Below are 54,645 nucleotides of genomic sequence, written 5' to 3' on the forward strand. Positions count from 1 at the left end.
ATGCTGCCCGACAACCGGCGACCGCCCACCACCCGCAGATGCATCGGCCCCGCATACCCCAGCGAGACGATCTCACTGTCGAGCGCCTCACCGATCCGGGCGATCATCTCAAGACTGATGTTCTGGTTGCCGCGCTCGATCCGGTTGACCGCGCTCTGCGACGTCGCCAGAGCGTCCGCCAGCTGCAGCTGCGTCCAACCACGATGCTGTCGCGCATCCCGGATCAACCGGCCGATCCGTACAAGGTAATCATCTGACACAACACGAGACCATATCTCACATATGAGATGCACCAGCCCCAGCAGGCGCCGACACACCGGACAACTCACCAAGACGCACCAAATGCTCCGGAGTCGCCTCCGCCCGCACCTTGTGCACGAACGCCCGCCGCGCCGCCCGGAACTCACGCCGATCCTCGAACATGTCCCGGCTCATCTCGGCCAACTCCTCCGCCCGGAAAGCATCCAACGGCTTACGCCGCTCATCCACCTCCCGAACCTGCCGCCGACCGGCAAGCAGCCGATCATAACCCGGATCCACCGCCAGCCGCTCCGCGTACTCCAGCACCCGACGCTCGAAGTCCAGCCGCGAACCCCCCAGCATCCGATCCGCCAACCCCAACTCCACCGCCTCGACGGCACCCACCGGCAACGCCTGCCGCGTCAACCGCCGCGCCGCCTCCGCCCCCACCCGCCGCGGCAGCACATACGTCCAGTACTCACTCCCGAACAACCCCATCGTCCGGTAATGCGGATTCAACACCACCGAATCCCGGATGATCACCCGATCCGCCCCCAGACCCATCATCACCCCACCGGCACCCGCATTCCCCCCGATCGAGGTCACCACCAGCTGACCCGTACACCCCACGATCTCCCGGCACACCGCGTTGATCGCATTGATGTTCGCCCACGCCTCCAACTCCGGATGCCGCGACGCCTCGATCACATTCAGATGAATGCCATTGGAAAACGCCTCCCCACCCCGCACCACCAGCACCTTCGTGTCCTGCGCCACCGCATACCGCAACGCCGAGGACAACCGCCGACACTGATCCGTCGACATCGCCCCGTTGTAGAAGTCGAAACTCACCACCCCCACACCGTCACTACGGTCATACGTGATCTCGCTGTACCCCGGACGCTCCGGCGCCGAAGCCACCCGATCACCCAGCGCCAACGTCGCCGGAAGCTTGACCGCCCCCTCCTGCTCCAACCGCACATGCCCCACCCACACCGACCCGTCACCGGTGTTCACCAGCACCGCACCCTCACGCCGCGCCGCCACCTCACCCGGCCGCCCCCCAAGCTCCGGACCCCGGTACACGTCGAACACCCGCACCGCCACCTCACACAACTGCGACCGCCCACCAGGCGCACCATCAGCCGCCCGCACCCGCCTCACGATCTCCTCCGTGGACTCCTCCCACGAAAACTCCCGATCACCGTGCCGCATCGCCCGCCGCAACCGCCCCCGCACCTCCGGCGAACGGTAATCCAGCGGCTCCGGCGAGAACGACGCGTCCGCCGCCTTCACCGCCACCTCCGCCACCAACTCCACCGCCGCATCGGCCACCGGCCCGTTGTACAACGCCGACTTACGCGGCACCCCCGAAGAACCCCCGGACGGCATCGCGAACGTCCGATACCCCCAGATCGGACCCGCGTCCATCTCCTCCACCGCCTGCAACGCCGTCACCCCCCACTCGGGCACGGCCTCCAAAATCGCCCAATCCAGCGACGACGGCCCCCGATCCCCGGGCGGACCCGGATGAATGATCACCGTACGATGCGTCCGCCACAGCTGCTCAGGCACCCGCTCCTTCAAAAACGGGCAGATCACCAGATCCGGCTTGGCCAGCTCGGCCGCCTCCACCATCGCCCGCTCCGAGACGGCCAGCTCGACGGCGACGTCATGACCGGCCCGGCGCAGCTCCAGCCAGCAACGCTGGGTCAGGCCGTTGAAGGAGGAGCACAGCAGCAAGATACGCAACGGGGGACTTCTTTCCAGGCAACGAGAACGACACGGAGTTCAGGGGCGAAAGGGGACCGCTCGGCGGGAGGGGCGTTACCTCCGGCCCCGCGCATTTAAGACAGCCCCATATGGCCCATACATACCTTTGATGCTGACACGGATCGTCCACTCCTGGTGACGCTTCCTGACAAAAACCCGCCGTGACCAGCCCTAATTGACCTGCTTTGCCCGAAACATCCGCTGTGATGGGCGCATAACCACGCGTCACAGCACAACCGAAACCCCTATCCGGGAGCTCCAACCCGGGGGAGTGGGCCGCATTCGCCGGCAATTCGCGAACGTGCCGTCCCGGTATGACCGGCCCGTGGCGGCCCCGTCGGGGGCGGGCGCGCGTCGGCGTGGGGCGCGGCGGGCGTCTGAGGGCTCGCGTCCCTTTAGGTGCCGTTTGCTACCTCATATCCCATACCAAACAGAATTCAGCTTCTGTTCGGTATGGGATGATTTTTCGGGTTCGGGGTGGGGAGGGGTCACAAACGGTCGACGAAGCGCGCGGCGGCGCGCTGGCTCATGCCGGTCTCACCGCGCACCAGGAAGACGGCTTCCTGCAGCCGGCCGAGCGCTTTGAGCTCGCGGGCCTGATCGACGAGGCCGGCGCTGACGCCGGGCCGGTTGCGCGGGTGCCGGGTCAGCCGGGCGGCCATGATGATCAGCCAGATGGCCAGGGCGGTGATCACGGCTGTGAGTGAGACGAGACCGGGGGTTGTGATCTCCAGGGCAGGCATGGTGTGGCGCCTGCCCGGGCGCGGACGGTTCATGCCAGTTGCTTGATAATGAACATTATGTCAAGTAGCCGTTTCCGGGAGGAGTGTACCGCTCCCCTCGGCGGGTGGGGCCGGTGGGTTTGATGGGATTTTTTTCCCGGTGGCGCGGCGGGGTCACGGGTGGTGCGGCGGGGGCCGGTTCCGGGGGTTGAGCGGGGGTTTCGGGGTGCGGCGCGAGGGTCGGGCGGGCTCCCCTGGGCGCTTACGGAGAGTTTGACGTTCTGTGGATTCGCTGTCCTTGACGCGAGGTGTGGTTTTACAGTGGAAGTCCTGCTATTCGCGCCGCGAGAGGAGCAGCACGTGGGGAGCCAGTCGGTGTTATGCCCGGTGTGTCAGGGGGTCGTGCCCGCGACGGGTAAGGAGGCGTACACGGCGCTGCGGGCGCGCCTCGTTCTGACGAACGGTTATTGCGCGGGCGGGTGCGCCGAGCGGCGTGCTGAGGAGCAGGCCCAGCAGCAGACGCAGCAGGTGGCCCAGCAGGTGGTGCGGCCGCAGCCGGCTGTGGAGCCGGTGCCGGTGGCGCCTGCGGCGCCGGTGCGGCAGGTTGTGACGCCGTTGCGGGTGGTGCGCTGATCGCTGTGGGGTGATCGGTTTCGCGGGGGGTTCGTGGCGGGTGGCCGGTGGCCTGGTCGGGGTTATGGGTGGCCGTCGGTGGTGTGCCAGTAGTCGCGGGTCTCGATGGCGAGGCCGTCGGGGTCGAAGCGGGCCAGGACGCAGCCGGCGAGGGTGATGGGGCGGCCGTTGTCGTGGGCGTGGACCCGGAATTCGATGGCGGCCGTGTCTCCGTCGACGATGGGGGTGGCGAAGGTGACGTGGGGGGCGGTTTCGCCGGTGAACGACCATTGGATGTAGTCGGCGATGGCGTGTTTGCCCTGGTGTGGGGGGCGGAAGGGCATGCTGGTGTGGACGGCGTCGTCGCGGTAGAGGGTGAGGATCGCGGCGGTGTCGTGGTGGGTCCAGCCGCGTTGCCAGGTGTCGGCGAAGCGTTGGGCGGCCGTTCGGGTGTCCATGGGGATCATTGTGCGGGTGGCCGGGGCGTGCGGGTGGGGGTTTGCGCGGTCTGAGTGTGAGGCCGGTTTTGTGCGGGTGGGTGGGCTGAGGTGGGGGTCCGCTCCCCCGTGGTGTGCTGCTCCCCTGCCGGTTACCAGGGGTGTACGGCGGTGACGGCGGTGATGGGCAGCGGCCCGTACAGGTGGGGGAAGCCGTTCTCGATGCGGATGTCGAGGTCGGTGGGGTCGATGTCGAGGATGAGCAGGGGTTCGGTGAGGTGGGCGTAGAAGGCGGTGTGGACGCCGCGTAGCTGGGTCAGGTCGCGGCTGCAGTGGATGAAGCCGATCTCGTCGAGGGTGCGGCCGAGGGTGGAGATGCGGTACTCCCCCGCTTTCTGGGCGTCGTCCCAGTCGGTGCGCAGGGCGAGGTGGTGGATGAGGCCGGTCATGGGGTCCATTCGGTGCGGAGGATGGCGTAGACGGCTTCGGTGGTCCATTCGCCTTTGACGTATTCGTTGTCGATGAGGGTGGCTTCGCGGCGCATGTGGAGTTTTTCCAGGACGCGGGCGGAGGCGGTGTTGCGGGCGTCGAGGCGGCCGGTGATGCGGTGCAGGTCGAGGTCGTGGAAGCCGAGGCGGAGCATTTCGCGGGCGGCTTCGGGGGCGTAGCCGTGGCCGTGGTGGTCGGGGTGGAGGATGTAGCCGATCTCGCCTTGGCGGTGTTGTCTGCTGGTCCAGATGAGCAGGGTCTGGCCGATGAGGTGGCCGGTGTGGCGCAGGGTGATGGCCAGGTCGATGGCGTCGCCTTCGTCGGTGAGGGTGGTGCGGGTGGTCCTCTTGTCGAGGAAGGCGCGGGTGGTGTCGCGGTCGCGGGGCTCCCAGTAGAGGTAGCGGGCGACGTCGGGGCGCGATTCGTAGGCGTGGACGGCGTCGAGGTCGTCGGGGGTGAAGGGGCGCAGCAGGAGGCGGCCGGTGGTGATCGGGTAGAGGGGTTTGAGCACGGAGGAAGTGTAGGGAGTGGTCAGGGGGGCGGCAATGCGTTTTTCGCGGTGGTGACGGCGAGGGTGAGCAGGGTGCGGGCTTCGTCGAGGGGGCGCTGTTCGACGACTTGTTCGAGCCAGAGGGCGCTGAGGGTGGTGTAGAGGAGGCGGACGCGGGTGTCGGTCTCGGGGAGGTGGAGGGTTTCGGCGAGGATGCGGGCGCAGCCGTCTGTCCAGCGGCGGGCGATCTGCTGGAGGACGGGGTCGCGGCCGGCGTGGACGTAGAGCTCCCAGAGGCCGAGTTGGCGGGTGCGGTCGGCGGTGGCGATCTGGTCGGTGAGGGCGGTCAGGCCGTGGCCGGTGATCCAGGTGCGGGTGGTGGCGAGTTCGGTTTCGACGAGTTGGGCGAAGGCTTCGGCGAGGAGTTGGTCGCGGGAGGTGAAGTAGTAGGTGGTGGCGGCCAGGGGGAGGTTGGCGCGGTGGGCGACGGCTCGGTGGGTGACGGCGGCGAAGCCGCCTTCGGTGAGCAGGTCGACGGCGGCGGTCAGGAGGGTGGCGCGGCGGCGGCGTCCGCGGGCCTGGATGGGGCCGTGTGCGGCGGGCGGGGCGGCGGGTGGGGCGGTGGGCTGGCTGGCGGGTGGGTGGTGCCGCTCCCCTGCTGGTGTGTCTGGGGTGTGGTCCTGGTGCGGGTTCAATGGCCACCTGCGAGGTTGAGGACTACGACGCCGCCGATGATGAGCAGGATACCGCCGATCTTGAGTGGGGTGAGGGTCTCGCCCATGAAGGCGGCGCCGATGAGGGCGATGGCGGCGGTGCCGGCGCCGGCCCAGACGGCGTAGGCGGTGCCCATGTCGAGGTGTTGTTTGAGTGCTTGGGACAGCAGGGCGAAGGAGGTGATGTAGCCGGCGGCGACGGCGATGGTCCAGCCGATGTGGGTCAGGCCGTTGCTGAGTTTGAGTGCGGTGGTGGCCAGGACTTCGGTGGCGATGGCGAGGGTGAGCAGGAGCCAGGGCATGGGGGTCTCCCGGACGAAAAGTGGTACGTGCGTGCCATTTTATCGGCGGGGCCGGATCCGGTCATGTGGCGGGTGCGGTTGTGCGGAACTGCTTGAAAAGGCTGTCGAATGCGTGTTCCATTGGTGGGTGTGGGTTGGGACGCGCTTTCGCTTGTCGACGAGGCCGCCGATGAGCGTCCGCTGATCGAGCGGCGTGCGGTGGTGCGTGAGGGTTTCTACGAGTTGCAGGCCCGCACGGTGATCGAGCGGGTGCCGCAGACCGCGGGCATCGCCCAGCGGTGGGCTGTGTCTCCCTACCGTGGTTGCGCCCATGCCTGCCGCGGTTGCGGTGCCCGCGCGGGTCATGGGCGGCTGGGGCTGGATGCCGGGCGTGATTTCGACACGCGGATCGTGGTCAAGCCGAACGTGGTGGCCAGGTTGCGGGCGGAGCTGGTGCGCTGGGACGGCCAGGAGCTGGCGGTGGGGCTCAGCGGTGACGGTTATCAGGCGGCTGAGGAGACCTATCGGCTGATGCCGGGGGTGATCGGGGCGCTGTCGCAGGCGGCGGTGCCGTTCACCGTTTACACCAAGAGTGCGCTGGTGCTGCGGGATGCGCAGTTGCTGGCGCGGGCCGGGGCGCGGGTGGCGGTGTCGATCGCGTTCGTGGACGAGCGGATCCGGCGGGCGGTGGAGCCGGGCGCGCCGACGGCGCAGGCGCGGCTGGAGCTGGTCTCGGCGCTGGTGGAGGCGGGGGTGGACTGCCGGGTGCTGATGGCGCCGGTGCTGCCGTTGCTCAGTGACGCGGCCGATCAGCTGGGTGCGACGGTGCGGCGGATCGCCGCGGCGGGGGCGCGGGGGGTGGAGCCGGTGGTGTTGCGGCTGCCGCCGGGCACGCGGGCGTGGTATCTGGAGTGGCTGGAGCAGGCGCATCCGCAGCTGGTGGGGCGCTATGAGGAGTTGTACGACCGGGCGGGGTTGCCGTCGCCGGATTATGAGGGGCGCATCACGGGGCAGATCGCGCAGTTGTGCCAGATGTACGGGATGGGGTGTGGGGCGCCGCAGGCGGGGCCGCGGCGGCCGCGGGCGGCGCAGCTGGCGCTGGTGTGAGGCGGGCACCCGGGGGCGGGCGCGGCTGGGGTTAGGGTGCCGCTATGGACGAGCAGGTCGAACGGGTGCTGGCGGGGTGTGCTCCGGGGGTGCGGGAGCTGGCGGTGGCGGCGCGGGCGGTGATCGAGGAGGTCGTGCCGGACGCGGTGGTGGAGGTGGATCCGGCGGCGCGGCTGATCGCGTACACGTTTCAGCCTGGCACGTATCGGGGGGTGGTCACGGCGATCGCGTTGCACGGGGCGTATGTGAACCTCATGTTCGGGCGGGGTGTGGAGCTGGTGGCGCACGACGATGAGGGGTTGCTGGAGGGTACGGGCAGGACGGCGCGGCACATCAAGGTGCGGCGGGTGGAGGATGTGGCGCGGGCCGGGGTGCGGCGGTTGATCGCGGCGTCGGCGGCGCTGACGCCGCGATCAGGCTAGAGGTTGGGGGGTCAGATGCGGCGGTGCAGGAGCATGCCGGGCCACTCCCCCACGGTGAACGGGGCGGTGCGGGTGAAGCCGCAGTTTTCGTAGTAGGCGACCAGGCGACCGTCGTCGCCGGCGTAGCAGTCGACGCGCAGCAGGCCGACGCCCCGTTCGGCGGCTTCGGCGGCGGCCCAATCGAGCAGGGCGCGGCCGATGCCGTGGCCGTGGTGGCGGCGGTCGGTGACCAGGGCCTGGATGTAGAGTTCGGGTTCGGTGGCGGGGGTGACGTAGTCGTGGGCGCCGCCGACGACGATGCAGCCGGCGGGCTGGTCGTCGAGTTCGGCGATGCGCATGCCGCCGAGTTCGAGCCAGCCGGTGACCTGGCGGGTGCGGCGGTCGTTGCCGGTGAAGGGGCTGCTGCCCCATTGGCCGGTGCGTCCTTGGGCGGTGAGCCAGGCGACGGCGCTGTCGAACATGCCCAAGACGATGGGGACGTCGCCGTCGCGGCCTTCGCGGATGCGCGGCAGGGTGCGGGGGTGGGTCATGTTCGGGCCTTGGTGTTGTTCAGGGCGCTGCCTTTTTTCCACTCTTTGAACGGCAGCTGCCAAAAGCCCCAGCCGTTGTTCCATTCGAGTTGGCGGGTGGTGCCGGTGATGTCGACGACGTCGCCGCGCTGGAAGTTGTCGTAGAACCATCTGGCCTGGTCGGGGCGGGCGTTGAGGCAGCCGTGGCTGACGTTGCGGACGCCTTGGGCCCAGACGTTGTCCTTGGCGTGGACGTATTCGCCGGAGTTGGAGATGCGGACGGCGTGGTCGATCATGACGTCGTAGTAGCCGGGGTCGCCTTTTTTGCGGCCTGGGGAGATCATGCGGACGGGGTTGCCGCGTTCCATGGTGAGGTGGACGCCGGAGGTGGTGGTGTATTCGCGGGTGGTGGCCATGCCGGCGCTGATGCGCATGGTTTGGACGCGTTTGCCGTCTTTGTAGACGTACATCATGTGCTTTTTGGTGTCGACCTTGCTGATCTGCTTGGCGCCGATCTTGAGGGTGGCGGTGTAGTCCTTGACCCCGTACAGGCCGTCGCCGCCCTTGATGCCGGTGATGTTGGCGTTGAGGGTGACCTTCTGGTGGGCGGGCCAGTATTTGGCGGTGCGGTAGATGGCGACGGTGTCGTTGATCCAGCGCCAGGCTCCGGCGACGGGCTTTTCCGCTTCGACTTCCAGCGCGCGTTCGATGGTGGCCTTGCTGGTGACGGGCTGGTTGAAGGTGACGATGATGGGGGCGCCGACGCCGATGGTCTCGCCCTTGGCGTGGGGGGTCACGTCGGCGATCTGCAGCGCGCGTTCGGGTTTGGCGGTGGTGAACGTGCTGGTGGCGGTGGTGGCGCCGGCGGTGGCGTTGACGGTGTAGTCGGTGGAGGGCTTGAGCGCCGTCTTGGAGACCCATTTGGTCTTGTCGGCGTTGTATTTGCCCTCGACCTGTTCGCCCGAGGCCTCGACGGTGACGTTGTCGAGGGCGCCGCCGGCGGCGGTGACGACGACCTTCTTCTCGGGGCTGACCTTGCCGCTGCCCTTGGCGGGGCTGATCTTGACGGTGGGGGCCTGGGGGGTGGCGGTCGTGGTGGCTTCGGGCGCGCCCGCTCCCCCGCTGCCGCCGCCGGGGGTGGTGCCCGATGAGCATGAGGCCGTCAGTGTGGCTGCGGTGAGCAGCGCGACTGCGGTGGCGGGCTTCCTCCAAGCGGGCGTAACGTTCAACACTGTCCTTTCCCCCACGGCACCAAACGCACCTCAAAAACCTTAATGCTGATGCATGTAAGACGAGGAATCATTTGGGATAGTTCGGTCACATTTCAATCACTTGTGCCTGGGAAAGGGTCCGTCAGAGGCGGTGGGTGAGGCCGGTGTGCCGGCGTCCGGCTCCCTTGGTGCGTACGGCCTGGGCCAGGGCGCGCCGGGAGCCGACGATGACGACGAGTTTCTTGGCCCGGGTGATGGCGGTGTAGAGCAGGTTGCGCTGGAGCATCATCCAGGCGCTGGTGGCCAGGGGGACGACGACGGCGGGGTATTCGCTGCCCTGGGAGCGGTGGATGGAGACGGCGTAGGCGTGGGCGAGCTCGTCGAGTTCGTCGAAGGCGTAGTCGACGGCTTCGTCCTCGTCGGTGACGACGGTGAGCTTGTGCTCGTCGGGCCGGATGTCGGTGACGATGCCGACGGTGCCGTTGAACACCCCGGCGGCGCCTTTGTCGTAGTTGTTGCGCAGCTGGGTGATCTTGTCGCCGATGCGGAAGACGCGGCCGCCGTAGCGGCGCTCGGGCATGCCGTCGCGGGCGGGGGTGAGGGCTTCCTGCAGGGCGGTGTTGAGGGCGCCGGCGCCGGCGGCGCCGCGGTGCATGGGGGCCAGGACCTGGATGTCGCGGCGGGGGTCGAGGCCGAAGCGGCGGGGGATGCGGCGGGCGACGACGTCGACGGTCAGGGCGGCGATCTCCTCGGGTTCCTCGCAGGGGAACAGGAAGAAGTCGCTCATGCCCTGCAGGATGGGGTGGTGGCCGGTGTTGACGCGGTGGGCGTTGACGACGACGCCGGACTCCTGGGCCTGGCGGAAGATCTGCGTCAGCCGCACGCGGGGGATGTCGTCGGCGGCGAGCAGGTCTTTGAGGACCTCGCCGGCTCCGACCGAGGGCAGCTGGTCGACGTCGCCGACGAACAGCAGGTGGGCGCCCGGCGCGACGGCCTTGACGAGTTTGTTGGCCAGCAGCAGGTCGAGCATGGAGGCCTCGTCGACGACGACGAGGTCGGCGTCCAGGGGGTTGTCGCGGTCGAAGGTGGCATCGCCGCCGGGGCGCAGCTGCAGCAGGCGGTGGACGGTGGTGGCCTCGTGGCCGGTCAGCTCGGCCAGGCGTTTGGCGGCGCGGCCGGTGGGGGCGGCCAGGATGACCTTGGCGCGTTTGGCGCGGGCCAGCAGGACGATGGAGCGTACGGTGAAGCTCTTGCCGCAGCCGGGCCCGCCGGTCAGGACGGCGACCTTCTCCGTCAGGGCCAGGCGGACGGCCTGGCGCTGCTCGGCGGCCAGTTCGGCGCCGGTCTGGGCGTGCAGCCAGGTCTCGGCGCGTTCCCAGTCGACGTCGGCGAAGGCTTTGAGCCGGTCGTGGCCGGAGCGCAGCAGGGACAGCAGGCCGGAGGCCAGGGAGTTCTCGGCGCGGTGGAAGGGCGGCAGGTAGACCGCCGGTACGACGTTGTCGCCGGCCGGGATGGGCTCGCGGACGGCGCCTTCGGCTTCGATGAGCTCTTCCAGGCAGGTGGTGACGAGGTCGGCGGGCACCTCGAGGATCTTGACGGCGTCGGCGGCGAGGTTGGGGGCGGGCAGGTAGCAGTGGCCGTCGTCGGCGGCCTGCGACAGGGTGTAGCGCAGGCCGGCTTTGACGCGTTCGGGGCTGTCGTGGGGGATGCCGACGGCCTGGGCGATGGTGTCGGCGGTCTTGAAGCCGATCCCCCACACGTCGTCGGCCAGCTGGTACGGGCGGGTCTTGACGACGGAGATGGACGATTCGCCGTACTGCTTGAAGATGCGCACGGCGATGGAGGTGGACACGCCGACGCCCTGCAGGAAGATCATCACCTCTTTGATGATCTTCTGTTCCTCCCAGGCGGCGGCGATCATCTTGGTCCGCTTGGGTCCCAGGCCCGGCACTTCGACCAGGCGCTGGGGCTGCTGTTCGATGACGTCGAGGGTGTCGGTGCCGAAGTGGTCGACGATGCGTTCGGCCATCTTGGGGCCGATGCCCTTGATCAGGCCGGAGCCGAGGTAGCGGCGGATGCCCTGGACGGTGGCGGGCAGGACGGTGGTGTAGGAGCGCACCTCGAACTGGCGGCCGTAGCGGGGGTGGGAGCTCCAGCGGCCGAGCAGTCGCAGCGACTCGCCGACCTGCGCGCCGAGCAGCGGGCCGACGACGGTGAGCAGGTCGGTGCCCGAGCGCTCGGTGGCGACGCGGGCGATGGTGTAGCCGGTCTCCTCGTTGGCATAGGTGATGCGTTCGAGAACACATGAAAGTTCGGTGGTGATGACAGTATCTGCACCTTCGCCCACCGTTCAATCCTCCCGCCGCAGCCGCTTCCGGGCCCAGAGTAGAGGAATAGCCGGACATGGGCGCCGCGCGGGAAGCGCTGTGCGCCCGGACGGCGCACGATTGGTGATGTGAGACGGTGTTGATCGTGAGAACCCGTGACGAAGCGTTTGCTGCCGGCGGGCGAGTCCTCGCCGAGACGCCCTGTCCCCCGAAGAGGCCGCCCGTGCCGCGTACGTTCCGGGTGGCCGCTCTGTCGAGGAGTTGGCGGCCATCATCCGAGAGCAGCGCCGTAGGGCTCGCGCGCGACAGCAAGCCGGCCTGAACTAATCTCGCTGGCAATCTCGCACGCCAGATCCGTTTCGCTTTTCCCGCCGCTGTAAGGCACGGTCCTGAACCCGGCAGCCATAAGCGCAAGGCTCGCGGCCCTTTCCCTCAAGTACGGTGATCACCAGGAGGTGGTCGGCGTTCCCCGGCAGCGGCAGCCGTGGCGCGGTATCGGCCGACGCGTCCGCCGTTCATCCCCTCTGCATGGGCCCGGAATCCCCAGAGGGCATCGAGCCGTGTTTCTGAACCCCGCTTGCGGCAGACCAGCGAGGTACGACGCAGGAGACTGGGGAAGGGCGCCGTCCGCGAAGCGGCCATGATGACGGGGGCAACGCCCCTATGCCATGGTGACGGCATGTCCGAAGATCAGACCGACACGCCGGTCCCGCTTCCCCCGCCCCTGCGCTTACTGACTGAACGGGAGGATATCCACGTCGGGAATGCCCTCATCGGCAAAGCCCAAGAGTATTCCGTGGATTGGTTTGTGGCCCAACAGCTCGTCTACGCCGCTCTGGGCGCTCTAGGCCTGTTCCCGCTGCCGGGGGCTATGGGTCCCCCCCCCGGAGAGGGCTGCAGTGCGCTGAAACTGGCGTGGGACACCACGAAGCGCCCGGACAGCGAGTATCTCGGGCAGTGGGTCCGGTGCAGCGAAGCTGCCGGCCACGGCAGCACCGACCACCGCGCCTCCGGAGTAGCCGATTGGTCTGACGGCGAGCCCGGCACTGTGCCCGACACCAGGACAGCCTGACGGCCTCACGGCGCGCTGCGCAGCTCAGGGGCTCGGACGGCGGTCCGTCGGCCGGGCCCCTGAGCGAGGTACTGGCAGCACTGTGCCCACTGACGGCCGATTCGGCGTCCAGGCCCCGCTCGAATACGCCGGCGGAGCAGGGCATCCCGCCGGCGGAGCGGCCGTCCGTGCCGTCCTCGCCGTGCCCGGTGAACGGCAGGAGACGCAAGTGTCGGCTTTCGCGCTTCCCGGGGTCGTCATGGCACCTCGTCACCTGCGTGTCAGGCGCGTTCGGAGTGCCATTCGCGCCGAGGTCTCGGAGGTGTTCTCAGGGCTGACCCCTGAGGTGGCCGAAAGCCTCCCCGAGGTCCCGGAGGAAGAGGCTCGCAGAGCCGCCCGATGGCTCATGACGGCCGAGGCCACCGACGTCATGGGCAACCGTGCCCGCGGCTGGGTCACCGGGACGGACGGCTATCGGCTCACCGCGGTGATCGCCGTGGAGGGCGCGCGCCGATTGGTCATGGACGCGGGCCCCACGGGTGCCCGCACGCCGGCCCAGGCCTTCGGCCCGGCTGATTTCCTCGATTTCCTGATCCCGTTCGACGTGACCTGGAGCGTCGAACGGATCTGACCGGCGAGAGCCACGCGGCTACGGCCGCAAGACCGGCGCCGTCCGGGTGAGGCGTCACGACCTGGCCGGAGGGCAGGAAGCGCACGGCCGTACGGCCCCGGCGCCGCTGCGCCTCCGGGCGCTCATGAACATCCGCAACCCGGCCATCCGCTCGCAGAGCCACTTCATGGCGGCGCGCCACTGTAAATGGCGCCGGGCCCGGGCGTATTCGCGGGGATATCCTTTCGGCGAAAACGCCGATCATAGCGGGCCGCCCGCCGCCCGCCGCCCGTGTTGGCTGATCAGGGGCGGTGCGGCTTGGCGCACGATCTCGCAGAGATGTTCATCAACCCCCCGCGTCCCTCGGCGCGCCGCTCCCCCGCCGGGCAGGGACCCGGCTACGGGCGGGTAACGGCTTCACGGGGGTGAGCCGCCGCGGGCGAGCGGTCCGTACGGTTCGCAGCGTGCGCGGTCAGGGCGCCGATCGCGCAGATGATCGCGAGCCCGAACAGCACGTACCGCGCCGAGTCGAGCATCGAAGCGCCGCCCAGGTTGACCAGGACCCCCGCCACCGCCGTGCCGAACGCGATCGACAGGCTCGTCACCGTGGCGATCCCCGCGGCCGCCCGCCTGCCTTCCTCCGGATCGCGTGTGCTGGACATCGCGGCCACCGACAGGTGCGGATAGGCCAGCCCGATGCCCGCCCCCGCGGCCAGCAGCACCGGCACCCACACCGCCACCAGCCACATCGGCGCGTCCTGGCGCTGCAACAGCCCCTGGACGAGCAGGCCGGCGGCCAGCAGCAACGGGCCGAGCACACGCAAGCGGCGCACCGCACGCACGCCCGTCACCGACGCGCCGGCGATCTGGGTGAGCGACCAGCCCAGCGAGATCGCCGCGGCGAAGAACCCCGCGACGAGCGGCGCCAGCCCGGCCAGCCGCTGGCCGAACAGCGGCAGGAACGACTCGGCCGCCACCCCGAAGGCCAGCAGCCCGAGCGTCAGGTAGACCCACTTCAACGACGAACCCCGCAGGTAGGCCGCACGCGGCAAGACCCGCAGCTCGCTGCGCCCCTCATGGACGACGAAGGCGGCCACCAGCAGCACCGCCACCCCGATGCCGGCCGCCTTCGCCGGCGTGCCCGGCAGCACCGCCGCCACGCTCACGGCCGCGGCTGCCGCCGTGACCAGCAGCAGGGACACGGCCGGGACCGGCGGGCGCACGCCACCGCGCCCACCGGGACCCGCATGCCCACCGTGCCCACCGTGTCCCCCGTGCTCGGCGCGCCCGCCGCGGGGAAGCACACGGGGAAGCACGCGGGGAAGCACGCGGGGAAGCACGCGGGGCACGAGCGCGCCGCACCCCGCGGAAACCGCCGCCATCACCGCGAACGCCAGCCGCCACGAGCCCAGCTGGGCGAACAGGCCGCCCAGCGCCGGCCCGGCGAAGTTGCCGACACCGTACATCGCCGACATCAGCGCCGTGCCGCGCGTCCACAGCCGGGGCGGCAGCGCCGACCGGATGACGGCGAACCCCAGTCCGGACAGCAGCCCCGCGCCCAGCCCCTGCAGGCCGCGCGAGGCCAGCAGGACCGCCATCGCCGGGCTGGCCGCGCACGCCAGCGAACCCGCCGTGAACGTGGCGAAGCCCAGCAGGTACGCGCCGACGTTCCCCCACCGCGACAGGAACCGGCCGGTGAGCATCGTGGCGACCACCATGGCCACGAGGTAGATCGTCATGTTCCAGGCGTAGAAGCTCGCGCCGCCGAGGTCGGCCACGGCGGTCGGCAGCAGGCTCGCCGCCAGGTAGATGTTGATCGCGCCGACCAGCACCCCGCCGGCCAGCACGATCGCCGGGCCCAGCAGGCCCCTGTCGGACGTCGTTCGGGGGGAGCCGTCGTGGGCTCCCCCGGGTTCGTACTCCTCAGCACTCATGGCTTCAAGGCTGTCGTTGAACCGGCTCCGGAGAGTTCGCGCCGCCTGCCGTCCGGCGGTGCTGCGGCCGTGCTGCGACAGAGGGCGCGACAGAGGGCGCGACAGCCTCAACCCGCGGTGGAAGCCGCCGCGTGCGGGCCGTCGCTCAGCCGAGAGCCGAGAGCCGCGAGCAGGTCGCGCTCGCGCTGGGCGCTGAGGCCGGAACGTCGCGTCCGCTCCAGCCCCTGCTCGCGCTCCCAGCGCAGGGTGTCGGCCAGCATGTCGGCCCGGGGCCGGTGACGCAGCCCCGCGGCGCGCGCCGCCGACCCGGTCCGGGCCGAGAACCCTTCCCAGCCCGGCTCCACCAGCCACATCGGCAACGACTCGGGCCCCATGAACTCGGCCACGCCGTTGGCCAGCAGCCACGCCGACTCGGCGGTGACCACCGGGCCGGCGTGCCCGCCGACGGCACGGGACAACTCGACCCACTCCCCGAACGACACCACCGGCCCGACGGCGTCAAAGGTGCCGGCGAGGCCCGCCTCCCCGGCCTCCAGCAGCCACGCGGCCAGGTCCCGTACGTCGATCGCCTGGGTCGCCAGGCCCGGCGTGTCGGGCACCAGCATCGGCCCCTGCCGGTCGCGCGCGGCACGGGCCACCCAGTAGCCGGAGCGCCCGCTGTGATCGCCGGGGCCGCCGATGAGACCGGCGCGGGCGATCAGCAGGCGCTCGCCCACGGCCGCCGTGGACGCCTGCTCGCAGGCGGACTTCGCCTCGCCGTACACGTCCTTGTCGGCCTGGCTGCGATCGGTCGGAGCGAGCAGGGGCGTGGACTCGTCCGCATCCAGGGTGGAATGGGAGGCGTAGGCGCTGACGGAGGAGACGTAGGCCCAGTGCCGGGCCCTGCCGCCCAGCGCCTGCAGCGCCTCACGGACGAAGCCCGGCTGCCAGGACACCTCGATGACGGCGTCCCAGTCCTGCTCCAGCAGCGGCTCGTAGGCCGAGCGGTCACTCCGGTCGGCGGCCACCAGCCTGGCTCCGCCGGCGACCTGCCCGCTTTCGCCGCGCGCCAGGCACGTCACCCGGTGGCCGCGCTCGATCGCCTGCCGCGACAGCTCCCGGCCCACCCACGCCGTTCCGCCCAAAACCAAGATCTCCATCCTGCCACCCAACCACTGCGGCCACCGGGCCCCCAGCGGGGTTCACTGACAGCGGACCGGATTCGCCGACAGCGGATCCCCGCCGAGGGCCGAAGGAGAAAGCCGGGCGAGGAGAAGACCGGGCCTGGTCAGGGCATCCCTGGCCAGGCCCGGTACGGGTCAGACGCCGAAGGGCGCCGGGTAGACGATGGTGCCGCCGGGCACCGGGAGGGTGGCGTCGAAGACGAGGGCCATCATCGCCTCGTCGGGGACGTCGAAGGAGGGGCGGATCCCGTACGCCGAGGCCGGGGTGAAGCCGAAGCGCGGGTAGTACTCGGGGTGGCCGAGCACCAGGACGAGGTTCTCACCCTTGTCGCGGGCGGCCCGGAGGCCGGCGCGGATGGCGGCCGAGCCGGCTCCCTGCCTTTGGTACTGCGGCAGGACGGCGCACGGGCCCAGGGCCAGAGCCGGGGCGGTGCCGACGTGGCAGCGGGTCAGCAGCGCGTACCCGGCCACGGCGCCGTCAGGGGCCTGGGCGAGGATGGACAGCTCGGGCGACCAGGCCGCGTCGATGCGCAGCGCCTCGATGAGGTCGGCCTCCAGCGGCGTGGGGAACGCGCCGAGGGCGACCTGGCGGATCGCGGGGATGTCCTGCGGGGTTTCGGGCCGGGTGATCCACGTATCGGGCATGGTGTGCTCGTCTTTCTTCAAGGTCATGGGGTGGGTGGTGGCCGGACGCGCCCGGGTCACGAGCGGCGCTGCCGGTCCCGGAAGGCGTAGGTCTCGCGCAGCGAGCGCGTGATCGCCTTCTTGCGGTCGTCGTGCTGGGCGCGCAGGCGCGCGTCGCTGCGGGAGCCGGCCCAGGCGTTCTCCCGCTGGAGCTTGCGGTAGCTGTCCAGGCGGCGCTCGTTCAGATCACCTGAGGTGATGGCGGCCTGGACCGCGCAGCCGGGCTCGGAGTCGTGGCCGCAGTCGGCGAAGCGGCACTGCCGGGCGAGTTCCTCGATGTCGGCGAAGACCTGCCGCAGGCCCTCGCCGGCGTCCTGGAGGCCGACGCCGCGCAGGCCGGGGGTGTCGATCAGCACGCCGCCGCCGGGGAGCGGGACCAGACGGCGGCGGACCGTCGTGTGGCGGCCCTTGCCGTCCTGCGCGCGTACGGCGCCGGTCTCCAGGACCTCGGTGCCCAGCAGCGCGTTGCCCAGCGTGGACTTGCCCGCCCCGGAAGGGCCGAGCAGGACCGCGGTGCCGGTGATCGCGGCGGTGAGCGTGTCCATGCCCTGACCGGTGGCGGCGCTGGTGGTGATGATCTCCACGCCTGGGGCGAACTCGGCGATGGCGGTCACGGCCTGGCCGGGGTCGGCCGACCGGTCGGACTTGGTCAGCACGATCACGGGCAGGGCGCCGCTCTCCCACGCCAGCGCGAGCAGCCGTTCGATCCGGCTGGGGTTCAGCGGGCTGCCGAGGGAGACGGCCAGGACCGCCGTGTCGACGTTGGCGGCCAGGGCCTGGCCGTAGGAGGAACGCGAGGCCGACGATCGCACGATGACGCTGCGCCGCGCCAGCAGCGCGACCAGCTCGGGTGTGCGGCCGTGGCGCAGCGCCGCCCAGTCGCCCGTGCACGGGGACGAGAGCGGGTCCGGGGTTTCCGGGAGCGCGAGGCCGGCCCGCAGCGGGCCGGATTCGGTGATGACGTCGCAGGCGCCGCGATCGACGCCGACCACGCGGGCGGGAACGAGCCCGGCGGCGCGGTGGGAGGCGAAGGACTGTTCGAGTCCCGCGTCCCAACCGTACGCGGACAGGCCATCATCTGGGGAATGCTGGAAAGACAACGGAATGGAACCCTTTGCAGGAAAGGGGGCCTCGGCGGATGGGACATGCCACATCCGCGCCAGGGACGGCGCCTGGAAAGGTCAGCCAAGGCCCGGGAACGTGAGGATGGACCGAGTGCCGCGGATGGCGGCCATCACCACGACGGTCATCAATCCTCACCTCCCTCAAGAGTCCCTGTAACAACGTGTCTTTCGCTGGACAAGATAGCAGCAGGACCGGCCCGCCGCAAAGATCACCTTTGCTCGGCCGCGGGTGGCTGTTCGACCGGGAAGAAGATCGGGCTGAGCAGGTATTGCGCGCGGTCCGGCGCCGGCTGGTTGGCCAGCAGCGGCAGGATGACGCGCCGCAGGCCGTCGATCATGTTCTCCAGCTCCTCGCGGTTGAGCCAGACGGCGTGCTGCCGGTAGCCGACGAGGTCGGCGGCCGGGTCGGCGGCGTCGCGGTCGAGATAGGCGTTGAACTCGGCGGCCAGCACGGCCATCGAGGTGGCGAACACGCGCCGGTGGTCGTCGGGCGACAGCGCCGCGACCGCGTCGGCGTCGACGACGACCCGGTCCAGGCGTAGCCGGAAGCGGCGCTCCACCGCGCCGCGCACGCGCCGCTCGTCGGCCACCTCCAAGATCCCGTTGGTCGCCAGCAGCTCGACGTGCCGGTAGATCATGGCCTTCGAGGTGTCGGGGATGCGGGCGCACAGCTGCGCCGTGGTGAGCTCGCGCCCGCCGTGCATCGCGTGCACGATCCGCAGCCGCACCGGGTGCGCCAGCAGTTCCAGCAGTTCCAGGGTGTCCACCCCGGAACGGTCTCATATCGTGCTACCGCTCCTCAAACATGAGAACGGCGGTGTTCGCCGCGGGCGGAGACTCCAAAAGGGGGCTCAGAGGGGGTTCAGGGAGGTTCAGGGGGGTTCAGGGGGCGAGGTTGATGGTGGCGGGGATGCCTTGGCGGGTCATCTTGGCGTACGGGCACAGCGCGGTCGCCTGCGACAGCAGCGGGGCGGCCGTGTCGGGGTCGACTCCCGGCCAGGTCACCATGAGGTCGGCGCTCAGCTGGTAGCCGCCGTCGGCGGGGTCGCGGCCGAAGGCGACGGTCGCCTCCACGGTGATCGCCCCGGGGTCGAGCAGGTGCCGTCGGGCCAGCAGGCTGAGCGCGCCGTGGAAGCAGGCGGCGTACCCGGCGGCGAACAGCTGCTCGGGGTTCGGGCCGGGGTTGTCGCCGCCCAGCTCCTCGGGCATCCGCAGCTGCAGGTCGAGGGCGCCGTCGGCGGAGACGGCCCGGCCGCTGGCCCGGCCGTGGGCGGAGCTGCCGCCGTTCACGGCGACGCGCGTGACGTAGAGCGGTTTGAACGTGGAGCCGCTGTAGTCGTGCTCCGTGGACAATGTCGGTTCTTTCACCGGTAAGCCTTTCAGCGTGAAGGTCGGCTGGTCACGGACGGTGCCAGCTGTGCAACTTGTCGGGGTTCAGCACGATCCACACGGCGGTGACCTCGGGTCCGGCGACGCTCACGCTGACCACCGCCACGGCCCGGCCCGCCTGGCGCAGCACCAGGCCCGTGCGGCCGTTCACGGACTCGACGGCCGGCTCGGTGCCCGGCGGCTGGCCGGCCAGCAGGGCCGTGACGAACCGGGCGACCGCCTGCGCGCCGTAGGTGGGGCGTACCGGGGCGCGCAGCTTGCCGCCGCCGTCGCTGACGACGATCGCGTCCGCGGCCAGAACCGCCCGCAGCGCCGTCGCGTCCCCCGTGTCGCAGGCCGCGGCGAACCGGCGCGCGACGCGGTCGTGCCTGGCGAGCATCGCCCCCGCCGAGGGGGCCTGCCGCTGTGGCGGGCCGGTGACGGGCCGGGGTGCCGCGGCTGTGGGGGCGGCTGTGGGGGCGGCGGGGGCTGTGGGGGCTGTGGGGGCGAGTGTGGCGGGCGGGCCGGGTGCCGGGGGGCTGCTGAGGGTGTGGCTGGCGGCGGCGAGCAGTTCCAGGCAGATGCCTCCGGCGACCCGCGTCAGCCAGGCCCGCGGCACCGCGATGGCGGCGCGTTCGCCGTCGTCGAGGGCGTACCAGCGGCGGTAGGTCTCCTGGACGATCCGCTCAGCCGTCACTTCCGAGCCGAACATCCACAAGGCGAGCTCGAGCAGGTGCCGGCGCTCGTCGAGCATCTCCGCCAGCGTCCCGGCGCTCACGTCGGTCATGTCCGGGCGCCCTCGCCGGTGGCAGACCCGGTGGCAGACCCGGTGGCAGACAGGGCCCGGGAGCAAGGTGGCCTGTCTTGCGTCCACGCCGGGGAAGTGGCGGTGGGGCAGCCGGTCAACGGGGTCGTCCGCACGATGTCCTCCGTTCTTTCGGTGTCGGTCGGCAGTTAAGACCGGGCAGCCGGTCCTGATGTGACACCGCAGGTGGAGCGTGAGGCGACCGTCGCGGAGGCGGCGGCGTCTAGCGTCCGCGGGAGCGTGCGAACGCGCCGAGCTTGGCCGGGTTGACGATCCACATGACGTGGTGGATGCCCTGCGGCGAGGCCTCGATGGTGAGCAGGGTGACGTCGGTGCGGTTGCGCGGCACGAGCACGCCGGCGCGGCCGTTCACCTCGACCCACCGCATCGTGGCGCCGGGCCAGAAGCGCGGCGCGTACGCGGCGAGGAACTTCGTCACGCGCTCGATGCCCAGCAGGGGGAAGCGTGCCGCCCCCCGGACGCCGCCGCCGTCGGAGGAGCTGACCACGTCGGTGGCGAGGAGGTCTTCGAGGGTGGCGATGTTCCCCGTCTGGGCGGCGTCGATGAAGGCCGACAGCAGGCGCCTGTGCTCGATCTTGTCGATGGGCTCGTGGCGTTCGGCGGTCAGCCGCTTGCGGGCGCGGCTGACGAGCTGGCGGGCGTTGACCGGGCTGAGCTGGAGGATGTCCGCGATCTGCTGGTAGGGGTAGACGAACGCCTCGCGCAGCACGTACGCGGCCCGCTCGGTCGGTGTGAGCCTTTCGAGCAGCAGCAGGAAGGCGAGTTCGAGCGCCTCGCCCCGTTCGGCGCCCAGCGTGGGGTCCATGCTGGTGTCGACGGGTTCGGGCAGCCAGGGCCCGACGTAGGCCTCGCGCCGCGAACGGGCGGACTGGGCGACGTTGATGGCCAGGCGGGTGGTGACCAGCGCCAGGAAGGCCGAGGGGTTCTCGACGGTCGAGCGGTCGGTGTTCTGCCAGCGCAACCAGACTTCCTGAAGGATGTCCTCGGCCTCCATCACGCTGCCCAGCATCCGGTAGGCGATGCCGAACAGGCGCGGGCGCAGTTCGACGAAGGCGGAGGCGGCCTGTTCGAGGGCGTTCGCCTGTTCCAGGGGTTTGGCATGCATGGTTACCGGTGCCTTCGCTGCATCTGCGTCAACATTGTCCACCTCGATTCCTGGTCGGCCGGCGGCTGCTGAGCGCCGGCCGACGATCCGTCACGCGCCAGGGTGAGCTCCCTTCAGCCCCGCCCGTGGGCGACGGCGTCGACGATGACGGGCTGCTCCGCGGTGCTCATGGGTGTGCCTTTCCGGTGTTGGGTGTTTGTCCGGTGGGCTCCGGGCGATGGCCGCCGGACGGTGGTGGGTCCTCGCGGAAGCCGATCTCCCGGTGGGTGCCGTCGCACAGCGGTTTGTTGCCGGAATGGCCGCAGCGGCACAGCGTCATCCGGTTGCGGGTCTCCAGCGGCAGGCCGTCCGAGCGCAGGACCGGCACCTTGCCGGTCACCCACAGGGCGCTGGCCAGCCCGTCCTCTTCCTCCAGGACGGAGACGGCCTGCGGGAGGTCGGCCTCGATGCTCTCGCCGCCGCGTCCGAGGGCGTAGCTGTAGGAGCCGGAGGGGCAGTGGTCGATGCGGCCCATGATGTCGGAGCGCACGTCGCTGTCGTCGGTGTCGGCGAGCATCGCGGCGATCGGCCGGGTGCGGCCGATGCAGAAGGCGGCGTGGATGCACAGCTCCCCCACCCGCTGCGCCGAGATGCCCACCCCGTCGTGCACGTGCTGCAGCTCCTTGTACGGCTGGACGCCGGCGTTCTCGGTGCCGTCGAACCCGATCACGGCGTGGGTCCCGTCGCAGAACGGCTTGGAGGCCGAGTGGCCGCAGCGGCACAGCGCGTAGGTGTCCTCGGTCTCCAGCGCCTGGCCGGTCTTCCAGGTCAGCGCGTTCTTCTCGGCGGAGACGATCTTGCGTTTGCGTCTGAGCGGGACGCCGCCGTACACGAGGTACGGGCCGTTGGGCAGCACGACGATCCGCTGCCGGTCGCCGACGCTCCACCGGCGCTGCTCGGGGGCCACGTATTCGAAGGTGGGGCCGGCCGTGGCGCCGTCCTCCTCGGGCATCCGCATCAGGGCCTGGGCCTGGCCCTTGAGCCCGTACATGGTGCCGGTGGCGACCCCCAGCAGCCGAGGGCTGCCGTTGAAGGCCCGCTCCAGCAGGTGCAGGACCGCGCAGTAGGTGTGGTTGAACTCCTCCTGCGCGGTCCTGATCGCGCTGCCCGCAGGGTGGTCGGACAGGCGCGGATTGTGGCGCATCGGGCGTACGCCTGCCAGGTCCACCCAGATCTTCTCGCCGGTGGGACCGGACCGCGGGGTGTCGCCCCGCTGATACCGCCGGCCGAGCTTGAGCTCCTGGAACCGGTAGTAGTGCCCGACTTCTTCGCGTTCGGGGTGGAAGACGTCCTGGTCGCCGTCCCAGACCCCGCCGCGGGCGGTGCCCTCGCCCTGCTCGACGATCTCCTCCAGCGCCGCCAGCGCCGAAGCCAGGTCGACGACCTGGACCAGGCGCCCGGCGGTGTGCCGGAAGTGATCGGCGTTCACCTGGCGGGCCGGATCGCCGCTGAACACCGCCTGCTCGCCGAACCGCTCGCACAGCCGGCGCAGCCCGTCCTCGACGGCGGCGTAGAACTGGCCGATCGTCTCGTAGGCGTCGCCCTCCGCGGGCGCGCCGGGCGGCGCCGGCCGCTCCAGGCGCAGGAACATGTCGAGGGCCTGCGGCCCGAAGGGAACCAGCGACAACTCCAGCGAGCGGTCGCCGTGCGGCAGCGGCCGGGGATGCGGCGGCAGCAGCTCCGGCGTGTCCAGCCGCGGCCGGCCGCCGACGGCGTTGAGCAGGTTCGCCGCCAGCGCCAGGTGCAGCATCTCCTCGACGAAGACGCTGCCCACCACCTCGACGGCCTCGGGGTTGCGCTCCGGGTCGAGGGAGTACAGCGCGCACAGGTACGGCGGCAAGGTCGCGTGTTCCAGCTCGATCGCCCACTGCAGATGCTCGCGCAGGCTGTCGAGGGTGTCGATCCGTGCCGTCGAGCCGGGCGCGGCAGGCACCAGCAGTTCTCCGTGTGTCATGAATGTCGTGCCTCAGCTGTTGGAAACGGTCGGAAACGGGGGGATCGGCTGCGGGTCACGCGCCGTGATCGCCGGGCCGGTGCCCCTCTTCCAGCACCTCGACCGCGTCCAGCAGGCCCCGCAGGCCGATCTCCTCGCGCTCGGCCTCCGTCGGGTCGAACAGCCACTCGGTGATCGGCAGTTCGGCGACCTCCTGCGGATGGCTCGACTCGACCAGGGTCACCTCCGCCTCCACCTCGACCTGGAGCTCGTACAGGAATTCGTTGTCACCGTCGGGGGCGCTCATCGTTCCTCCATGGGGGTGTGAATGGGTGTGCGGCCGGGCGGCCGACCGCGTGGATCAGCCGTACGGCGATCTGGCCGGAGGCGAACAGGCGGGTGAAGCGCTCGCCCTGGTGAGCCGCCAGCGCGTAGGCGGGCTCGGCCCGGTGGCGGGTCGCGACGACCGCGGCGACCTGCTCGGCCCGGCGCGACCATGACCGTGGCGCCTGGCTCAGCCGGCCGATCTCCTCGACGACGTCGAATCCGGCGCCGGTGAGCAGCGCGCGCAGTTCGCGCCGGGTGGGAAAGTGGTTGCCGTCCGGGATCGGAAGAAGCTGCGGGCCCCGGGCGACGACCACCAGCAGCCCCAGGGAGGCGCCGGGTTTCAGCACCCGGTGGATCTCGCCGAGCATCGCGGCCTTGTCCCGCACGGTGCACAGCACTCCCAGGCACCAGGCGGCGTCGGCCGAGCCCGTTCGCAGCGGGATCCGCCGCCCGTCGGCCTCGATGACCGGCAGCCCGAACAGCCGGACGGCGGCCCGGCAGGCGGCCGGCATCGGCTCCACCAGGATCGGCCGTACGCCGAACCGCTCCGCGGCCCAGGCGGAGGGACCGCCGGCTCCGGCGCCCACGTCCAGCAGCCTGACGCCGGGCGCCAGCTCGCACGCCTCGGCCAGCCAGGCCAGGGCGGCCGGGCTCGCGCTGCCACGGCAGGCGGCCGGGATGGCGTGCCGCTCCCCGAGCTGTTCGACGGCGTCGGCGGTCCAGCCGGCGACGTCATCGAACTCGGCGACCATCGCCAAAGCGGTCAAAACAGCCCTCCTGTCGTTTCCGTCGTCGTGGTGGTGAATGCGGTCGTCTGCGCTCAGGCCGGGCGTGCCACGCGGCGGTCCTTGCGCCGGGCCAGCTCTTCCTCCTCCACCAGGACGAGCATGGGCTTGCCGGGCTCGCACAGCATGGTGACGGTGAAGCGGAGCGGGACGTTGTCGCGGTGGTTGCCGTCCTGGTAGTGGATGACGTCCCCGCCCGGCTCCCAGAACGCCTCGCCGGCGCGTACGACCCGGGGTGCCTCGCCCTCCAGCTCCAGCAGCATCTCGCCCTCCAGCACATAGCCGAAGGCGGGCCCGGGGTGGCGGTGCGGCGGGGTGCCCGGGTCGCCGGGCGGGTACTCGATCACCACCGTGGTCACGTGCGCCCCCGCCGGGATGAACGGCGGCTGGGCCTCCTGCACCACGGTCAGCGCCGTCTGCCAGGCCGATGACCTTCTGGCTGCGGCGCGAGCGGCGGCGGGGTCGGTGACGGGATCGTGTTCGGGCATGGCCGTGCCTTTCGTGATCTCCGGCTGGGCGGCTACCTGGCCGCGTTCTGCGCGAGCCAGTCGCGGTAGCCGATCGTGCCGAGCCTGGCGTCGTCGCCGGGCACGAGCGTGCGCTCCCCCGGCACGCTGCCGAAGTAGGTCGCCTGCGGGTCGCTGACCACCGTGCGCGAATCGCCCCAGGCGGCCAGCGCGTCGCGGAAGAACTCGTCCATCCGGGACCGCTCGGGCCCGCCCACCTCGACCCGGCCGTTCAGCGGCGCGCCGACCGCCACCCGCCCGACCGCCTCGGCGACGTCCTCGCCCGCCATGGGCTGGAACAGCACGGGCGCGATGCGCACGGTGCCGCCGTCGGTGGCGTCGTCGGCGATACCGCGCACGAACTCGAAGAACTGCGTGGCGTGCACCAGCGAGAACGGGATCCCCGACTTCTCGATCAGCTGCTCCTGGGCGATCTTCGCCGCGAAGTACCCGTTGTCCGGCATCCGCTCGGTGCCCACCACCGACAGCGCGACGTGATGGCCGACCCCCGCCTTGGCCTCCGCGGCCAGCAGGTTACGCGTGGAGGTCTCGAAGAACTCCATCACCGCGGCCCGCTCGAACGACGGCGAGTTCGACACGTCCACCACGACCTGCGCGCCCGTCAGCACCTCGGCCAGGCCCTCGCCGGTGAGGGTGTTCACGCCGGATTTCGGCGAGGCCGCCACCGCCTCGTGGCCGTGCTCGCCCAGCTTCGCCACCAGCTTCGACCCGATCAGGCCGGTCCCACCGATCACCACAACTTTCACGACATATCCCCCTTTTTCCTGTCCGCCGGCGTGCTCGGTTGCCAGCCGGTCGCCAGCTAAGACAGGGCAGCCTCCGCGCTTGTGACAGACACGGCGAAATTTCTTTTTCCAGGCTGCGGGTGACATCGTCGGCAACGATCAAGATGTGCCCCCGGAACGGCGTCGGCGTCGCGCTCGCGGCCAGGCCGGGACGGCGCGAAGACCTCGTCACGACCCCGTGGGCCGCCGGACCTGGATGATCGCCACCGGGCAGGTGGCGTGGTGCAGCACGGCCTGGCTGACCGAGCCGTGCATCAGGGCGCTCAGCTCGTGGCGGTGGTGGGAGCCGACGACGAGCAGGGACGCCTGGGACGCGGCCCGCGTCAACGCCTTGCCGGGGCGGCCGGCCAGGGATTCCTGGACGATCGAGACCCCGGGGTAACGCTCCTGCCACCGGGCCAGGACCTCCTCGGGCAGGCCCGCCTGCGATCCCTTCGCGCCGACGTGCGCCAGCATCAGGGTGCCCGCCGTACGGGCGGCGTGCGCGAACGCGAAGTCCAGCAGCGCCTCGCTCTCACCCGGCCCGCTCTCACCAGGGTCGGCGATGGCGGCCACGACGGGCCCGCCTGTCGTGACGGGCCCGCGTACCACGACGACGGGGCAGGCGGCCTCGGCCCCGAGCCGGGCGCCCACCGACCCCAGGAGCAGGCCGCCCACCTCGCCGAGCCCGCGGCTGCCCACGACGACCAGCTCCGCCCGGTGAGAGTGGCGCAGCAGCGCCGCGACGGGCTCGCTTTCCGGCATCGCGGCGCTCACCTCGACGCCGGGAGCCAGCGCCCGCGCGCGCTCCACGGCGGCGGCCAGCACGCGTTCGGCGGCGTGGCGCAGGCCGCCTTCGGGAGGTCCTCCGGGCGCCGGCCCGAGAGGTGCCCCCAGGAGGGGCCAGATGAAGGCGTGCAGGACGTGCAGCGGGCGCCGGCGGCGTTCGGCCTCGCCCGCGGCCCACTCCACGGCGCGCAGTCCTTCCTCGGAGTCGTCCACGCCCACGACCACAGGGCTCATCCTTGCCGTCCTTTCAGGGAAGAGGCGGGCCGTCGCGCCGCCAGGGGTGTCGTCGGACCACATCGCCGCAGTGCCCCTACTCGACGAGCTTTCCGGCGGTGGAGACCTCGCGCATGAGCGCCGCGATCTCGGCCGGGATCGGCGCGATGGGCTCCCGCTCCACCGATCCGGGACCGGACCACACGAAGTTGACCTGCAGCGCCGGGTCGAGATCGGGATAGTCGGAACGGTTGTGGCAGCCGCGGGTCTCGCGACGCTCAAGCGCCGTCTCCACCGTCGCCCGGGCGGCCAGCGCCGCGGACTTCAGGTCGAAGGCGTGGGCCAGGTCCTGGAAACCGGCGATGTCCGGATGCACGCCGACCTCGGCCATGCGCGCCTGCACCGCGTCGAGCTCGGCCAGGCCCTTGCGCAGGCCGCTCTCGTCGCGCACCACGCCGGCATGCTCGGTCATGAGGTCGCGCAGGGCCCGCTGCAGCGCGCGCACGTTCTCGGGGCCGTCGGCCGCCAGCAGCTCGTCCACCTCCGCCCGCGCCTCCCCCAGCGCCTCGGCCGAGCGGCGCTGGGCCTCCAGGCCCGCCGAATGCTCGGCCGCCGCCTGACCGACGATGCGGCCGAAGACGAGCAGCTCGATGAGCGAGTTGCCGCCCAGGCGGTTGGCGCCGTGCAGGCCGCTGGCCGCCTCCCCGATCGCGTACAGGCCCTCGACACCCGTGCCGTGGTCATCGGGCCGCACCCAGACGCCGCCCATCGAGTAGTGCGCGGTCGGCGCGATCTCGATCGGCTTCTGGGTGATGTCGAGCATCTGCAGCTCCAGCAGCGTCTGGTAGACGCGCGGCAACCGCTTCATGATCGTCTCGCGGGGCAGGTGCGACACATCCAGCCAGACGCCGCCGTCCGGGGTCCCCCGGCCTTCCTTGATCTCGGTGTAGGCGGCCAGCGCGACGCGGTCGCGGGTGGACAGCTCCATCCGCTCCGGGTCGTAGCGGGACATGAAGCGTTCGCCGAGCCGGTTGCGCAAGATCCCGCCCTCGCCCCGGGCCGCCTCGGAGACCAGGGTGCCGGCCGCGTTCTCGGGAGAGATGAGACCGGAGGGGTGGAACTGCACCAGTTCGGGGTCGCGGATGCGGCAACCGGCCAGGACGGCCAGGCGGAAGGAGTCGCCGGTGTTCTCGTCCCGGCGGGAGGAGGTACGCCGCCAGATCCGGGTGTGGCCGCCGGCGGCCAGGATCACCGCGTCGGCATGGATGACGTAACGGGTGCCGTCGGTCAGGTCGAACCCGTACGCGCCGAAGACCGCGTTGTCGCGAACGAGGAGGCGCGTGATGTAGACGCTGTCGAGGATGGGGACCTGGAGCTGCGCCGCGCGATTGATCAGGGTGCGCTGGATCTCCAGCCCGGTGTAGTCGCCGGCGAAGGCGGTTCGCCGGTAGGCGTGGGCGCCGAAGAAACGCTGCGAGATGCGGCCGTCCTGCTCTCGGGCGAACGGCATGCCCCAGCGTTCGAGGTCCTCGATGCCCCGCGCCGCCCCCTGGGTGACGATCCGCACCGTCTCGGGGTTGGCGAGCAGGTAGCTCTCTTTGAGGGTGTCGGCCGCGTGCTGCTGCCAGGTGTCCTCGGCATCCATCGTGGCCAGCGCCGCGTTGATGCCGCCGGCCGCGAGCGAGGTGTGCGCGTCCGCCTTCGGCCGTTTGCCCACCGCCAGGACGCCGACCCCGCGCTCGGCGAGCTCGATGGCGGCCCGCAGCCCGGCGCCTCCGGTGCCGATGACCAGGACGGACGTGGCGATCCGATGCTCTGGCCGATGCTCTGGCCGGTTGTCTGGCGCGTGCATGATGCTCCTTTGACCGCATTGAGGAAAAGCCGTTACAGGAGCAAGACCGGATAGCGGCCCGATTTGTGACATCCATGGCAGGGCAGGCCGGCGGCCCCTGCGCGAGGCCGGGGATCGCAGGCCCGCCCGCCTCACGGCTCCTGCCGGGAAATCTTCCTGGCCTGTACCTCGCCACCGGCCTGCCCCCGCTGGTCAAGGGGTAGCTGGGAAACCTGCCGGAGCGGGGGCGATGCCAGTGGCCGAACCTGGATCAGGAGGTCCGGGCGATCTCGAACAGGCGGTGGCGGTGTTCACCGGCGTCCGGCCACGCCTGTTCGGGATCGCCTACCGGATGCTGGGCAGCACCGCCGAAGCCGAGGACCTGGTGCAGGACGTGTGGCTGCGCTGGCAGGCCTACGACCGCGCCACGGTGGACAGCCCGGCCCGGTTCCTGGCGACGGTGACCACCCGGCTGGCGATCAACGCCACCAAGTGCGCACGCGTCCGCCGCGAGACCTGCGCCGGCCCGGGGCTGCCCGAACCCGTCGACCCCGGCGCGGACCCCTACCTGGGCGCCGAGCGCGGCGAGGCCCTGGAACTGGCCGTGCTGCTGCTCCTGGAGCGGCTCTCGCCCGCCGAGCGGGCGGCATACGTGCTGCGGGAGGCGTTCGACTACCCCTACCGGCAGATCGCCGGCATCGTCCGGCTCAGCGAGGCGGCTGTCCGTCAGCTGGTCAGCAGGGCCCGCAAACGCGTGCTCGTCGAACGCCGCACCCCCGCGACCAGGGCAGAACAGCGCCGGCTGCTGGCGGCTTTCGTCGTCGCCGCCCGTCTGGGTGACATGGCCGCGCTGGAGGAGCTGTTCGCCGCGGACGTGACCGGCCACTGCGACGACGGCGTCCGCACCCCTGCGGCGGGCGCGTCGCCGGCGGCGACGTACGTCAAGGCGTTCGCGCGCCGGCTCTGGACCGGAGCCGAGGTGTGCCGGACGCCTGCGAACGGCCGGACCGCCACGCTGCTCACGGCGCCGGACCCGTTACCGGGTCGCCGCTTTCACGACTCGCCGGAGCCGGCGACCTGCGGACTCTGGCGACGCGCTCCACCACGGCCCAGGGCGCTGACGTGCGTCGCGGCCCCGTACACCTCGCCCGGGTCCAGTCTGGGGCACCGCGATGCGGTTCGTGAAGAAGATCGGGAGCCGTGAGGCCCGCGCATCACAGCATGCACCGTGCCGGGCCACAGCCGGGAACGGCCCGCGCCGTGCCTATGCGGGCAGCACCCGGTGACCGGCGTCCACCGGGATGCGCGCGCCCGTCACCGCGCCGAACCCGCCGTCCACGAGCGAGCCGATCACGGCGGCCACGTCCTCGGGTTCGAGCATGCGGCCGAGGACGGAGCGCCGCGCCAGCCCCCGCTCCACCTCGGGGGTGCGCATCGCCGCGGTCCCCTCGGTACGCACCGCGCCGGGCGCCACGACGTTGACCGCCGTCCCCCCGGGGCCCGCCTCCATGGCGACGTGCCGGGCGAAGGCGTCCAGCGCGGCCTTCGCGCTGGCGTGCGCGATCGCCCCGGGACGGGTCAGGCCGGCGCTGAGGCTGGAGACGTACACGATCCGGCCGCCGCGCCCCTGCTCGCCCATGAGGGCCAGGACCCGGCGCGTGACGTGGTAGACGGCGGCGAGCTCGCCGGTGACCTTGCCGGCGAACTCCTCCCAGGACATCCCCGCCAGCGGGCCGAACGGCGGGCTGATGTTGGCGTTGCAGACCAGCACGTCCAGCCGGGGGCAGCCATCCAGGAGCGCCGCGACCTCGGCCGGATCGCGGACGTCCGCCCGCACGGCCCGCCCCGTGCCCCCGGCGGCCTCGATCCGCTTGACCACCGACGCGGCCGCCGCCGCGTCGGTGCGGTAGTTGACGATCACGTGGTAGCCGCGGCCGCCCAGTTCCACTGCCGTCGCCGCGCCGATGCCGCGGCCCGCGCCGGTGATGAGTGCGATCGGTTCCATGCCGCCGACCATAGAAGGCAGGGCTTTCCATTGGTAAGGGCATACCTGTTGGTAAGCTCCGCACCGGCAGGTCGGCGCTCAGGTCGCGGAAGGGCGGCGGGACGGATGGGTGACGCGTTTCACAGGGACTGCCCGGCGCGCATGGTGCTCGACCACGTCGCCGGCCGGTGGGCGGTGCTCGTGCTGACCGCCCTTCGGGACGGCCCGCTGCGCTTCCACGAGCTCCGTAAGAAGATCGAGGGCGTCAGCGAGAAGATGTTGTCCCAGACCCTGCGCACCCTCGTGCGTGACGGCTTCGTCCGCCGGACGGTCACACCGTCCACGCCGCCGCAGGTCAGCTATGCCCTGACCGGGCTCGGCGAAGGGGTCACCGAGTCGCTGCGATCACTGTTCGACTGGGTGCGCGACCACGCGGGCGACATCCTGGCCGCCCAGAACTCCTACGACCGGGAGCTCCCGGCGGCCGGCGGGGGCTAACGTCGCGGCGTCCCGGCCCGATAACGCACCAGCGGCCCTTGCCGACCAGCCGCGCCCGGGAGAGCGCTCATGAGCGACGATGTACGCGTCACGATCGAAGCGGTCCCCCGCGCGGGCTTGACCGCCCAGCAGCTGCGCCAGGCCGTCGCCGAGCACCCGGACGCGCTGGCCGCGCTCGAGGTCGCCGACCCCGACAGGCTCGCCGTGGCCTTCGCGCCCGGCCTCGGCCACGACCCCGGCGAGAACGCCCCGTTCCAGGCCACCGTGTTCGACCCGGTCGGCAACCGCGCCGTCGAGCTGCGCGGCACCCTCGACCGGCCCGAACGCGCCGAGCTGCGCCCCAGCGCCCACCGGCCGCCGCCCAGCCGCGCGGAGCTGGCGGCCGCCGCCGAGATCCTGCGCGCCGACGCGAGCTTCCCGGCCGGCCAGGACGTGGTCGTCTACCGGCCCATGCCGCCGCTGGCCGACCTGGAGAACCCCGACGGCACCACCGTGCGCCGCCCCACCCTCGGCCTCTACACCCCCGGCGAACCCACCGGGCTGCGCCACCGCATCGTCGCCGTCGACCTGGTCAACCGCGCCGTCGACTGGGCCCCGTCCGGGATCAACGTCCGCATGCACCACGACTGCGAGCACACCGTCCCCGAGGGCGTCGACGCGCTGACCGACCACGGCGGCCCCGACCAGGTCCGGGTACGCGTGCACCGCGGCGACACCGAGCTGTGGAACCTGCTGGTGGTGCGCCCGCGCGCCTCGGCCCCGCAGAACCCCGGCGTGGGCGGCGGCGTCGAGCTGCGCGACGTGCGCTACCGCGGCCGGCTCGTGCTGCGCCAGGCCCACGTGCCCGTCCTGAACGTCGAGTACGAGGAGGGCACGACCTTCCGCGACGACGCCAGTTTCGAGACCCGCTTCAACGCGGCCGGCACGGACCCCGTCGGCTGGGGGTGGCGGCTGTGCGACAGCCCGCCCCGTACCATCCTGGAACGCCCCTCGACCGACGCCGGCAACTTCCAGGGCGTGGCCTTCCACCACGACGGCGAGGAGCTGCGGATCGTCAGCGAGCTGGCCGCCGGCTGGTACCGCTACGCCAGCGACTGGCGCCTGGCCGACAACGGCGACATCAGCCCCCGCTTCGGGTTCGCCGCCACCGCCAACCCGATGACGTGCATGGTGCACCGCCACCACGCCTACTGGCGGCTCGACTTCGACATCGAGGGCGCCGGCAACGACGTGGTCGAGCAGGTCGACGACACCGGCTCGATCATCCCCGAACCCGTGCCGATCATCCGCGAGACCTCCCGCAAACGCCGCCACCCCGCCCTGTACTGGCAGGTACGCGACAAGTCCTCGGGCCGCGGCTACCAGATCCACCCCGGCGAGTTCGACGGGACCGCCGACGCCTACGGCATATCGGACCTGTGGTTCCTGCGCCACCACCCCCGCGAGCTCGACGACGGCAACCCCGGCCCGCGCGACCGCGCCGCGATCAACCGCTTCCTCAACGGCGAGAGCCTGGACGGCACCAACGTCGTGGTCTGGTACGCCGGCCACTACTACCACGACCAGGCCCACCCGCAGCCGCACCAGGGCGAGCTGATAGGCCCGCGGCTGGTGCTCGTCTAACGGCTAATGTTGTCGCTCATGAGCCAGGTGGGACACGCGACGGCGCGCGCTCTGCTGCGCAGACTGGCCGTCGAACAGGCCGAATGCAGAGTGCCGTCGCTGGCGGCGGCGATCGTGCGCGACGGCAGAGCGGCGTGGTTCGGCGGGCGCGGCCGGGTGGACGGCGCACCGCCGACCCCGGCCACCCAGTACCGGATCGGCTCGATCACCAAGAGCATGGTCGCCGTCGTGGTCATGCGGCTGCGCGACGAGGGCGCGCTGCGGCTGTCGGACCCGCTGCAGGAGCACCTGCCGGGCACCCCGCTGGGCCACCTGACCATCGCCCAGCTGCTGTCGCACACCGCCGGCCTGACCGCCGAGCCGCCCACCGACTGGTGGGAGCGCACCCCCGGCCTGCCGGTCGCCGACCTGCTGGAGCGCCTCGGCCCCGAGGAGCTCAAGCACCGGCCGGGGCGCCGCTTCCACTACTCCAACGTCGGCTTCGCCCTGCTGGGCGAGCTGGTGGCCAGGCTGCGCGGCACCACCTGGTTCAAGGCGCTGCAGTCGGAGGTACTCGACCCGCTCGGCATGAACGACACCACCGCCCGGCCGCGCGCCCCCCACGCCACCGGCTACGCCGTCCACCCCTACGCCGACGTGGTGCTGGCCGAGCCGGAGCACGACGCCGAGGCGATGGGGCCGGCCGGGCAGCTGTGGTCCACGCCGCACGACCTGGCCCGATGGGCGGCGTTCCTCGGCGGCGACACCGCGGCGGTGCTGTGCGGCGACACGCTGGCCGAGATGCGCGAGCCGGTCGGGGTGGACGACGGGGACTCCTGGACCGTCGGGTTCGGGCTGGGCCTGCAGCTGTCCCGCCCCGGCGGCCGGCGCCTGGCGGGGCACACCGGGTCGATGCCGGGGTTCGTGGCCGCGGTGTGGGCCGACCCCGCCGACGGAGTGGGAGTGCTGTCCATGGCCAACACCACCTCGGGGGCGAGCGGCTCGCTGCTGACCGACCTGCTGGACATCCTGGAGGAGTACGAGCCGCGCCTGCCGGACGAATGGCAGCCGGTCGCCGCCGACCCCGGCCTGCTGGCGCTGACCGGGCTGTGGCATTGGGGGCCCAAGCCGTACACGCTGCGGCTGCTGCCCGAGCGCGCCCTGTCGCTGGAGCCGGTCACGGGCGGCGGGCGGGCCTCGCGGTTCGTGCCGCAGGCCGACGGGACGTGGCTCGGGCTGGACGGCTACTACGCCGGGGAGACGCTGCGGGTGGCCGCCGACCACCTCGACCTCAACACGTTCATCTTCACCCGCACGCCCTACGACCCGCAGGCGCCGGTGCCGGGCGGGGCCGGCGACTGGCACGCCTGAGAGCCCGCCGCCCGCGCGGAATGGCAGCGCGGAATGGCAGCGCGGTCGTGTGCGCCCGTCGATCGAGGATGCCGGGCGCGGACTCCTGGCTTCAGCCATGGGGTGAGCCGGGTGCGGGAGTGCCCGCCAGGGCGCGAGCGTGCATTGACGGGAACAGGCTGCGGCAGTGCACCGCGCGCGGGTATGGTGGGTCGCGGTCGAACGCGTGAGTGATAACCAAGCTCGTGAGGGAGGCCAGGGCATGATCTACTCGCCGCCGGGAGGGCGGAGCCCGCGTCGCCCAGAACGGGATCGCGGGTTGGGGCGTGGAAACCCGCGGAAGCGGGGCTGGAAGGTGAATCGCCAAGCAACAGCGTCGCGACCATGCGTGTAGCCGCACGGTCGGGACGGCTGGAATCCCCCGGATTCATCCGTGGGGAGCGCTTCAAGACGTACGTGTACGCGGGCGCCGCCGTCCACGTCCCGGCACCGCCGGAGCAGGTGTTCGCGCTGATCACCGACTGGCGGCGGCACCGGGAGTGGATGTTCATGACCGACGCCCGCCAGGTCGGCGAACACGCCGTCGAGGCCTACACCGGAGTGCGGCCGTTCGGATTCCTCGACACCATGACGATCACGACCTGGCAGCCCCCGTCCCTGGTGCGGGTCACCCACACGGGCCGGCTCGTCCGCGGCCACGGCGCCATCCGGATCCAGGCCCAGGACGGCGGCAGCCGCGTCATCTGGGCCGAGCGCCTGCGACCGCCGTTCGGACCGCTGGGCCGGGCCCTGTGGCCGTTCGCCCGCCCGGTCGCCGCCGCCCTCCTGCGCCACTCGTTGCGCAACCTGTCCGGCCTGCTGAACCCGCGAACCTAGGCAGCCGGTCAGCCCACGCGCACCGCCTGGCGGGCCACCGCGGCGGCGAAGGCCGAGATCACCGGGTGCGGGCGCCGCCCGTCCCCGTGCAGCTCCGGCTGGAACAACGTGGCCAGGAAGAACGGGTGACCCGGCAGCTCGGCCACCCGCACCGCCCCGTCGTCGGCGTGCCCGGAGAACACCAGCCCGTGCCCGGTCAGCGCCCGGGTGTAGGTCTCGTTCAGGCCGTAGGAGCAGATGTAGGACTCCATCGTGGCGGGCACGCCCATGATCTGCTCCATCAGCGTGCCGGGCGTGATCCGCACCCGCCCCTCGTGCCCGGCCAGCGAGCACGCCATCGGCGTCAGCAGGAAGTCACGCGCGTCCGGCTCGTTCTCGGCGTGCGCCACGTCCAGCCCGCACACGTGCCGCGCGAACTCCAGCAGCATGTGCTGGAACCCGGCGCACGTGCCCAGGAACGGGATCCGGTGCTCCCGGGCCACCCGCGCCGCCTCCACCGCGCCCGCCTCGTCCCGGTACGGGCTGCCAGGCACAACCCAGATGCCGTCGAAACGCTCCAGACCGGACACGTCGGTGGTGGAGATCCAGTACGGGTCGAGCGCGATGCCGTCCCGCTCCCGCAACGTCTCGACGACCAGCGGAATCCGGACATGCGAACGAACACTGGGAGACCGATCCCCCACGAGGGCGATTTTCATGCCCTCATCCTGACCGCCACCCCGGGTTAAGCGCCAACGATGATTCCTGGACCTGCTATAAGCATCACTGATGGACCCTCATTTGCTGACCACGTTCGTGACCGTCGCCAGGCACAGCTCCTTCTCCGCGGCCGCCACCGAGCTCGGCTACACCCAGTCGGCCGTCTCCCAGCAGATCGCCGCGCTGGAGACCGACCTCGGCCTGCCGCTGCTGCTACGCCGCCCGGTCGAGCCCACCGAGGCCGGCCGGCGGCTGCTGGAGCACGCCGGGCCGCTGCTGCTGCGCCTGCGCGCGGCCCGCGCCGACGTGCTGCGCGCCGCCGCCCGGCCCGGGCACCGGCTGCGGCTGGCCGCCACCCCGCTGGCCGTCAACCCCGTCGTGGCCGCCCGGCTGGCGCGGGCGCGCGCCGAGAACGCCCGCCTGGAGGTGAGCCTGCACACCTGCGGGCGCGACCAGGTCGTCGCGATGATCGCCGAGGGGCGGGCCGAGCTGGGCCTGGCCGACGGCCTGGCCGCCCCTTCCGACCCGCTGCGCCTGCCGGACGCCGGGCCGATGACGACCATCGGGGTGAGCGAGGAGGAGCTGGTCGTGGCCCTGCCCGCCGGCCATCCCCTGGCCGGGCGGGCGGCGCTGAGGCTGGCCGACCTGGTGGACGCGCGCTGGCTGCAGACCCCGCTGTGCCCCCTGGCCCGGCTGCGCGACCTGGTGGGCGACGGGTTCCCGGTGGGGCTGGACTACCACGGGGACAACGTGCACACCGTGCTCAACCTGGTGGCCGCCGACCACGGCCTGACCCTCCTGCCCGCCTCCGCCCTGCCCGGGGCCGCGCCGGCCGCCTCTGCCCTGCCCGCCTCCGGCCTGCCTGGAGATGCGGCGGCCGTGTGCGGGGTGCCGCTGGCGGCGCCCCGGCTGGTGCACCGCGTCGAGCTGCTGCACGGCGCCCTTCCTCCAGGCCCGGCGGCCGACCTGGCCGCCGTCCTGTCGGGGTGACAGCGATCTGTGCGCCACCGTCAGCGGCCTGGACGTCGTCCGCCACGCCTCCCGCGTGCGCCGCCTGCTCGACCTGCGCGGCGCGGACGCCAAGGCCAGGGCCGCCCGGCTGCTGGAGGAGTTCGGCCTGGCCGTGGCCGCCTACCGCCGCCGCGCCTGACGGCTCACGCGCTGACCAGCGCCGCCGGGTCGCGTTCCGGGGGGCCGGCGGGCCACCACTCGCCCTCCACCCGGGTGAAGGGGTACCAGCGGCCGTCGCGGCCGTAACGCAGCTGCAGGGGGCCGAGGGTCCAGCGGTTGCGCCAGGACTCCACCGCCGGCGGGTGCTCGCCCTCCCACCCGGCCGCCAGCAGGGCCTGTGCCCTGGCCAGGTCCTGGCGGGGCGGCGTCCAGGCGTGCTCCAGCACCTCCAGGCCGTCCGCGCCGCCGTACCGCCACGCCCGCACGGCCGCCTCCAGCCCGAGGTCCAGGTCGTGCTCGGCGGCCAGGCGCACCCGGTCCTGGTATTCCGACAGCTCCGGCAGCCGCCCGTGGAGCAGCAGCCGGCGCGCCCGCCAGGCGGCCGAGGCGGTCAGCACCGCCAGGGCGGCCACGTCAACGCCCGGCGCCGGGTCCAGCACGGGCGGGGCGAAGGCGGCGTCGAGCGGCGGGGGCTCGGGCAGCGCGGGCACGCCCGCCGCGAACGCCTCCACCGCCGCCACCCCCACAGTCACCGCCACAGTCACCGCCACAGTCACGGCTGCGGCCGGCGGCGCCGGGGCCTGGCGCCCGTGCAGGGCCTCCAGCAGCTCCCGCTCACCGCGCCCGCGCATCAGCAGCAGCACGAACGGGTCCGCGTCCAGCAGCCACGACGCCTGGTAGCACAGGGCGGCCGCGTGCTTGCACGGATGGCCCCAGTCCGGGCAGGAGCACTCCGGCTCCAGGTCGCCGACGGCCGGCAGCAGTGGCACGGCGGCGTCCTCGGCGGCCTCTACCAGGTCGTGCGGCATGTCACGGTCGAGCAGGGCCGCGATGTGCCCGCTCTTGGCGGCCACCTGGTCGAGGAAACGTTCCCAGGCGGCGTCGTCGAGCTGCTCGACGCGCACGACGGTGTCGTACTCGCTCTCGGTCACGGCGGCGATGCGGCCGGGGCTGACGGTGATGGGGCCGACCTGGCCGGTCTTGGCGTACGCGCGGCCCTTGCGCAGCAGCACCTGGTCCAGCGAGGTGTCCTCCATGGCCTTGACCCAGGCCCGCCCCCACCAGGAGGTGGCGAAACGGGCGCCGGCGCGCTGGGGAGGGAAGGCGGCGAAGCCGCGGGCGTCGGTCATCTGAGCTCCACGAGGGTGGCGAGTTCGGCGTCGGTCAGCTCGGTCAGGGCGGCCTCGCCGGAGGCCAGCACGGCCTCGGCCAGCGCGCGTTTGGCGCCGAGCATCTCGGCGATGCGGTCCTCGATCGTGCCTTCGGCGATCAGCCGGTGGACCTGGACGGGCCGGGTCTGGCCGATGCGGTAGGCGCGGTCGGTGGCCTGGTCCTCGACGGCGGGGTTCCACCAGCGGTCGTAGTGGATGACGTGGTCGGCGCGGGTGAGGTTCAGGCCGGTGCCGGCGGCCTTCAGCGACAGCAGGAACACCGGGGCCCGGCCGTCCTGGAAGCGTTCGACCATCTCCTCGCGGCGGGCGACCGAGGTGCCGCCGTGCAGGAGCTGGCTGGCCACGCCCCTGGCGGTCAGGTGGCGCTCCAGCAGGCGCGCCATGGTGACGTACTGGGTGAACACCAGCACCGCGCCGTCCTCGGCCACGATGGTGTCGATCAGCTCGTCCAGCAGCTCCAGCTTGCCCGAGCGGCCGGGCAGGCGCGGCGCGGCCTCGTGCAGGTACTGGGCGGGGTGGTTGCAGATCTGCTTGAGCCCCGTCAGCAGCTTGACGATCAGGCCGCGCCTGGCCATGCCGTGGGCGCCGGCGATCTGGGCCATGCTCTCGCGTACGACGGCCTGGTACAGACCGGCCTGTTCGGTGGTGAGCGCGACCGGGCGGTCGGTCTCGGTCTTGGGCGGCAGCTCGGGCGCGATGCCGGGATCGCTCTTGCGGCGCCGCAGCAGGAACGGCCCCACCAGCCGCGACAGGCGCTCGGCCGCCTCGCTGTCGCCCGACTCGACGGGTTTGGCCCACCGCGCCCTGAACCTGCCCAGCGGGCCCAGCAGCCCCGGCGTGGTCCAGTCGAGGACGGCCCACAGCTCCGACAGGTTGTTCTCCACGGGGGTGCCGGTCAGCGCGACGCGGGCCGCGGCCGGGATCTCGCGCAGGGCCTTGGCGGTGCCGGAGGCGGGGTTCTTGACGTGCTGGGCCTCGTCGGCCACCACCAGCCCCCACGGGTGCGCGGCCAGGCGGGCCGCGTCCAGGCGCATGGTGCCGTACGTGGTCAGCGCGAACCCCTCGTCGGGCAGCGTGCGCTGCGCCCCGTGGAAGCGGCGCACCGGCACGCCCGGCGCGAACCTGCCGATCTCCCGCTCCCAGTTGCCCAGCAGCGAGGCCGGGCAGACGACGAGCGTGGGCCCGGCCCCGTCACCGGCCCTATCACCGGCCCCGTCATCAGCCCTGTCATCGGCCCGGTGTCGGTGCAGGTGCAGGGCGATCAGCGTGATCGTCTTGCCCAGGCCCATGTCGTCGGCCAGGCAGCCGCCCAGCCCGAGCGAGGTCATCTGGGCCAGCCAGCGCAGCCCGGCCAGCTGGTAGTCGCGCAAGGTGGCCGCCAGCCCTTCGGGAGGGGCGGCGTCGGCGGGCTCGGCCAGGCGTTCGCGCAGCTCGCGCAGCCAGGCGGTGGGCTCCACGGCGACCTGCTCGCCCTCGACCTCGACCGAGCCGGTCAGCGCGGCGCCCAGCGCCTCGATGCCGGTCAGGGGCTTGAGGTCGCGCTGTCGGGCCTTGCGGGCCAGGTCAGGATCGATGAGGACCCACTGGTCGCGCAGGCGCACCACCGGGCGGTGGGCCTCGGCCAGCCGGTCCATCTCGGCCGCGCTCAGGCGCTCGCCGCCGAGCGCGAGCTGCCAGTTGAAGCCGGCCAGGTGCTGCCCGCCGAGGAACGACGGCAGGTCGGACGGCTTGTCGTCGCGCTCGCCGATGACGGCGCGCGCGCTCAGCCCGCGCACCAGGGCCTTGGGCCAGTGCACCTCGACGCCGACGGCGGCCAGGCGCTCGGCGGCGCCGGCGAGCAGCTGCTCGACATCGCCGTCGGTGAGGGTGAGCTCGTCGGGGACGGCGCTGTCGAGCAGCCGTTCCAGGCGCGGCCAGGTGCGGGCGGCGCGGCGCACGGCCAGCGTGGCCTCGATCCTGGCGCGCGGGCCGAAGCCCTCCTCGCGGCCCTGCCACAGGTCGGCCGCGTCGACGACGAGCGAGGGGTCGGCCAGGCTGTGCAGCTGGACGACCGCGCGGAACTCGGCGGCGGCCAGGTCGTCGGCCTCCAGGCGCAGCGACAGCCGGACGCCCGAGTCGAGGCCGGCCGCGACCTCCTCGGCCCAGGGGCGCAGGTGCGGCACCTTGACGGGCCCGGCGGCGGCGTAGGCGGTGGTGCCGGTGGCCCGTACGGCGCCGGGCGAGCGCGGCATGGCGTCGGCGACGGCGTCGAGGAACGCGCGCACGAGCGGCTCGGCCTCCGGCAGCGACACTTCCGGCAGCGACAGCTCCGCCTTCGGGCCGGGCCGGAGGGGGATCGCGGCGGGCATGGGGATGGCGCGGGCCGCGGCGGGCATGGCGGCGGCCAGCTCGCGTACCCGCTGGATGTCGGCGGCGTCCAGCGGGCCCGCGCGCCAGGAGTCGTGCTCGCCCGCCGACACGCCCGGCAGGATGCGGCCCCGGGTGACCAGCTGGAGCGCCACCAGCGCGGCCGCGCCCCAGAAGCGGGTCGCCGGGTGGGCCCGCGGGTCCATGCGCGCCCTGGCCAGCGCCGCCACCGCCTCTCCGACCGGGACGAGGGTGGCCGCGACCTCGCGCGTGCGCACCGCGCCGTCGTGCTCCTCGGCCACCGTCACGACCGAGGGCCCGTCCGGGTCGAGGAAGGTCACATGACCGGACCTGGGTGGGTCGCCGGGTTGGAAGACTGCCGCGTGCTGGGCCAGATCCGTCGAGAAGCTCACGGCCGTACAGTGTACGGTACGTAGGGGGTGGGGTTTACCGCACCTCGCGGCCAGAAGTCCGCCTCATTCCGGGCATATCCGATCTTCCCTACCCTTGAGCCCATGACTGATTGGCTGGTTGGCCTGATGGAGGCTCTCGGCGCGCCCGGGGCCGGGCTCGCGATCGCGCTGGAGAACCTGTTCCCTCCCCTGCCCAGCGAGGTGATCCTGCCGCTGGCCGGCTTCACCGCGGCCAGGGGCGAGATGGACCTGCTGGACGTGCTGGTGTGCACGACGCTCGGCTCGGTGGCCGGGGCGCTGGCGCTGTACTGGGTGGGGGCGCTGCTGGGCCGCGAGCGCACGCTGGCCATCGCCGCCAAGCTGCCGCTGGTCAAGACGTCCGACATCGAGAAGACCGAGGCGTGGTTCCTCAAGCACGGCCGCAAGACGGTGTTCTTCGGGCGGATGATCCCCATCTTCCGCAGCCTCATCTCCGTGCCGGCGGGCGTCGAGCGGATGCCGATCGTGCCGTTCACCCTGCTGACGGCCACCGGCAGCCTGATCTGGAACACCATCTTCGTGATGGCCGGCTACCTGCTGGGCGACAACTGGTCGCTGGTGGAGGCGTACGTGGGCGTCGGCACCAATGTGGTGATCGCGCTGGTGGTGCTGGCGGTCGTGGTGTTCGTCGGGGTGCGGCTGGCCGAGCGGCGCAAGGGCAGGCATGCGAGTCGCCGCTGAGGGGCTGCGACTGCTGGGCGCGGTGGCGCTGGGCGCCGTCACCGCGCTGGCCGAGCTGGTCTTCCTCCTGCTGACGCTCCCCCTGCTGGGCAACCCGAACGTCGCCGCCGCGGCCCGCCGGCTGGCCCGCCTGGAGGCACGCCGGCTGCGCCTGGACCCCGCCGCCCTCCAGGACGGCAGACCCGTGCCCTACCTGGCCGCCCGCGTCCCGGTCGGGGTGCTGGGCGGGCTGGTGATCACATTGCTCGTGTACGGGGCCGGCGCCGGCGCCCTCCTGCTCACCGCCTGGGCGCGCGGCGAGCGCTTCGACGGGATGGCGCCCTCGCTCGCGCTGGTCGCCTACCTGGCGGTCGCCGGGATCGTCCTGCTGTTCCTGGACCTGTCGGGCGTGGTGGGCGTGCACGCGCTGGAACGGTGGCTGGCGCTGCGCATGCTCGGCCCCGACCCCACCCAGGCCCTCGAACGCAGGATCGCCGAGCTGTCCGAGAGCCGCGCCGGCATCGTGGCCGCCGTGGACTCCGAACGCCGCCGGATCGAGCGCGACCTGCACGACGGCCTGCAGCAGCGCCTGGTGGCGCTGTCGATGCTGGTCGGGCGGGCCAGGCGGGGCCGGGCCGAGCTGCTGGAGCAGGCCCACCGGGAGGCGCAGCAGGCGCTGGCCGAGCTGCGCGAGGTGGCCTGGCGGGTCTATCCCAGCGGCCTGGACACCCTGGGCCTGGGCGAGGCGCTGGCGGGGGTGGCCGAACGGTCGGGCGTCCCGGTCACGGTAGCCTGCGACCTGCGGCGTCGGCCGCCGATGGCGGTGGAGACGGCGGCGTACTTCGTGGTGTGCGAGGCCGTCACCAACGCCGCCAAGCACGCCGGCGCCACGCTCATCACGGTCGAGGTGCACGAGGAGGACGCTGCGGTGCTCGTACGGGTGCGAGACGACGGCGGGGGCGGCGCACAGGCCACGGGCGGCGGCCTGTCGGGGCTGGCCAGGCGGGTGGCGGCGCTGGACGGCGGCTTCGAGGTGCACAGCCCGGCCGGCGGGCCGACCACGATCACGGCGGTGCTGCCGTGCGGGTGATCCTGGCCGAGGACTCCACGCTGCTGCGCGAGGGCCTGGTACGGCTGCTGCTGGAGGAGGGCCACGAGGTGCCGGCCGCGGTCGGCGACGGCGACGCGCTGGTCGCCGCGGTGGCCGAGCACCACCCGGACATCGTGGTCGTGGACGTGCGCATGCCGCCGACCCACACCGACGAGGGCCTGCGGGCGGCGCTGGAGATCAGACGGCACTGGCCCGCGGTGAAGGTGCTGGTGCTGTCGCAGTACGTGGAGAAGAGGTACGCCACCGAGCTGATGAGCGCGGACGTCGAGGGCGTCGGCTACCTGCTCAAGGACCGGGTGGCGCAGGTCGGCGACTTCCTGGACGCGCTGGAGCGGGTGGGCGCGGGCGGGGCGGCCTTCGACCCCGAGGTGGTGCGGCAGCTGCTGGCCCGCACCAGCCAGGTGGACCCGCTGGCCCGGCTGACGGCGCGGGAGCGGGAGGTGCTGGAACGCATGGCGCAGGGGCTGACCAACGCCTCGATCGCCCAGGCGCTGCACGTGTCGCAGAGCGCGGTGGAGAAGCACGTGAACTCGCTGTTCGACAAGCTGCGGCTGTCGCACACGACCGGCTACAGCCGCCGCGTGCTGGCGGTGCTGCACTTCCTGGAGTCCTGACCGGCCGATTTTTCTTGACAACTTTGTTTGTCGGTGGAATGGTGGGGGCATTCCACCGACAAGGAGTCGAACCCGTCATGACGAAGACCGTCGCGGCCAAGCTGCTCATCAAACCGGAATCCCGGGTGTGGCTCTCCGACGCCGCCCACCTGCCGCTCATCGGGCCGCTGCCCGAGGGCGCCGCGCACGTCGAGGACCTCAAGGAGGCGGACGTGGCGCTCGTCTTCGCCGCCGACGCCGCTTCGGTGCGGCAGCTCTTGGACCGCCATCGCGACCAGGTGACCGAGCCGCCCGTGCTGTGGATCGCCTACCCCAAGGGGAACAAGGCCGACATCAACCGCGACACGCTCTGGCCCATCGTGGGCGAGTACGGGCTACGGCCCAACGGGCAGGTGGCGGTGGACGAGGTGTGGTCGGCCCTGCGCTTCCGCGCCCTGAAGGAGGGCGAACCCCCGTTCACGGGCGGCCGCTGAGCAGGGACCGGGTTCAGGGCCGCACGTTCGGTGGCGTGATGCCGGCGCTGTGGACGGCGCTGTAGACGGTGGCGGCCGAGGCCGCCTTGCCGGCCAGGGCCCGGCGGAGCTCGGCCGGGGCCAGGACCTCGGCGTCGGCGCCGAAGGCCAGCAGCACCTCGGCCGCGATCAGGGAGCGGAAGTGCAGCTCCACCCGCACCCGCTCCGGTCGGCCGCCGGGGTCGGAGGGTGGGGGCCCGGCCAGGTCGGCTTGGTGGATGCGCAGGAACTTGCCCAGGACCTCCCGCCGGACGCTGACCGTGACGGGCACCGGAGCGGGGATGTCGTCGATGTGGCGGCGCAGGCTCTCCCATACGCCGGCCAGTTCCAGCCCGTCGCGGCGGCGGACGGGCTCGTCCAGGACGGCGGCCGACAGGGCCCGGTCGGTACGGAAGAGCGCGGGTTCGCCGCGGTGGTCGGCGACCAGGTACCAGACGCCTGCCTTGTTGACCAGGCCGTACGGATCGAGAGTGTAGGAGCGGACGCGGTTGTCGCGGCCGTGCCGGTAGCGCAGGCGCAACCGCCGGTCGTTGAAGACGGCCTGCTGGAGCACGGCCAGGTCGGCGGCGGGATGGGCGGGCCCGCCGCGCCAGCGCACCGGGTCGATGAGGATGCGGCGGCTGGCCAGGTCGGCGTCGGGCCGGTGCGGGGCGGGCAGGGCGGCCATCAGCTTGCGCAGCGCCGAGCCGAGAGCCTGCCCCAGGCCCAGCTCGGCGTGCGCGTGGCCGGACAGCAGCACGAACAGGGCACGGGCCTCGTCGGCGGTCAGGCCGGTGACGTTGGTGCGGTAGCCGGGCATCAGCGCGATGCCGCCATGGGGGCCGCGCACGGTGTAGACGGGCACGCCACTGGCCGACAGCGCCTCGACGTCGCGCATGACAGTGCGGACCGACACCTCCAGGCGCGCGGCCAGATCACCGGCGGGCAACTGCCCGTGAGTCTGCAGCAGCAGCATGATCGACAGCAGGCGCTCGGATCTCATGCCGCCAAAATTACCTCGGTATATGACACTCCCTGACATATACCTCGGTGAAGATGCAGGCAGACGGGCCGCCTACAGGGGGCGGCTCCGAGCGTCCCCGCTTCGGCGGGGGCAGCGCACCGCGAAAGGAACCGTGCTGTGACCGGAACGAACGGGCTCGCCCAGAAGATCGCCGAGGACTTCGTCCGCGCCTGGACCGGCAAGGACGTCGACAAGGCCCTGAGCCTGCTCGCCGACGACGTCGTGTGCCAGGCCCCGACCGGCACGTTCGAGGGGGTGGAAGGCTACCGCCGGTTCCTCGAACCGTTCGCGACCTCGCTCAAAAGCGCCACCGTCATCGACGTCCTGGGCGACGACACGAACGCGGCGACCGTCTACACCACCGACACCCCGTTGCTGAAGGACTTCCGCGGCATCGACTACCTCACCGTCGAGAACGGCAAGATCACGCGCGTGATCAGCGTCTTCGACCTGCTCCCGATGGCCCGGGCCAGGGGTGACCTCCAGCACTGACGCCGGCGGGTCCGCACCCGCAAGCAGCCTCCGCCACGGCTGCGGACCCGCTCGGCCGCGCCGCGGGAACTACTCCCGGCGTCGTAGTCCGGCCGGTCGTTGATCCCGGTGCGGTAGCGGCAGATCACTTCCCCTGAGGGACGCCCCTGAGCAGCGGCTGGACGACGATTACGGTCATGAGAACCCCAGCCGGACACCGCACGGCCGCTGCCGAGGTGTCGCAGCGGCACAACACCGGACTCCCCGCCGCCCCACCCCATCGACGACGCGCTGTCGGCCTTCCGCCAGCACGCGCCGTGCGGCCAGGGGAGTGAGTCGCGTTGAGACGATCAACCAGCGCGAAGCCGGGGCTCACCCTCGCCGCGGTGGCCGTCGTGCAGTTCATGGTGTCGCTGGACCTGTCGGTCGTGAACGTCGCACTCCCGCAGATCGCCGCCGGCCTCGGCTTCAGCGCGGTGGGCCTGACCTGGGTGATCCACGCCTACGCGCTCACCTTCGGCGGGCTGCTCCTGCTGGGCGGCAAGGCCGCCGACCGCTACGGCCGCAGGCGGGTCCTGCTGCTCGGGCTCGGCCTGTTCGGCCTCGCCTCGCTCCTCGGCGGCTTCGCCCAGGCGCCCGGCCACCTGGTCGCCGCCCGCGCCGTACAGGGCATCGGGGCCGCCGCGCTGGCCCCGGCCGCGCTGGCGCTGCTGACCACGACGTTCCCCGCGGGCAAGGCCCGCGTGCGGGCCTTCGGAATCTGGAGCGCGGTGAACGCCGCCGGGGGCGCCCTCGGCGTGCTGATCGGCGGCCTGCTCACCGAGTACGCCGGCTGGCGCTGGGTGATGTTCGTGAACGTGCCCATCACCGTCGGCGCGCTGGCCCTGACCTGGCGGCTGGCCGCCGCCCCGCCCCCGGCCCGCAGCGGCCGCCCGGACGTCCTCGGCGCCGTGCTGGCCACCGCGGGCATGACCCTGCTGGTGTTCGGCATCGTCCGCACCGACCGGTACGCGTGGACCTCGCCGGTCACCGTGACGACCCTGGCGGTCGCCGTCGCGCTGCTGGCCGCGTTCGTGTACGTCGAATGGAGCACCGCCCGCGAGCCGCTGATCCGGCTCGGCCTGTTCGCCAACCGCTCGGTCACCGGCGCGAACGCCTACAACCTCCTGCTCGGCGCGGCCATGGCCTCCTCCTTCTACTTCATGTCCCTCTACCTGCAACGCGTGCTCGGGACCGGACCGGCCCTGACCGGGATCGAGTTCCTGCCGTTCGCCTTCGGCGTGGTCGCCGGATCCGTACTGGCCGTCAGACTCGGCTACCGGCTCGCGCCGCGCACCCTTCTGGTCACCGGCGGGCTGCTGACCGCGACCGGGTTCGCCTGGTTCGGCCTGATCAGCCCGTACGGGACCTTCGCCGCGAACGTCCTGGGCCCCTCGCTCGTCGCCGGCGTCGGCTTCGGGCTCTGCCTCGCGCCGGTCGTCTCCACCGCCACCGTCGGCGTCGCGCCCCACGAGACCGGCACCGCCGCCGGCCTGCTCAACAGCTCACGCCAGATCGGCGCCTCACTGGGGCTGGCCGTCCTCGGCACCGTCGCGCACCACCGCACCGGCCCGGCCGCCACGCCCGAAGCCCTCAACGACGGATACGCGCTCGGACTGACCCTCGGCGCCGTACTCCTGCTCGGCGCCGTACTCGTCGCCCTCACCGTCCTGCGCCGGACCAGCCCGCCGTCACGGGCTGGGCGGACCGACGACCACGACGCGCTCCTCGCCCGGAACTGACCAGGAAGGTTGTCTCGGCATGACCGTCACCCCGATCGATCTGTTCGCCTCCTCCATCCGCCTCCGCCAGGGCGGCAGGATTCACGCCGGCAGAAGAAGCACGGACCCCGACCAGGACGGCTGGCAGCTGATGGCCTTCCACGCGAAGACCGACGCCGACGTCCACGCCGGCCACTGGGAGGTCCACCCCGAGGCCGAGGAGATCGTGTCCTGCCTCGTCGGGAAGATACGCCTCTACCTGCGTCCGGAGCGGCCCGGACAGCAGGAGGAAGAGATCCGGCTGGTGGCCGGCACCGCCGCCATCGTCCCGCGCGGGCGATGGCACGGCATCGAGCTGGACATCCCCAGCAACATCATGGCCGTCACCCTGCCGCGCGGCAGCCGGCTGGAGAAACGGACCTCCTGACCCGCTGTGACCTCGTCGACGGGCCGGCTGAGCACATGCGGGCTAGGATCGGGTACATGCCCTTGACCGCGGACGACGTCGACCGGTTCGAGGCGTCCAGGCCGCGCATGGAGGCGATCGCCTACCGCCTCCTCGGCTCCGCCGCGGAGGCCGAGGACGCCGTGCAGGAGACGTTCCTGCGCTGGCAGGCCGCCGACGTCGGCCGCATCGAGGTCCCCGAGGCCTGGCTGACCAAGGTCCTCACCAACCTGTGCCTCAACCAGCTCACCTCCGCGCGGGCGCGCCGCGAGACCTACGTCGGCCGATGGCTGCCCGAGCCGCTGCTCGCCGGTGACCCGACGCTCGGGCTGCCCACCCGCCGCCGCCCCGTCACCCGGGAGCAGGCCCCGGCGAACGCGTCCGCCACAGCGCCCGCGTAGAGCACGGAGCGAACCGGGCTCAGCAGAGCGCTCATCATCGCCGCCAGGCCAGAGCCGAACGCGGGCCCGGCAGGGAGCTGCGCTAGCCTACCCGGCGGCAAGGCTTCAAGGACGGGGCTGGGGATGACGCGAGCGACGGAATTCGACAAACTGCGACCGCTGCTGTTCTCGATCGCCTATCGGATCCTGGGCAGCGTGACCGAGGCCGAGGACGCCGTCCAGGAGAGCTGGTTGCGCTTCGAGGCCTCCCCCACCCAGCCCACCTCGACCAAGGCCTACCTCTCCGCGACGGTCACCAGGATCTCGATCGACGTTCTGGGCTCCGCCCGGGTTCGCAGGGAGAGGTACGTCGGGCCGTGGCTCCCCGAGCCGCTTCTCGCCGACCCCTATGAGGATCCGGCGCGGTCGGCGGAGCTGGCCGACTCGGTGTCCATCGCGGCCCTGTTGCTGCTGGAGCGGCTCAGCCCGCTCGAACGGGCGGTTTTCGTGCTGCGGGAGGTGTTCGACTTCGGCTTTCCCGAGGTCGCGTCGGCGGTAGGGCGCTCGGAGGCGGCGTGCCGGCAGCTGGCGGTGCGGGCGCGGCGCCACATGGCCGCGGGCCGGCCCCGCTTCGTCGCGGACCGCAAAGAGCGGGAGGAGCTGGCGTCGCGGTTCTTCGACGCCCTGCGCGAAGGCGACGTCGCCGGCCTGCAGAGGCTGCTCGCCGCCGAGGTGTCGATGGTCGGCGACGGCGGCGGCAAGGCTCCGCAGCTGGCCAGGGCCATCATCGGCGCCGAGAACGTGGCCCGGCTGCTCGTCTCCGTCATCCCCCGGATGGCCAAGGCCGAGATCACGTTCGAGCCGCACGAACTCAACGGCCAGCCGGGCGCGATCTTCCGCGACCGGGACGGCAAGGTGCTCCACACCCTGGCGCTCGACGTACTCGACGGGCAGGTCCAGACGATCCAATTGGTGATCAACCCCGAGAAGCTCGGGCACATGGGCCCGGTGGCGGACGCCTGGGCGATCGACCGCGAGGTGAGGCAGGCCCGCCGGTCCGCGGAATGAGGTAAGACGCGCCGCCGACGGCGTCCGGACGTCACACCGGCTTGCGGGCTGCCCGATCTCGCCGAGCCCGCTCCCGCGCGCGGGCCAGGGCCGTGTCCCGCGCGAGCGCTTCCTTGGCCGCCTCGATCTCCTCCTCAGCCGGCCCGGTCGCCGTCTCGGGCTCGGTCGCCCACCGCACCTGTTCCAGGTCCCGCGCCGCTTCCTCATCGGCGCGTTCCCCCCGCCAGCCCGCGTCCGGCCGCCACTCGCGGCGACGCCTGTCGGCCTCCTGCCCGCGCTCCACCATGGCCCGGGCCGCCTGTGGCGACACCAGGGCCAGCCATTCGCGGGCCAGCGCCGCCCACGCGTTCGCATCCGTCACGATGCCCACCCCATCCGCCGATCCATACCCTCGCAAGCCCTTCCCGCAACCCGGCCGGCCTTCACGTCCGGCGGATGCTCTGCGGTTCCCCTGTCTACCGGCTATTTCACGCCGACGTCGGCTGATGTGGCGTTCGTCGATCCGGGCAAGGGGGGCGGGGTCCGGTCGACCGTGGGCCCGCGACCGAACGACGCAGCCGGACACCGTCGCGCAGCCCGCGCGACGGGCGACCAGGGGCGCTCGGGATCAGGTGCGGCGTGCGGCCCATACGGCGCGTTCTGTGCGCACCGCCAGGTCGTCGCGGCGCAGGATGCTGCGCGGACTGCTGGTTTCCAGGAGCTGGTCGAGCGCGGTGAGGTCCGCGGAGGACAGCTCGGTGGCGACGGCGTTGCGGATGCGCTGCAGGCCGACGAGGGCGTAGCGGCCGATCGCTTCGCTGCGGGAGCCCTCGATGTTCACGGCGATGGTGCGTTCACCCTCGACCGTGAAGCCGGCGGCGGTCAGCATCGGGCCCCAGTCGGCGCCGCGGTGGGGCATGTGCTCGGCGTGGAAGCGGTCGGTCGCGGCATGGCAGCGCTCTTCCAGGCCGGGCCGGTCCTCGGGGGCGCTCTCGGGCAGGAAGCGGGGGAAGCCGGCCAGCTCGACGACGGCGAACAGGCCGCCGGGGGTGAGCGCGTCATGGACGTTGCGCAGTGCTCGATCGGGGTGGGCCAGGTGATGCATCGAGGCCGACGCCCACACCAGGTCCGGTGAGCCGAGGTCAGGCCAGGCGGGGTCGTCGAGGTCGGCCTGCACGGTGTGAACGCGCTCCTCCACGCCACGGGCGCATGCCTTGGCGCGCAGACGCTGAAGGTGTCCGGCGGAGGTGTCGACGGCGGTGACGTGCGCGTCGGGGAAGCGGTCGAGGAGGGCGAAGGTGCCCGCGCCCGTGCCGCAGCCCAGATCCACGATCTGACGCGGGCTTGTCTTCAGCGGCAGCCATGCGGTGATGGAGGCCATGTGTTCGGCGAGGACCTCGGCGTCCAGGTCGAGGATTTCCGCCTGGCCGTCGGCGTCGTGCTCCTGGTGGCGTTCGTGCTGAACGCCGTGGTGGTGGGTGTGCGGGTGTGCTTGGTTCATGCCTCCACCGTAGGACGGTCATGCGTGTGCGGCATGACAGGTTCCCGTTTACGCAAGGAAGTGGCCGGTTGCGCTGCCCGTCGCGCAAGGTGTCGCCGTCGCGCGGCCCGCGGAGTCATTCACAGGCGCCCTGGGCGTCGCGGTCGCCGCCCTCTCGCTGGTGGCCGCGCCGGGCGTCGCGGTCGAAGATGCCCAGGATCTCGCAGGGTCTGCCCTCGGCGCCGATCGCGTGCGGCATCATCGTGGGGAACTCGGCGGCCTGGTTGGTCTCGATGCGGAAGCGGCGGTGGCCGAGCATGAGAACCGCGGTGCCGGACAGGACGACGAGCCATTCGCGGCCGGGGTGGGCGCGCATGCGCGCGGGATTCTCGGGCGGCGGTTCGGTCATGCGCTGGCGCACCACGCTCATGCCGGGATCGCCCTTTATGGGCCAGCGCATGAGGCCGCGGGTGGCATCGATCATCGGGCTGATGACAATGTCGTCGGCGGCGGTCTCCACGAGCTGATCAAGCGTGGTGTCCAGGGCCCGGGCGAGGGTGACCAGCTGATCCAGGGCGAGGCGGCGCTGACCGTTCTCGATGCGGCTCAGCGAGGACTGGCTGAGGTGGGCGCGGGTGGCCAGCTCTTCCAGGGACCAGCCCTGCGCCACCCGCAGGGCGCGGATGCGTTTGCGTACAAGGCTGTCCAACTCTCCATCTTCTTGCGTCATGAGCAACATCGTATGCCCTTGATGCAAAGCGGGGTTAGCGTCGTGCGCAGATGGTCCGCAACGTCTGGGGCCACGTTCAAGAAAGCGTAGGAGGACATGGCTGCAACGACTTCCTCGTACACGAGTGACGCACTGCCCAGCGAGACCGTCGATACGGTGGTGATCGGCGGCGGTGCCGCGGGGCCGAACGGTGCGCTGACGCTCGCCCGCTCCCGCCGCTCGGTCGTCGTGATCGACAGCGGCACGAGAGCGGCGCCCTCGCCGGAGTGCGCCTGGCCGACGGCCAGGTCGCGGCCCGGCGCGTCCTCGCGGTCGCCACGCGGACGCAGGCCCGCACCGAGGGCCTGGGAGGTCTGAAGCCGCCGCTGGAGAACCTGCCCGACGACATGGGCCGCCGCTTCGCCTCCGGCATGGCCGGCACCACCGAGATTCCCGGCGTGCGGGTGGCCGGCACCACCACCGACTTCGCCGCCCAGGTCGGCGCCTCCGCAGCGGCCGGCGCCCTGGCCGGCTCCCATGTCAACGCCTTGCCGGCCGCCGCGGACACCGACGCGGCCCTTACCGCGGCCCGGGGCGAGGCACCCACCCCCTGACAGCCCGGCGCGAAACCGGCCTACCGCTCGACCGCACCTGGCGATGCGCGCGGTGGCCGCGCCCACCCCCTCACTCGGCGACCGGCCCCTGCTCCGGCGTTGACGCAGCATGCCCTTTTTGAGAGGAACCCATGAGCACGAACCAGTCCCTGCAGACCGCTCAAGCCGACGGCGGGGGCGTACCTGATGCGCGTCAGCTGCGCACGATCCTGATCGCCGTCTCCATCGCGTTGATGGCCGTCATCGCGTCGGTGTCCGGGCTGAACGTCGCGCAGACCCACATGGCCGTGGAATTCGACGCCTCACAGAGCACCGTCCTGTGGATCATCAACATCTACACCCTCGTCCTGGCCGCGCTGCTTCTGCCGCTCGGAGCCGCCGGCGACCGCCTGGGCCGCAAGCCCATGCTCATCGCCGGCCTGGGTGTCTTCGGCGCCGCGAGCGTTGTCGCGGGCCTGGCCCAGTCGGCCGGGGTCATGCTCGCCGCGCGCGTCGCCGGTGGTGTCGGCGCCGCGATGATCATGCCCATCACCCTTGCCGTCATCACCTCCACCTTCCCCGAGGAGCAGCGTGGCAAGGCGATCGGCGTCTGGACCGGCGTCGCCGGGGGCGGTGGCATCCTGGGCATGTTCCTCTCCGCCCTCCTTGTCGACGTCGCCGACTGGCGTTGGCTGTTCGTCCTGCCGGTGGTCCTGGTCGTCGTGGCTCTGGCCATGACGCTGAAATCGGTCCCCAACTCCCGCGAGACCTCGGCCCATCGCTTCGACACCGTCGGCGCGCTGGTCTCCACCGTCGCCGTGGTCGGCCTCATCTTCGTCCTGCAGGAGGGCCCAGAACGCGGCTGGACCGCCCCCGCGACTCTGGTCAGCCTCGCCGTCGGCCTCATCGCCGCCACAGGCTTCGTGGCATGGGAGCTGCGCCGCCGCGACGCCTCACTGCTGGACGTGCGGCTGTTCCGTGAGCGAGGTCTGGCCGGTGGCTCGATCACGCTGCTGACGGTCTTCGGCGTCCAGGCGGGTATCGCCGTGGTCCTCTTCCCGTTCTTCCAGGCCGTGCTCGGCTGGTCGGGACTGCTGTCCACGGTGGCGATGATGCCTATGGCCGTCATGATGATGATGACCTCGGGCCTGGCCCCCAAGCTGGCCGCACGGATCGGTTCCCGCTCGGCGATGGCCGTGGGCATCGCGCTGGCCGGCGTCGGCCTGGTGCTCATGGCCCTGCTCGTCTCCGTCGACGGAGGGTACCTGAGCATCCTGCCCGGCATGCTCGCCATGGGCATCGGCATGGGCCTGTCGATGACCCCGGCCACCGAGGCCATCACCGGCTCCCTGCCGCGGGAGAAGCAGGGAGTCGCCTCCGCGCTCAACGACGTCACCCGCGAATTCGGCACCGCACTCGGTGTCGCCCTGCTCGGCGCGCTGCTGGCCAACGGCTACCGCGGCGCCATCGAAGGCCGGCTGAACGGCGTCCCGCAAGAGGCCGCCGACACCGCCCGGGAGGGCGTCGCCAACGCCGTGGAAGCGGCGGGGAGCGTCGGCCCGCACGCGCGGGACCTGCTCCACGCCGCCCAGCAGTCCTTCGTCGACGGCTGGCAGCAGGCCATGTGGGCAGGCGTCGCCGTCATGGGCGTCCTGTTCGTCTACATCGCCTTCCGCGGCCCCAAGAACACGCCTCCCGCGGTCGCGGACGAGACCGAAGCCAGCGAGGCCGTCGCCGCCCGGTGACCACGTAAGGACCTGGGCGCACGGCGAAGGCCTCTCGCATCTCGTCGGCGGTCTTGGTCCAGGTGAACGGTCGTGGCCGCCCTGGACGCCGTCGAGGCCAGGTACGCCGCCCGCGGCAAGACCGTCCAGATCATCGGCCGCAACCAGCCCAGCGCCCTGTCGGGAGGGCTGTCCGGAAGCCGCTGACGCCGCTCCCGCAGCCCTCGACGATTCGCACACACCGCTGCCGCGCCCGCTTCCCGGGGCGCGGCAGCGATGTTCACGGCGCGTGGGACAGTCGAAGGCCTCGACCGCGGCCGCCGGGTCAGGCCGCCCTGAGTGGCGGGTCGAGCGGGGCGGTCGTCGACCCCGGACAGCCCGCCGACTGGCTCACTGGCCCCTTCTCCCGTAGTTGGCCTGCCTCCCATCTGGGGCAGTCAAGCGAAGCCGCCGGTCAGTCGCATGAAGGCCGTCAAGGCACGCCGGGCAAGTGGACGGTGGGGTCTGGCGCGAAGGCGTTCGAGCAGGTGGAGAGGTGATCGATCAGCGATCGGCCGTTGCGATGAGGCGTCGCAGTGCCGCGTGGGCGGGTGGACCCCACGTGGCCTTGCCGCCTGACCGGCCGTGGACACCGGCGTCGCCGACGCGGAGGCCGACGAGGGCCGGGAACCGGCAGAGGGAGGCGCGGGGCGAGGGAGGGCAGCCAGGTGTGCTCCTTGAGCAACAGAGCGTCCGCTCCCTGCGTCGCCCACGGCAACCGGACGGCGAGGCCGTCACCGAGCCGCCAAAGCTGGTTGTCCCAGCCACGTGCGCCGAGCGACACCGGGTAGTCGGCCAGGTCGGGGTGCTGGTCACGCAGCAGATCCCGCACCAACTCCGCGGTGACCTCGATCCCGGTATGCGTCATGCGGAGCAACACCAGCTGGAGCGGCCTCGTCTTCATCGACTTCCGCACAGCGTGCCCACCAGCGCGTGTACCCGATAGCAGGTCAGTCCTGAGCTCGGCTGCTCACACACGGTCCTCTTCCGGCTCACCTCGCCCGTGCGCAAGACGATGTCGGGCCGATTGGACCATGTGCTGACCCGGACGCGCGGTGCCTGATATTTCCGGCATCCGGCATAGTTCCGTGGCGCCCGCTCGTCCTTGGTGGGTGACACCAAGAGGAGGACGGGTGGATCCAGGCTTTGAGGCGGCTCTGCGGCAGTTCGTCATCGACAGGTCGAGCGCGCTGTTCCGCACGGCGTACCTGCTCACCGGCGACCGGCACGCCGCCGAGGACCTCGTCCAGTCGGCCCTGGCGAAGACCGCCGCGCGGTGGCGCGGCCTGCGCGACCCCGAGGCCATCGAGGGATACGTCCGCCGCACCATGTACCACGAGCAGGTGAGCTGGTGGCGCCGCCGGTCGCGGGTCGTGGAGGTGAGCACGGACGAGCGGCTCGACCGGGCCGGCGACGGGCACGCCGAGGCGGCGGACCTGCGCGTGACGATGCGGGCGGCGCTGTCCCGGCTGACGCCCCGGCAGCGGACCATGCTCGTCCTGCGCTACTTCGAGGACAAGTCGGAGACCGAGATCGCGCGCC

General features: G+C 72.1%; 57 protein-coding genes and 1 pseudogene (2 of these 58 only partly in view). 24 read left to right on the top strand and 34 right to left on the bottom strand.

Going from position 1 to position 54,645, the window contains the following annotated elements; translation table 11 throughout:
• The 3 genes from ACIBQ1_RS44070 to ACIBQ1_RS44080 all read right to left on the bottom strand — a co-directional run.
• Positions 1 to 260, bottom strand: partial view of a helix-turn-helix domain-containing protein gene (locus ACIBQ1_RS44070; protein WP_397286800.1) — the 5' portion only. 1,270 nt of this gene lie to the left of the window's left edge; 260 of the gene's 1,530 nt are visible here — the first part of the coding sequence; its start codon is at positions 258 to 260; its stop codon lies off the left edge, out of view.
• A gap of 16 nt (positions 261 to 276) precedes the next feature.
• A complete protein-coding gene (locus ACIBQ1_RS44075; RefSeq protein WP_397286802.1) occupies positions 277 to 1,992 on the bottom strand; it encodes an enoyl-CoA hydratase-related protein in 1,716 nt (571 codons plus the stop codon).
• A 509-nt stretch (positions 1,993 to 2,501) separates the two neighbouring features.
• Positions 2,502 to 2,708 carry a hypothetical protein gene (locus tag ACIBQ1_RS44080; RefSeq protein WP_397286804.1) on the bottom strand — a complete coding sequence of 69 codons (207 nt, stop codon included), beginning with the start codon at positions 2,706 to 2,708 and terminating at the stop codon, positions 2,502 to 2,504.
• A 429-nt stretch (positions 2,709 to 3,137) separates the two neighbouring features.
• On the opposite strand from ACIBQ1_RS44080, the gene ACIBQ1_RS44085 reads away from it, so the two are divergent.
• Positions 3,138 to 3,368, top strand: a complete 231-nt coding sequence (locus tag ACIBQ1_RS44085; RefSeq protein ID WP_397286806.1) for a hypothetical protein — start codon at positions 3,138 to 3,140, stop codon at positions 3,366 to 3,368.
• Positions 3,369 to 3,430: 62 nt separating this feature from the next.
• Here the strand turns inward: ACIBQ1_RS44085 and ACIBQ1_RS44090 are convergent, their stop codons facing one another.
• The 5 genes from ACIBQ1_RS44090 to ACIBQ1_RS44110 form a co-directional block, all read right to left on the bottom strand.
• Positions 3,431 to 3,805, bottom strand: a complete 375-nt coding sequence (locus tag ACIBQ1_RS44090; RefSeq protein ID WP_397286808.1) for a nuclear transport factor 2 family protein — start codon at positions 3,803 to 3,805, stop codon at positions 3,431 to 3,433.
• A gap of 131 nt (positions 3,806 to 3,936) precedes the next feature.
• On the bottom strand, positions 3,937 to 4,233 hold the full coding sequence (locus ACIBQ1_RS44095; protein ID WP_397286810.1) for a DUF952 domain-containing protein: 297 nt from the start codon (positions 4,231 to 4,233) through the stop codon (positions 3,937 to 3,939).
• Entirely contained in the window at positions 4,230 to 4,784 is a 555-nt protein-coding gene (locus ACIBQ1_RS44100) for a GNAT family N-acetyltransferase (protein WP_397286812.1), read from the bottom strand. The genes ACIBQ1_RS44095 and ACIBQ1_RS44100 overlap by 4 nt, the downstream gene beginning before the upstream one ends.
• A 20-nt stretch (positions 4,785 to 4,804) precedes the next feature.
• Positions 4,805 to 5,458, bottom strand: coding sequence for a TetR/AcrR family transcriptional regulator (locus ACIBQ1_RS44105; RefSeq protein WP_397286814.1), 654 nt, complete (start codon positions 5,456 to 5,458; stop codon positions 4,805 to 4,807).
• A complete protein-coding gene (locus tag ACIBQ1_RS44110) occupies positions 5,455 to 5,778 on the bottom strand; it encodes a DMT family transporter (RefSeq protein ID WP_397286816.1) in 324 nt (107 codons plus the stop codon). Before ACIBQ1_RS44110 ends, ACIBQ1_RS44105 begins: the two co-directional genes overlap by 4 nt.
• Positions 5,779 to 5,886: 108 nt before the next feature.
• Between ACIBQ1_RS44110 and ACIBQ1_RS44115 the strand changes: the two genes are divergently transcribed.
• Both ACIBQ1_RS44115 and ACIBQ1_RS44120 read left to right on the top strand, forming a co-directional pair.
• Complete coding sequence (locus ACIBQ1_RS44115; protein ID WP_397286818.1) at positions 5,887 to 6,864, top strand: radical SAM protein; 978 nt, start codon at positions 5,887 to 5,889, stop codon at positions 6,862 to 6,864.
• A gap of 44 nt (positions 6,865 to 6,908) precedes the next feature.
• The gene (locus tag ACIBQ1_RS44120) at positions 6,909 to 7,286 is read left to right on the top strand and encodes a DUF1801 domain-containing protein (protein WP_397286820.1); all 378 of its coding nucleotides are present in this window, start codon (positions 6,909 to 6,911) and stop codon (positions 7,284 to 7,286) included.
• Between the two features lie 11 nt (positions 7,287 to 7,297).
• Here the strand turns inward: ACIBQ1_RS44120 and ACIBQ1_RS44125 are convergent, their stop codons facing one another.
• The 3 genes from ACIBQ1_RS44125 to ACIBQ1_RS44135 form a co-directional block, all read right to left on the bottom strand.
• Positions 7,298 to 7,816, bottom strand: a complete 519-nt coding sequence (locus ACIBQ1_RS44125; protein ID WP_397286822.1) for a GNAT family N-acetyltransferase — start codon at positions 7,814 to 7,816, stop codon at positions 7,298 to 7,300.
• On the bottom strand, positions 7,813 to 9,027 hold the full coding sequence (locus ACIBQ1_RS44130) for an Ig-like domain-containing protein (protein ID WP_397286824.1): 1,215 nt from the start codon (positions 9,025 to 9,027) through the stop codon (positions 7,813 to 7,815). The genes ACIBQ1_RS44125 and ACIBQ1_RS44130 overlap by 4 nt, the downstream gene beginning before the upstream one ends.
• Before the next feature lie 121 nt (positions 9,028 to 9,148).
• A complete protein-coding gene (locus ACIBQ1_RS44135; protein WP_397286826.1) occupies positions 9,149 to 11,353 on the bottom strand; it encodes an ATP-dependent RecD-like DNA helicase in 2,205 nt (734 codons plus the stop codon).
• Between the two features lie 659 nt (positions 11,354 to 12,012).
• Here ACIBQ1_RS44135 and ACIBQ1_RS44140 point away from each other — a divergent pair.
• Positions 12,013 to 12,405 (top strand): hypothetical protein, encoded by a 393-nt coding sequence (locus tag ACIBQ1_RS44140; RefSeq protein ID WP_397286828.1) that lies wholly within the window; start codon positions 12,013 to 12,015, stop codon positions 12,403 to 12,405.
• A 301-nt stretch (positions 12,406 to 12,706) separates the two neighbouring features.
• The gene (locus ACIBQ1_RS44145; RefSeq protein ID WP_397286830.1) at positions 12,707 to 13,015 is read left to right on the top strand and encodes a hypothetical protein; all 309 of its coding nucleotides are present in this window, start codon (positions 12,707 to 12,709) and stop codon (positions 13,013 to 13,015) included.
• 377 nt (positions 13,016 to 13,392) lie between these two features.
• Here the strand turns inward: ACIBQ1_RS44145 and ACIBQ1_RS44150 are convergent, their stop codons facing one another.
• The 15 genes from ACIBQ1_RS44150 to ACIBQ1_RS44220 all read right to left on the bottom strand — a co-directional run bounded on the left by ACIBQ1_RS44150 (position 13,393) and on the right by ACIBQ1_RS44220 (position 28,427).
• Complete coding sequence (locus tag ACIBQ1_RS44150; protein WP_397286832.1) at positions 13,393 to 14,928, bottom strand: MFS transporter; 1,536 nt, start codon at positions 14,926 to 14,928, stop codon at positions 13,393 to 13,395.
• Between the two features lie 107 nt (positions 14,929 to 15,035).
• Complete coding sequence (locus ACIBQ1_RS44155) at positions 15,036 to 16,067, bottom strand: NAD-dependent epimerase/dehydratase family protein (RefSeq protein WP_397286834.1); 1,032 nt, start codon at positions 16,065 to 16,067, stop codon at positions 15,036 to 15,038.
• A 159-nt stretch (positions 16,068 to 16,226) separates the two neighbouring features.
• The gene (locus tag ACIBQ1_RS44160) at positions 16,227 to 16,763 is read right to left on the bottom strand and encodes a GNAT family N-acetyltransferase (protein WP_397286836.1); all 537 of its coding nucleotides are present in this window, start codon (positions 16,761 to 16,763) and stop codon (positions 16,227 to 16,229) included.
• A 29-nt stretch (positions 16,764 to 16,792) separates the two neighbouring features.
• Positions 16,793 to 17,875, bottom strand: a complete 1,083-nt coding sequence (rsgA, locus tag ACIBQ1_RS44165; protein ID WP_397286838.1) for a ribosome small subunit-dependent GTPase A — start codon at positions 17,873 to 17,875, stop codon at positions 16,793 to 16,795.
• Positions 17,876 to 18,108: 233 nt separating this feature from the next.
• Positions 18,109 to 18,666 (bottom strand): helix-turn-helix domain-containing protein, encoded by a 558-nt coding sequence (locus ACIBQ1_RS44170; RefSeq protein ID WP_397286840.1) that lies wholly within the window; start codon positions 18,664 to 18,666, stop codon positions 18,109 to 18,111.
• A 115-nt stretch (positions 18,667 to 18,781) separates the two neighbouring features.
• The gene (locus tag ACIBQ1_RS44175; protein WP_397286842.1) at positions 18,782 to 19,267 is read right to left on the bottom strand and encodes an Ohr family peroxiredoxin; all 486 of its coding nucleotides are present in this window, start codon (positions 19,265 to 19,267) and stop codon (positions 18,782 to 18,784) included.
• Between the two features lie 31 nt (positions 19,268 to 19,298).
• Positions 19,299 to 20,054: a hypothetical protein gene (locus ACIBQ1_RS44180; RefSeq protein WP_397286844.1), complete on the bottom strand. Its 756-nt coding sequence runs from the start codon at positions 20,052 to 20,054 to the stop codon at positions 19,299 to 19,301.
• 241 nt (positions 20,055 to 20,295) lie between these two features.
• Positions 20,296 to 21,198, bottom strand: a complete 903-nt coding sequence (locus ACIBQ1_RS44185) for an RNA polymerase sigma-70 factor (RefSeq protein ID WP_397286846.1) — start codon at positions 21,196 to 21,198, stop codon at positions 20,296 to 20,298.
• A gap of 166 nt (positions 21,199 to 21,364) precedes the next feature.
• A complete protein-coding gene (locus tag ACIBQ1_RS44190; RefSeq protein WP_397286848.1) occupies positions 21,365 to 23,191 on the bottom strand; it encodes a ferritin-like domain-containing protein in 1,827 nt (608 codons plus the stop codon).
• A 55-nt stretch (positions 23,192 to 23,246) separates the two neighbouring features.
• The gene (locus tag ACIBQ1_RS44195) at positions 23,247 to 23,477 is read right to left on the bottom strand and encodes a hypothetical protein (RefSeq protein WP_397286850.1); all 231 of its coding nucleotides are present in this window, start codon (positions 23,475 to 23,477) and stop codon (positions 23,247 to 23,249) included.
• The gene (locus ACIBQ1_RS44200) at positions 23,458 to 24,264 is read right to left on the bottom strand and encodes a class I SAM-dependent methyltransferase (protein WP_397286852.1); all 807 of its coding nucleotides are present in this window, start codon (positions 24,262 to 24,264) and stop codon (positions 23,458 to 23,460) included. Before ACIBQ1_RS44200 ends, ACIBQ1_RS44195 begins: the two co-directional genes overlap by 20 nt.
• Positions 24,265 to 24,317: 53 nt before the next feature.
• The gene (locus ACIBQ1_RS44205; protein WP_397286854.1) at positions 24,318 to 24,770 is read right to left on the bottom strand and encodes a cupin domain-containing protein; all 453 of its coding nucleotides are present in this window, start codon (positions 24,768 to 24,770) and stop codon (positions 24,318 to 24,320) included.
• A gap of 32 nt (positions 24,771 to 24,802) precedes the next feature.
• On the bottom strand, positions 24,803 to 25,555 hold the full coding sequence (locus ACIBQ1_RS44210) for an SDR family oxidoreductase (RefSeq protein ID WP_397286856.1): 753 nt from the start codon (positions 25,553 to 25,555) through the stop codon (positions 24,803 to 24,805).
• Positions 25,556 to 25,762: 207 nt separating this feature from the next.
• Positions 25,763 to 26,596: a universal stress protein gene (locus tag ACIBQ1_RS44215; RefSeq protein ID WP_397286858.1), complete on the bottom strand. Its 834-nt coding sequence runs from the start codon at positions 26,594 to 26,596 to the stop codon at positions 25,763 to 25,765.
• 76 nt (positions 26,597 to 26,672) lie between these two features.
• Positions 26,673 to 28,427 (bottom strand): L-aspartate oxidase, encoded by a 1,755-nt coding sequence (locus ACIBQ1_RS44220; protein ID WP_397286860.1) that lies wholly within the window; start codon positions 28,425 to 28,427, stop codon positions 26,673 to 26,675.
• A 229-nt stretch (positions 28,428 to 28,656) separates the two neighbouring features.
• Between ACIBQ1_RS44220 and ACIBQ1_RS44225 the strand changes: the two genes are divergently transcribed.
• Positions 28,657 to 29,610: a sigma-70 family RNA polymerase sigma factor gene (locus tag ACIBQ1_RS44225; RefSeq protein ID WP_397286862.1), complete on the top strand. Its 954-nt coding sequence runs from the start codon at positions 28,657 to 28,659 to the stop codon at positions 29,608 to 29,610.
• Positions 29,611 to 29,670: 60 nt separating this feature from the next.
• On the opposite strand, the gene ACIBQ1_RS44230 is transcribed toward ACIBQ1_RS44225, so the two are convergent.
• Positions 29,671 to 30,411: an SDR family oxidoreductase gene (locus ACIBQ1_RS44230; RefSeq protein WP_397286864.1), complete on the bottom strand. Its 741-nt coding sequence runs from the start codon at positions 30,409 to 30,411 to the stop codon at positions 29,671 to 29,673.
• Positions 30,412 to 30,516: 105 nt separating this feature from the next.
• On the opposite strand from ACIBQ1_RS44230, the gene ACIBQ1_RS44235 reads away from it, so the two are divergent.
• The 4 genes from ACIBQ1_RS44235 (at position 30,517) to ACIBQ1_RS44250 (ending at position 34,716) form a co-directional block, all read left to right on the top strand.
• Positions 30,517 to 30,888 carry a winged helix-turn-helix transcriptional regulator gene (locus ACIBQ1_RS44235; RefSeq protein ID WP_397286866.1) on the top strand — a complete coding sequence of 124 codons (372 nt, stop codon included), beginning with the start codon at positions 30,517 to 30,519 and terminating at the stop codon, positions 30,886 to 30,888.
• A gap of 69 nt (positions 30,889 to 30,957) precedes the next feature.
• Positions 30,958 to 32,511, top strand: coding sequence for a hypothetical protein (locus tag ACIBQ1_RS44240; protein ID WP_397286868.1), 1,554 nt, complete (start codon positions 30,958 to 30,960; stop codon positions 32,509 to 32,511).
• 18 nt (positions 32,512 to 32,529) lie between these two features.
• Complete coding sequence (locus ACIBQ1_RS44245) at positions 32,530 to 33,861, top strand: serine hydrolase domain-containing protein (protein ID WP_397286870.1); 1,332 nt, start codon at positions 32,530 to 32,532, stop codon at positions 33,859 to 33,861.
• Between the two features lie 363 nt (positions 33,862 to 34,224).
• On the top strand, positions 34,225 to 34,716 hold the full coding sequence (locus tag ACIBQ1_RS44250) for an SRPBCC family protein (RefSeq protein WP_397286872.1): 492 nt from the start codon (positions 34,225 to 34,227) through the stop codon (positions 34,714 to 34,716).
• Between the two features lie 8 nt (positions 34,717 to 34,724).
• Here the strand turns inward: ACIBQ1_RS44250 and ACIBQ1_RS44255 are convergent, their stop codons facing one another.
• The gene (locus tag ACIBQ1_RS44255) at positions 34,725 to 35,414 is read right to left on the bottom strand and encodes a gamma-glutamyl-gamma-aminobutyrate hydrolase family protein (protein ID WP_397286874.1); all 690 of its coding nucleotides are present in this window, start codon (positions 35,412 to 35,414) and stop codon (positions 34,725 to 34,727) included.
• A gap of 70 nt (positions 35,415 to 35,484) precedes the next feature.
• Here ACIBQ1_RS44255 and ACIBQ1_RS44260 point away from each other — a divergent pair, with 70 nt between their 5' ends.
• The gene (locus ACIBQ1_RS44260) at positions 35,485 to 36,405 is read left to right on the top strand and encodes a LysR family transcriptional regulator (RefSeq protein ID WP_397286876.1); all 921 of its coding nucleotides are present in this window, start codon (positions 35,485 to 35,487) and stop codon (positions 36,403 to 36,405) included.
• 164 nt (positions 36,406 to 36,569) lie between these two features.
• Here the strand turns inward: ACIBQ1_RS44260 and ACIBQ1_RS44265 are convergent, their stop codons facing one another.
• Positions 36,570 to 37,715 (bottom strand): SWIM zinc finger family protein, encoded by a 1,146-nt coding sequence (locus ACIBQ1_RS44265; protein ID WP_397286878.1) that lies wholly within the window; start codon positions 37,713 to 37,715, stop codon positions 36,570 to 36,572.
• A complete protein-coding gene (locus tag ACIBQ1_RS44270) occupies positions 37,712 to 40,516 on the bottom strand; it encodes a DEAD/DEAH box helicase (RefSeq protein WP_397286880.1) in 2,805 nt (934 codons plus the stop codon). Before ACIBQ1_RS44270 ends, ACIBQ1_RS44265 begins: the two co-directional genes overlap by 4 nt.
• Before the next feature lie 102 nt (positions 40,517 to 40,618).
• On the opposite strand from ACIBQ1_RS44270, the gene ACIBQ1_RS44275 reads away from it, so the two are divergent.
• From ACIBQ1_RS44275 to ACIBQ1_RS44290, 4 genes are all read left to right on the top strand, one after another.
• A complete protein-coding gene (locus ACIBQ1_RS44275; RefSeq protein WP_397286882.1) occupies positions 40,619 to 41,236 on the top strand; it encodes a DedA family protein in 618 nt (205 codons plus the stop codon).
• The gene (locus ACIBQ1_RS44280) at positions 41,220 to 42,305 is read left to right on the top strand and encodes a sensor histidine kinase (RefSeq protein ID WP_397286884.1); all 1,086 of its coding nucleotides are present in this window, start codon (positions 41,220 to 41,222) and stop codon (positions 42,303 to 42,305) included. Before ACIBQ1_RS44275 ends, ACIBQ1_RS44280 begins: the two co-directional genes overlap by 17 nt.
• Entirely contained in the window at positions 42,296 to 42,940 is a 645-nt protein-coding gene (locus ACIBQ1_RS44285; protein ID WP_397286886.1) for a response regulator, read from the top strand. Before ACIBQ1_RS44280 ends, ACIBQ1_RS44285 begins: the two co-directional genes overlap by 10 nt.
• 77 nt (positions 42,941 to 43,017) lie before the next feature.
• Positions 43,018 to 43,413: a hypothetical protein gene (locus ACIBQ1_RS44290; protein ID WP_397286888.1), complete on the top strand. Its 396-nt coding sequence runs from the start codon at positions 43,018 to 43,020 to the stop codon at positions 43,411 to 43,413.
• 13 nt (positions 43,414 to 43,426) lie between these two features.
• On the opposite strand, the gene ACIBQ1_RS44295 is transcribed toward ACIBQ1_RS44290, so the two are convergent.
• Positions 43,427 to 44,434, bottom strand: coding sequence for a helix-turn-helix transcriptional regulator (locus tag ACIBQ1_RS44295; protein WP_397286890.1), 1,008 nt, complete (start codon positions 44,432 to 44,434; stop codon positions 43,427 to 43,429).
• A 138-nt stretch (positions 44,435 to 44,572) separates the two neighbouring features.
• Here ACIBQ1_RS44295 and ACIBQ1_RS44300 point away from each other — a divergent pair, with 138 nt between their 5' ends.
• From ACIBQ1_RS44300 to ACIBQ1_RS44320, 5 genes and pseudogenes are all read left to right on the top strand, one after another.
• Positions 44,573 to 44,947, top strand: a complete 375-nt coding sequence (locus tag ACIBQ1_RS44300) for a nuclear transport factor 2 family protein (protein ID WP_397286892.1) — start codon at positions 44,573 to 44,575, stop codon at positions 44,945 to 44,947.
• A 320-nt stretch (positions 44,948 to 45,267) separates the two neighbouring features.
• The gene (locus ACIBQ1_RS44305) at positions 45,268 to 46,707 is read left to right on the top strand and encodes a DHA2 family efflux MFS transporter permease subunit (protein WP_397286894.1); all 1,440 of its coding nucleotides are present in this window, start codon (positions 45,268 to 45,270) and stop codon (positions 46,705 to 46,707) included.
• A 19-nt stretch (positions 46,708 to 46,726) separates the two neighbouring features.
• Positions 46,727 to 47,113, top strand: coding sequence for a cupin (locus tag ACIBQ1_RS44310; protein WP_397286896.1), 387 nt, complete (start codon positions 46,727 to 46,729; stop codon positions 47,111 to 47,113).
• Between the two features lie 56 nt (positions 47,114 to 47,169).
• Positions 47,170 to 47,460 (top strand): annotated as a pseudogene (locus tag ACIBQ1_RS44315) (sigma factor); the annotation flags it as partial.
• Between the two features lie 195 nt (positions 47,461 to 47,655).
• On the top strand, positions 47,656 to 48,579 hold the full coding sequence (locus tag ACIBQ1_RS44320) for an RNA polymerase sigma-70 factor (protein ID WP_397286898.1): 924 nt from the start codon (positions 47,656 to 47,658) through the stop codon (positions 48,577 to 48,579).
• 31 nt (positions 48,580 to 48,610) lie between these two features.
• Here the strand turns inward: ACIBQ1_RS44320 and ACIBQ1_RS44325 are convergent, their stop codons facing one another.
• The 3 genes from ACIBQ1_RS44325 to ACIBQ1_RS44335 all read right to left on the bottom strand — a co-directional run bounded on the left by ACIBQ1_RS44325 (position 48,611) and on the right by ACIBQ1_RS44335 (position 50,768).
• The gene (locus ACIBQ1_RS44325) at positions 48,611 to 48,940 is read right to left on the bottom strand and encodes a hypothetical protein (RefSeq protein WP_397286900.1); all 330 of its coding nucleotides are present in this window, start codon (positions 48,938 to 48,940) and stop codon (positions 48,611 to 48,613) included.
• 246 nt (positions 48,941 to 49,186) lie between these two features.
• Positions 49,187 to 50,059 (bottom strand): class I SAM-dependent methyltransferase, encoded by an 873-nt coding sequence (locus ACIBQ1_RS44330; RefSeq protein WP_397286902.1) that lies wholly within the window; start codon positions 50,057 to 50,059, stop codon positions 49,187 to 49,189.
• 115 nt (positions 50,060 to 50,174) lie between these two features.
• On the bottom strand, positions 50,175 to 50,768 hold the full coding sequence (locus ACIBQ1_RS44335) for a helix-turn-helix domain-containing protein (protein ID WP_397286904.1): 594 nt from the start codon (positions 50,766 to 50,768) through the stop codon (positions 50,175 to 50,177).
• A 96-nt stretch (positions 50,769 to 50,864) separates the two neighbouring features.
• Here ACIBQ1_RS44335 and ACIBQ1_RS44340 point away from each other — a divergent pair, with 96 nt between their 5' ends.
• The 4 genes from ACIBQ1_RS44340 to ACIBQ1_RS44355 all read left to right on the top strand — a co-directional run.
• A complete protein-coding gene (locus ACIBQ1_RS44340) occupies positions 50,865 to 51,125 on the top strand; it encodes an FAD-binding protein (RefSeq protein WP_397286906.1) in 261 nt (86 codons plus the stop codon).
• Positions 51,035 to 51,361 (top strand): hypothetical protein, encoded by a 327-nt coding sequence (locus tag ACIBQ1_RS44345; RefSeq protein ID WP_397286908.1) that lies wholly within the window; start codon positions 51,035 to 51,037, stop codon positions 51,359 to 51,361. The genes ACIBQ1_RS44340 and ACIBQ1_RS44345 overlap by 91 nt, the downstream gene beginning before the upstream one ends.
• Positions 51,362 to 51,492: 131 nt before the next feature.
• Entirely contained in the window at positions 51,493 to 53,085 is a 1,593-nt protein-coding gene (locus tag ACIBQ1_RS44350; RefSeq protein WP_397286910.1) for an MFS transporter, read from the top strand.
• A 1,151-nt stretch (positions 53,086 to 54,236) separates the two neighbouring features.
• Positions 54,237 to 54,645: the 5' portion of a SigE family RNA polymerase sigma factor gene (locus ACIBQ1_RS44355; RefSeq protein WP_397286912.1), read on the top strand. Its footprint extends 104 nt past the window's final position; only the first 409 of its 513 coding nucleotides appear in the window; the start codon lies at positions 54,237 to 54,239; its stop codon lies off the right edge, out of view.

The organism is Nonomuraea sp. NPDC050153 (assembly GCF_044460125.1).
In the GTDB taxonomy this organism is placed as follows: Bacteria; Actinomycetota; Actinomycetes; order Streptosporangiales; family Streptosporangiaceae; genus Nonomuraea.

Bases quoted from the DNA above. Each gene is read 5' to 3' on its own strand.
- ACIBQ1_RS44275 (WP_397286882.1), top strand. From the start codon at position 40,619: ATGACTGATTGGCTGGTTGGCCTGATGGAGGCTCTCGGCGCGCCCGGG.
- ACIBQ1_RS44120 (WP_397286820.1), top strand. From the start codon at position 6,909: ATGGACGAGCAGGTCGAACGGGTGCTGGCGGGGTGTGCTCCGGGGGTG.
- ACIBQ1_RS44160 (WP_397286836.1), bottom strand. From the start codon at position 16,763: ATGACCTTGAAGAAAGACGAGCACACCATGCCCGATACGTGGATCACC.
- ACIBQ1_RS44280 (WP_397286884.1), top strand. From the start codon at position 41,220: ATGCGAGTCGCCGCTGAGGGGCTGCGACTGCTGGGCGCGGTGGCGCTG.
- ACIBQ1_RS44220 (WP_397286860.1), bottom strand. From the start codon at position 28,427: ATGCACGCGCCAGACAACCGGCCAGAGCATCGGCCAGAGCATCGGATC.
- ACIBQ1_RS44250 (WP_397286872.1), top strand. From the start codon at position 34,225: ATGCGTGTAGCCGCACGGTCGGGACGGCTGGAATCCCCCGGATTCATC.
- ACIBQ1_RS44125 (WP_397286822.1), bottom strand. From the start codon at position 7,816: ATGACCCACCCCCGCACCCTGCCGCGCATCCGCGAAGGCCGCGACGGC.
- ACIBQ1_RS44340 (WP_397286906.1), top strand. From the start codon at position 50,865: ATGGCTGCAACGACTTCCTCGTACACGAGTGACGCACTGCCCAGCGAG.
- ACIBQ1_RS44225 (WP_397286862.1), top strand. From the start codon at position 28,657: ATGCCAGTGGCCGAACCTGGATCAGGAGGTCCGGGCGATCTCGAACAG.
- ACIBQ1_RS44190 (WP_397286848.1), bottom strand. From the start codon at position 23,191: ATGACACACGGAGAACTGCTGGTGCCTGCCGCGCCCGGCTCGACGGCA.
- ACIBQ1_RS44095 (WP_397286810.1), bottom strand. From the start codon at position 4,233: ATGACCGGCCTCATCCACCACCTCGCCCTGCGCACCGACTGGGACGAC.
- ACIBQ1_RS44180 (WP_397286844.1), bottom strand. From the start codon at position 20,054: ATGACCGACGTGAGCGCCGGGACGCTGGCGGAGATGCTCGACGAGCGC.
- ACIBQ1_RS44245 (WP_397286870.1), top strand. From the start codon at position 32,530: ATGAGCCAGGTGGGACACGCGACGGCGCGCGCTCTGCTGCGCAGACTG.
- ACIBQ1_RS44240 (WP_397286868.1), top strand. From the start codon at position 30,958: ATGAGCGACGATGTACGCGTCACGATCGAAGCGGTCCCCCGCGCGGGC.
- ACIBQ1_RS44140 (WP_397286828.1), top strand. From the start codon at position 12,013: ATGTCCGAAGATCAGACCGACACGCCGGTCCCGCTTCCCCCGCCCCTG.
- ACIBQ1_RS44150 (WP_397286832.1), bottom strand. From the start codon at position 14,928: ATGAGTGCTGAGGAGTACGAACCCGGGGGAGCCCACGACGGCTCCCCC.
- ACIBQ1_RS44090 (WP_397286808.1), bottom strand. From the start codon at position 3,805: ATGGACACCCGAACGGCCGCCCAACGCTTCGCCGACACCTGGCAACGC.
- ACIBQ1_RS44215 (WP_397286858.1), bottom strand. From the start codon at position 26,596: ATGAGCCCTGTGGTCGTGGGCGTGGACGACTCCGAGGAAGGACTGCGC.
- ACIBQ1_RS44185 (WP_397286846.1), bottom strand. From the start codon at position 21,198: ATGCATGCCAAACCCCTGGAACAGGCGAACGCCCTCGAACAGGCCGCC.
- ACIBQ1_RS44235 (WP_397286866.1), top strand. From the start codon at position 30,517: ATGGGTGACGCGTTTCACAGGGACTGCCCGGCGCGCATGGTGCTCGAC.
- ACIBQ1_RS44260 (WP_397286876.1), top strand. From the start codon at position 35,485: ATGGACCCTCATTTGCTGACCACGTTCGTGACCGTCGCCAGGCACAGC.
- ACIBQ1_RS44255 (WP_397286874.1), bottom strand. From the start codon at position 35,414: ATGAAAATCGCCCTCGTGGGGGATCGGTCTCCCAGTGTTCGTTCGCAT.
- ACIBQ1_RS44205 (WP_397286854.1), bottom strand. From the start codon at position 24,770: ATGCCCGAACACGATCCCGTCACCGACCCCGCCGCCGCTCGCGCCGCA.
- ACIBQ1_RS44330 (WP_397286902.1), bottom strand. From the start codon at position 50,059: ATGAACCAAGCACACCCGCACACCCACCACCACGGCGTTCAGCACGAA.
- ACIBQ1_RS44265 (WP_397286878.1), bottom strand. From the start codon at position 37,715: ATGACCGACGCCCGCGGCTTCGCCGCCTTCCCTCCCCAGCGCGCCGGC.
- ACIBQ1_RS44295 (WP_397286890.1), bottom strand. From the start codon at position 44,434: ATGAGATCCGAGCGCCTGCTGTCGATCATGCTGCTGCTGCAGACTCAC.
- ACIBQ1_RS44230 (WP_397286864.1), bottom strand. From the start codon at position 30,411: ATGGAACCGATCGCACTCATCACCGGCGCGGGCCGCGGCATCGGCGCG.
- ACIBQ1_RS44310 (WP_397286896.1), top strand. From the start codon at position 46,727: ATGACCGTCACCCCGATCGATCTGTTCGCCTCCTCCATCCGCCTCCGC.
- ACIBQ1_RS44320 (WP_397286898.1), top strand. From the start codon at position 47,656: ATGACGCGAGCGACGGAATTCGACAAACTGCGACCGCTGCTGTTCTCG.
- ACIBQ1_RS44290 (WP_397286888.1), top strand. From the start codon at position 43,018: ATGACGAAGACCGTCGCGGCCAAGCTGCTCATCAAACCGGAATCCCGG.
- ACIBQ1_RS44335 (WP_397286904.1), bottom strand. From the start codon at position 50,768: ATGACGCAAGAAGATGGAGAGTTGGACAGCCTTGTACGCAAACGCATC.
- ACIBQ1_RS44155 (WP_397286834.1), bottom strand. From the start codon at position 16,067: ATGGAGATCTTGGTTTTGGGCGGAACGGCGTGGGTGGGCCGGGAGCTG.
- ACIBQ1_RS44115 (WP_397286818.1), top strand. From the start codon at position 5,887: ATGCGTGTTCCATTGGTGGGTGTGGGTTGGGACGCGCTTTCGCTTGTC.
- ACIBQ1_RS44350 (WP_397286910.1), top strand. From the start codon at position 51,493: ATGAGCACGAACCAGTCCCTGCAGACCGCTCAAGCCGACGGCGGGGGC.
- ACIBQ1_RS44195 (WP_397286850.1), bottom strand. From the start codon at position 23,477: ATGAGCGCCCCCGACGGTGACAACGAATTCCTGTACGAGCTCCAGGTC.
- ACIBQ1_RS44110 (WP_397286816.1), bottom strand. From the start codon at position 5,778: ATGCCCTGGCTCCTGCTCACCCTCGCCATCGCCACCGAAGTCCTGGCC.